General features: G+C 42.9%; 55 protein-coding genes and 1 pseudogene. 13 read left to right on the top strand and 43 right to left on the bottom strand.

What is annotated here, in order from left to right:
• Positions 1-214: 214 nt before the first annotated feature.
• Together DP117_RS13985 and DP117_RS13980 are read right to left on the bottom strand one after the other, a co-directional pair.
• Complete coding sequence (locus DP117_RS13985) at positions 215-805, bottom strand: ATP-dependent Clp protease proteolytic subunit (protein ID WP_169218902.1); 591 nt, start codon at positions 803-805, stop codon at positions 215-217.
• Positions 806-859: 54 nt separating this feature from the next.
• A complete protein-coding gene (locus tag DP117_RS13980; protein WP_169218901.1) occupies positions 860-1,558 on the bottom strand; it encodes an ATP-dependent Clp protease proteolytic subunit in 699 nt (232 codons plus the stop codon).
• A 275-nt stretch (positions 1,559-1,833) separates the two neighbouring features.
• Here DP117_RS13980 and DP117_RS13975 point away from each other — a divergent pair, with 275 nt between their 5' ends.
• The 4 genes from DP117_RS13975 (at position 1,834) to DP117_RS13960 (ending at position 5,315) form a co-directional block, all read left to right on the top strand.
• Positions 1,834-3,081: a VWA domain-containing protein gene (locus tag DP117_RS13975; RefSeq protein ID WP_169218900.1), complete on the top strand. Its 1,248-nt coding sequence runs from the start codon at positions 1,834-1,836 to the stop codon at positions 3,079-3,081.
• A gap of 80 nt (positions 3,082-3,161) precedes the next feature.
• A complete protein-coding gene (locus DP117_RS13970; protein WP_169218909.1) occupies positions 3,162-3,548 on the top strand; it encodes a VOC family protein in 387 nt (128 codons plus the stop codon).
• A 446-nt stretch (positions 3,549-3,994) separates the two neighbouring features.
• Positions 3,995-5,083, top strand: a complete 1,089-nt coding sequence (locus DP117_RS13965; protein ID WP_169218899.1) for a glycosyltransferase family 4 protein — start codon at positions 3,995-3,997, stop codon at positions 5,081-5,083.
• A 37-nt stretch (positions 5,084-5,120) separates the two neighbouring features.
• Entirely contained in the window at positions 5,121-5,315 is a 195-nt protein-coding gene (locus DP117_RS13960; RefSeq protein ID WP_169218857.1) for a hypothetical protein, read from the top strand.
• A 1,107-nt stretch (positions 5,316-6,422) separates the two neighbouring features.
• Here DP117_RS13960 and DP117_RS13955 read toward each other — a convergent pair.
• A complete protein-coding gene (locus DP117_RS13955; protein WP_169218898.1) occupies positions 6,423-7,430 on the bottom strand; it encodes a bestrophin family ion channel in 1,008 nt (335 codons plus the stop codon).
• A 428-nt stretch (positions 7,431-7,858) separates the two neighbouring features.
• Between DP117_RS13955 and DP117_RS13950 the strand changes: the two genes are divergently transcribed.
• The 3 genes from DP117_RS13950 to DP117_RS13940 all read left to right on the top strand — a co-directional run bounded on the left by DP117_RS13950 (position 7,859) and on the right by DP117_RS13940 (position 10,284).
• Complete coding sequence (locus DP117_RS13950) at positions 7,859-8,377, top strand: adenylate kinase (RefSeq protein ID WP_169218897.1); 519 nt, start codon at positions 7,859-7,861, stop codon at positions 8,375-8,377.
• A gap of 74 nt (positions 8,378-8,451) precedes the next feature.
• Entirely contained in the window at positions 8,452-8,802 is a 351-nt protein-coding gene (locus tag DP117_RS13945) for a hypothetical protein (protein WP_169218896.1), read from the top strand.
• A 111-nt stretch (positions 8,803-8,913) separates the two neighbouring features.
• Positions 8,914-10,284 (top strand): GTP-binding protein, encoded by a 1,371-nt coding sequence (locus DP117_RS13940; RefSeq protein ID WP_169218895.1) that lies wholly within the window; start codon positions 8,914-8,916, stop codon positions 10,282-10,284.
• On the opposite strand, the gene DP117_RS13935 is transcribed toward DP117_RS13940, so the two are convergent.
• Positions 10,278-10,469 (bottom strand): hypothetical protein, encoded by a 192-nt coding sequence (locus DP117_RS13935; protein WP_248277658.1) that lies wholly within the window; start codon positions 10,467-10,469, stop codon positions 10,278-10,280. The two genes, DP117_RS13940 and DP117_RS13935, sit on opposite strands and share 7 nt — an antisense overlap.
• 67 nt (positions 10,470-10,536) lie before the next feature.
• Here DP117_RS13935 and tnpB point away from each other — a divergent pair, with 67 nt between their 5' ends.
• Positions 10,537-11,715 carry an IS200/IS605 family element RNA-guided endonuclease TnpB gene (gene tnpB / locus DP117_RS13930; protein WP_169218894.1) on the top strand — a complete coding sequence of 393 codons (1,179 nt, stop codon included), beginning with the start codon at positions 10,537-10,539 and terminating at the stop codon, positions 11,713-11,715.
• A gap of 16 nt (positions 11,716-11,731) precedes the next feature.
• Here the strand turns inward: tnpB and DP117_RS13925 are convergent, their stop codons facing one another.
• From DP117_RS13925 to rplC, 34 genes are all read right to left on the bottom strand, one after another.
• Positions 11,732-12,568, bottom strand: coding sequence for a TlyA family RNA methyltransferase (locus DP117_RS13925; protein WP_169218893.1), 837 nt, complete (start codon positions 12,566-12,568; stop codon positions 11,732-11,734).
• Between the two features lie 6 nt (positions 12,569-12,574).
• Positions 12,575-13,003: a DUF29 family protein gene (locus tag DP117_RS13920; protein ID WP_169218907.1), complete on the bottom strand. Its 429-nt coding sequence runs from the start codon at positions 13,001-13,003 to the stop codon at positions 12,575-12,577.
• Between the two features lie 68 nt (positions 13,004-13,071).
• Positions 13,072-13,506 carry a hypothetical protein gene (locus DP117_RS13915; RefSeq protein WP_169218892.1) on the bottom strand — a complete coding sequence of 145 codons (435 nt, stop codon included), beginning with the start codon at positions 13,504-13,506 and terminating at the stop codon, positions 13,072-13,074.
• 114 nt (positions 13,507-13,620) lie between these two features.
• Positions 13,621-14,721 (bottom strand): peptide chain release factor 1, encoded by a 1,101-nt coding sequence (gene prfA / locus DP117_RS13910; protein WP_169218891.1) that lies wholly within the window; start codon positions 14,719-14,721, stop codon positions 13,621-13,623.
• Positions 14,722-14,825: 104 nt separating this feature from the next.
• Complete coding sequence (gene rpmE / locus DP117_RS13905) at positions 14,826-15,065, bottom strand: 50S ribosomal protein L31 (RefSeq protein WP_169218890.1); 240 nt, start codon at positions 15,063-15,065, stop codon at positions 14,826-14,828.
• A 146-nt stretch (positions 15,066-15,211) separates the two neighbouring features.
• Positions 15,212-15,628, bottom strand: coding sequence for a 30S ribosomal protein S9 (gene rpsI, locus DP117_RS13900; protein WP_169218889.1), 417 nt, complete (start codon positions 15,626-15,628; stop codon positions 15,212-15,214).
• Positions 15,628-16,089, bottom strand: a complete 462-nt coding sequence (gene rplM, locus DP117_RS13895; RefSeq protein WP_169218888.1) for a 50S ribosomal protein L13 — start codon at positions 16,087-16,089, stop codon at positions 15,628-15,630. The genes rpsI and rplM overlap by 1 nt, the downstream gene beginning before the upstream one ends.
• 41 nt (positions 16,090-16,130) lie before the next feature.
• Positions 16,131-16,961 (bottom strand): tRNA pseudouridine(38-40) synthase TruA, encoded by an 831-nt coding sequence (gene truA / locus DP117_RS13890; RefSeq protein ID WP_169218887.1) that lies wholly within the window; start codon positions 16,959-16,961, stop codon positions 16,131-16,133.
• Positions 16,962-17,033: 72 nt separating this feature from the next.
• Positions 17,034-17,384 carry a 50S ribosomal protein L17 gene (rplQ, locus tag DP117_RS13885; RefSeq protein WP_169218886.1) on the bottom strand — a complete coding sequence of 117 codons (351 nt, stop codon included), beginning with the start codon at positions 17,382-17,384 and terminating at the stop codon, positions 17,034-17,036.
• Between the two features lie 414 nt (positions 17,385-17,798).
• Positions 17,799-18,746, bottom strand: a complete 948-nt coding sequence (locus DP117_RS13875; protein WP_169218906.1) for a DNA-directed RNA polymerase subunit alpha — start codon at positions 18,744-18,746, stop codon at positions 17,799-17,801.
• 353 nt (positions 18,747-19,099) lie between these two features.
• The gene (gene rpsK / locus DP117_RS13870) at positions 19,100-19,498 is read right to left on the bottom strand and encodes a 30S ribosomal protein S11 (protein ID WP_169218885.1); all 399 of its coding nucleotides are present in this window, start codon (positions 19,496-19,498) and stop codon (positions 19,100-19,102) included.
• A 48-nt stretch (positions 19,499-19,546) separates the two neighbouring features.
• Positions 19,547-19,927 carry a 30S ribosomal protein S13 gene (rpsM, locus tag DP117_RS13865; protein WP_169218884.1) on the bottom strand — a complete coding sequence of 127 codons (381 nt, stop codon included), beginning with the start codon at positions 19,925-19,927 and terminating at the stop codon, positions 19,547-19,549.
• Positions 19,928-20,026: 99 nt separating this feature from the next.
• Positions 20,027-20,140, bottom strand: a complete 114-nt coding sequence (gene rpmJ, locus DP117_RS13860; RefSeq protein WP_010998333.1) for a 50S ribosomal protein L36 — start codon at positions 20,138-20,140, stop codon at positions 20,027-20,029.
• A gap of 145 nt (positions 20,141-20,285) precedes the next feature.
• The gene (gene infA / locus DP117_RS13855; RefSeq protein WP_006276978.1) at positions 20,286-20,510 is read right to left on the bottom strand and encodes a translation initiation factor IF-1; all 225 of its coding nucleotides are present in this window, start codon (positions 20,508-20,510) and stop codon (positions 20,286-20,288) included.
• A 202-nt stretch (positions 20,511-20,712) separates the two neighbouring features.
• Positions 20,713-21,267, bottom strand: a complete 555-nt coding sequence (locus tag DP117_RS13850) for an adenylate kinase (protein WP_169218883.1) — start codon at positions 21,265-21,267, stop codon at positions 20,713-20,715.
• Positions 21,267-22,580: a preprotein translocase subunit SecY gene (secY, locus tag DP117_RS13845; protein WP_169218882.1), complete on the bottom strand. Its 1,314-nt coding sequence runs from the start codon at positions 22,578-22,580 to the stop codon at positions 21,267-21,269. Before secY ends, DP117_RS13850 begins: the two co-directional genes overlap by 1 nt.
• Before the next feature lie 71 nt (positions 22,581-22,651).
• Positions 22,652-23,098, bottom strand: a complete 447-nt coding sequence (gene rplO, locus DP117_RS13840; RefSeq protein ID WP_169218881.1) for a 50S ribosomal protein L15 — start codon at positions 23,096-23,098, stop codon at positions 22,652-22,654.
• Between the two features lie 80 nt (positions 23,099-23,178).
• The gene (gene rpsE, locus DP117_RS13835; protein WP_169218880.1) at positions 23,179-23,703 is read right to left on the bottom strand and encodes a 30S ribosomal protein S5; all 525 of its coding nucleotides are present in this window, start codon (positions 23,701-23,703) and stop codon (positions 23,179-23,181) included.
• 109 nt (positions 23,704-23,812) lie between these two features.
• Positions 23,813-24,175, bottom strand: coding sequence for a 50S ribosomal protein L18 (gene rplR / locus DP117_RS13830; protein ID WP_169218879.1), 363 nt, complete (start codon positions 24,173-24,175; stop codon positions 23,813-23,815).
• Positions 24,176-24,177: 2 nt separating this feature from the next.
• Positions 24,178-24,726, bottom strand: a complete 549-nt coding sequence (gene rplF, locus DP117_RS13825) for a 50S ribosomal protein L6 (protein ID WP_169218878.1) — start codon at positions 24,724-24,726, stop codon at positions 24,178-24,180.
• A gap of 80 nt (positions 24,727-24,806) precedes the next feature.
• Positions 24,807-25,208: a 30S ribosomal protein S8 gene (gene rpsH, locus DP117_RS13820; RefSeq protein WP_169218877.1), complete on the bottom strand. Its 402-nt coding sequence runs from the start codon at positions 25,206-25,208 to the stop codon at positions 24,807-24,809.
• Positions 25,209-25,228: 20 nt separating this feature from the next.
• A complete protein-coding gene (gene rplE / locus DP117_RS13815) occupies positions 25,229-25,777 on the bottom strand; it encodes a 50S ribosomal protein L5 (protein ID WP_169218876.1) in 549 nt (182 codons plus the stop codon).
• A gap of 186 nt (positions 25,778-25,963) precedes the next feature.
• Positions 25,964-26,317, bottom strand: a complete 354-nt coding sequence (gene rplX, locus DP117_RS13810) for a 50S ribosomal protein L24 (RefSeq protein ID WP_169218875.1) — start codon at positions 26,315-26,317, stop codon at positions 25,964-25,966.
• Positions 26,317-26,685: a 50S ribosomal protein L14 gene (gene rplN / locus DP117_RS13805; protein WP_169218874.1), complete on the bottom strand. Its 369-nt coding sequence runs from the start codon at positions 26,683-26,685 to the stop codon at positions 26,317-26,319. The genes rplX and rplN overlap by 1 nt, the downstream gene beginning before the upstream one ends.
• Before the next feature lie 39 nt (positions 26,686-26,724).
• On the bottom strand, positions 26,725-26,982 hold the full coding sequence (gene rpsQ, locus DP117_RS13800) for a 30S ribosomal protein S17 (protein WP_169218873.1): 258 nt from the start codon (positions 26,980-26,982) through the stop codon (positions 26,725-26,727).
• A 6-nt stretch (positions 26,983-26,988) separates the two neighbouring features.
• Entirely contained in the window at positions 26,989-27,219 is a 231-nt protein-coding gene (rpmC, locus tag DP117_RS13795; RefSeq protein ID WP_169218872.1) for a 50S ribosomal protein L29, read from the bottom strand.
• A gap of 3 nt (positions 27,220-27,222) precedes the next feature.
• Entirely contained in the window at positions 27,223-27,648 is a 426-nt protein-coding gene (gene rplP / locus DP117_RS13790; RefSeq protein WP_169218871.1) for a 50S ribosomal protein L16, read from the bottom strand.
• Between the two features lie 136 nt (positions 27,649-27,784).
• Positions 27,785-28,570, bottom strand: a complete 786-nt coding sequence (rpsC, locus tag DP117_RS13785) for a 30S ribosomal protein S3 (RefSeq protein WP_169218870.1) — start codon at positions 28,568-28,570, stop codon at positions 27,785-27,787.
• Positions 28,571-28,624: 54 nt separating this feature from the next.
• On the bottom strand, positions 28,625-28,987 hold the full coding sequence (rplV, locus tag DP117_RS13780; RefSeq protein ID WP_169218869.1) for a 50S ribosomal protein L22: 363 nt from the start codon (positions 28,985-28,987) through the stop codon (positions 28,625-28,627).
• A gap of 45 nt (positions 28,988-29,032) precedes the next feature.
• Entirely contained in the window at positions 29,033-29,311 is a 279-nt protein-coding gene (gene rpsS, locus DP117_RS13775; RefSeq protein ID WP_169218868.1) for a 30S ribosomal protein S19, read from the bottom strand.
• A gap of 94 nt (positions 29,312-29,405) precedes the next feature.
• On the bottom strand, positions 29,406-30,269 hold the full coding sequence (rplB, locus tag DP117_RS13770; protein ID WP_169218867.1) for a 50S ribosomal protein L2: 864 nt from the start codon (positions 30,267-30,269) through the stop codon (positions 29,406-29,408).
• A gap of 4 nt (positions 30,270-30,273) precedes the next feature.
• Entirely contained in the window at positions 30,274-30,588 is a 315-nt protein-coding gene (locus tag DP117_RS13765; protein ID WP_169218866.1) for a 50S ribosomal protein L23, read from the bottom strand.
• Positions 30,581-31,213 carry a 50S ribosomal protein L4 gene (gene rplD, locus DP117_RS13760; RefSeq protein WP_169218865.1) on the bottom strand — a complete coding sequence of 211 codons (633 nt, stop codon included), beginning with the start codon at positions 31,211-31,213 and terminating at the stop codon, positions 30,581-30,583. The genes DP117_RS13765 and rplD overlap by 8 nt, the downstream gene beginning before the upstream one ends.
• 216 nt (positions 31,214-31,429) lie before the next feature.
• Positions 31,430-32,071, bottom strand: coding sequence for a 50S ribosomal protein L3 (rplC, locus tag DP117_RS13755; protein ID WP_169218864.1), 642 nt, complete (start codon positions 32,069-32,071; stop codon positions 31,430-31,432).
• A 904-nt stretch (positions 32,072-32,975) separates the two neighbouring features.
• Here rplC and DP117_RS13750 point away from each other — a divergent pair.
• Together DP117_RS13750 and DP117_RS13745 are read left to right on the top strand one after the other, a co-directional pair.
• A complete protein-coding gene (locus DP117_RS13750; RefSeq protein WP_169218863.1) occupies positions 32,976-33,452 on the top strand; it encodes an NAD(P)H-quinone oxidoreductase subunit N in 477 nt (158 codons plus the stop codon).
• 368 nt (positions 33,453-33,820) lie between these two features.
• The gene (locus DP117_RS13745; RefSeq protein ID WP_169218862.1) at positions 33,821-34,141 is read left to right on the top strand and encodes a hypothetical protein; all 321 of its coding nucleotides are present in this window, start codon (positions 33,821-33,823) and stop codon (positions 34,139-34,141) included.
• 9 nt (positions 34,142-34,150) lie between these two features.
• Here the strand turns inward: DP117_RS13745 and DP117_RS13740 are convergent, their stop codons facing one another.
• Entirely contained in the window at positions 34,151-34,300 is a 150-nt protein-coding gene (locus tag DP117_RS13740; RefSeq protein WP_169218861.1) for a hypothetical protein, read from the bottom strand.
• Here DP117_RS13740 and DP117_RS13735 point away from each other — a divergent pair.
• On the top strand, positions 34,299-35,066 hold the full coding sequence (locus DP117_RS13735; RefSeq protein ID WP_169218860.1) for a Uma2 family endonuclease: 768 nt from the start codon (positions 34,299-34,301) through the stop codon (positions 35,064-35,066). The two genes, DP117_RS13740 and DP117_RS13735, sit on opposite strands and share 2 nt — an antisense overlap.
• 146 nt (positions 35,067-35,212) lie before the next feature.
• Here DP117_RS13735 and DP117_RS13730 read toward each other — a convergent pair whose 3' ends face one another.
• Complete coding sequence (locus DP117_RS13730; protein WP_211176100.1) at positions 35,213-36,004, bottom strand: DUF1868 domain-containing protein; 792 nt, start codon at positions 36,002-36,004, stop codon at positions 35,213-35,215.
• A 169-nt stretch (positions 36,005-36,173) separates the two neighbouring features.
• Here DP117_RS13730 and holA point away from each other — a divergent pair, with 169 nt between their 5' ends.
• Positions 36,174-37,160 (top strand): DNA polymerase III subunit delta, encoded by a 987-nt coding sequence (gene holA / locus DP117_RS13725; protein ID WP_169218859.1) that lies wholly within the window; start codon positions 36,174-36,176, stop codon positions 37,158-37,160.
• Between the two features lie 141 nt (positions 37,161-37,301).
• Positions 37,302-37,784: a DUF4168 domain-containing protein gene (locus tag DP117_RS13720; RefSeq protein WP_169218858.1), complete on the top strand. Its 483-nt coding sequence runs from the start codon at positions 37,302-37,304 to the stop codon at positions 37,782-37,784.
• A 128-nt stretch (positions 37,785-37,912) separates the two neighbouring features.
• On the opposite strand, the gene DP117_RS13715 is transcribed toward DP117_RS13720, so the two are convergent.
• From DP117_RS13715 to DP117_RS13705, 3 genes and pseudogenes are all read right to left on the bottom strand, one after another.
• The gene (locus DP117_RS13715) at positions 37,913-38,530 is read right to left on the bottom strand and encodes a LuxR C-terminal-related transcriptional regulator (RefSeq protein ID WP_169218904.1); all 618 of its coding nucleotides are present in this window, start codon (positions 38,528-38,530) and stop codon (positions 37,913-37,915) included.
• Between the two features lie 329 nt (positions 38,531-38,859).
• A complete protein-coding gene (locus tag DP117_RS13710; RefSeq protein WP_211176099.1) occupies positions 38,860-42,954 on the bottom strand; it encodes a PAS domain S-box protein in 4,095 nt (1,364 codons plus the stop codon).
• Positions 42,955-43,712: 758 nt separating this feature from the next.
• Positions 43,713-44,066, bottom strand: a pseudogene (locus tag DP117_RS13705) (hypothetical protein); the annotation flags it as partial.
• Positions 44,067-44,122 lie beyond the last annotated feature (56 nt).

Raw genomic sequence — 44,122 nt, 5'->3', positions numbered from 1 at the left:
ATGGGGAGACCCCCTCCGGGGGAATTCAAAGTATGCCTACGGCACGCTGCGCTAACAAAATTCAAAGTATGGCACTTCGTGCCACGCTGCGCTATCAAAAAAAGATTCTTTAATTTTGAATTTTGAATTGATAATTTTGAATTTGAGCGCAGCGAGTGGGGAGGTGGGGGGATATTACTCTCTCACTCCCATACTCCCTCATTTAGCTTTACTCCTAGCGTTCTTCAATCACACGATCAATTAAACCGTATTCCTTTGCTTCTTGAGCAGACATCCAGAAATCACGATCTGTATCTTTTTGAATTTTTTCCAAAGGTTGACCTGTGCGAGCAGCTAGCATTTCATTAAGTTGCTGCCGCATTCTCAAAATCTCCCTGGCTTCTATTTCAATATCGGTTGCTTGTCCTTGAGCACCACCTAGAGGTTGGTGAATGAGGATTCGGGTATTAGGTAAGGCAAGACGTTTGCCTTTGGTGCCAGCTGCGAGTAGGAATGAACCCATAGAAGCTGCCATCCCTACACAGATGGTGACCACATTTGCTTTGATGTGCTGCATTGTATCATAGATGGCAAGACCTGCTGTCACCGAACCCCCAGGAGAGTTGATGTAGATACTGATGTCTTTGCTTGGGTCCTCGGAATCCATGTAGAGTAGTCTGGCAATGATGGCATTAGCCATACCATCGCTGACTTCTCCACTCAGGAAAATAATGCGTTCTAAAGCAAGGCGTTCGTAAATGTTAATCCACTGGGTGTAAGAATCTCCAGGAAAACGGAAAGGGACTCTGGGAATACCAATCGGCATAGTAGGATTCTCTTGTTTTTAGCGAAAAATGTGAAAAATCGTGAAAAATCAAATTTAACGAGGAATTGCAGCAGCTAGTGCTTGAGGAAGGTCTTTAGTGCTTTCTAAAACCCGGTCAATCAAGCCATATTCTTTGGCTTCTTGAGGTGTCATGTAGAGCTTGCGATCTATATCTTTGGCAATTCTCTCCACGGGCTGCCCTGTATTGCTTGAGAGAATGCTTAAGATCATTTGCTTGTTTTTTAGCACTTCTTGTGCTTGTATCTGAATATCTGTTGCCTGAGCGTAGCCAGTACCACGTTTTGCTTGGTGCAGAACAATAGTCGCGTTTGGTAGACTAGCACGAGATCCTTTCGTTCCAGAAGAGAGAATCATTGCTGCTGTACCCATAGCGTAACCAAGACAGATGGTATTAACTGGTGGCTTGATGTATTTAATGGTGTCACAGATGGCAAAAGCTTCTGTTTCAGAACCTATGGCATCACCAGTGTACCAAGAAGTGCCCGTGGAGTTAATGTAGACAGATATGGGCTTGTCTGGATCTTCATATTGCAGGTACAGAAGCTGAGCAATAATAAGTTCTGTGACATCTACTCCCAGTTGCTGTTTATACTCATCCGGAGAAACTAAGGGCAAACCCAAGTATATGATACGTTCTTTTAACAATAGAGAAGGTAAATCCGGCGGCGGTGTACGGTAGAAGCTGTCGCCGTAGTAAGACGCTTGCACAGCCTTGATGATGGAATTTTCCATAGCAACTGTTGCCTAAATTTATGCCGTTAACTGTAGTACATCCTAGCGCGATGCTTGCTCTGTTGGAGGTGTGGATTTCTCGCTAGAGTGTAGGGGTTCAAAGGAGTTAGGGTATAAAGGAAAATACAAAAAAGTATTTTCTTGGCTATTTTCTAGCCTACTTTATTGAGAACATTATTTTAAAGTTTTTGTTAGATGACTTTTCCGAAGTCTGAATACTGTACCTTGAAGTTATTTATAAATATGTATGGCTCGTGTAGGAATCTTGGGGGGTTATGAAGGTTAATTTGAAGCCTGCTCTCAATGATGGCAGTTTGGATGTCAATCAACTCAACAGTCAGCGTCAGTTGGGAATTTCCATTTCTGCGATCGCCGAAAATCTGGATCGTAATGTCCCACTGAATTTATGCCTAGTCCTCGATCATAGTGGTTCGATGAATGGGCGACCTTTAGAAATTGTTAAAAAAGCGGCAATCCGTCTTGTTGACAAACTAAATCCTGGCGATCGCCTAAGCATTGTTGTTTTTGATCACCGTGCAAAGGTTTTAGTCCCCAATCAAACGATTGAAAACCCTGAACGAATCAAACAGCAAATTAATCGTCTTTCTGCTGATGGCGGAACTTCTATTGATGAAGGCTTGCGCTTGGGTATTGAGGAATTAGCAAAGGGAAAAAAAGAAACAGTTTCTCAAATTTTTCTCTTAACTGATGGTGAAAATGAACACGGTGACAATAACCGCTGTCTTAAATTTGCTCAATTGGCTGCTGGCTATAATTTGACTTTGAACACGTTAGGATTTGGAGACAATTGGAACCAGGATGTTCTGGAAAAAATCGCTGATGCTGGTAGTGGTACTTTGTCTTACATTCAGCAACCAGAACAAGCGATAGATGAATTTAGTCGCCTTTTCAACCGTATTCAAACAGTAGGATTAACGAATGCTTATCTACTATTTTCTCTGGTACCTAATGTACGGTTTGCAGAACTAAAACCTATCGCCCAAGTTGCCCCAGACACAATAGAATTACCATTTCAGTTAGAAGCTGATGGACGTTTTGCTGTACGTTTGGGAGATTTGATGAAAGATGTGGAACGGGTTGTTCTGGCAAATATTTACTTAGGAAACTTGCCAGAAGGTAGACAGACGATCGCAAGATTGCAAGTCCGCTACGATGATCCAGCACAAAATAAAACAGGATTACTTTCAGAAAATATTCCTGTGGAGGCAAATGTAGTGCGAGTCTATCAACCATCCCCTGATGCTCAAGTACAACAGCACATTTTGGCATTAGCCAAATATCGGCAAACGCAACTAGCAGAAGCGAAATTGCAACAGGGCGATCGCGCTGGTGCTGCGACAATGTTACAAACTGCTGCCAAAACCGCGCTGCAAATGGGAGATAAAAGTGCAGCAACGGTGCTGCAAACTTCTGCAACCCGTCTACAAGCTGGTGAGGAGTTATCCGAGAGCGATCGCAAGAAAACTAGAATCGTGTCCAAAACTGTTTTGCAGGATTCTTAAGTTGTGGGGCAGGCAAAAAGCCTGCCCTCATGATAAATAAACAAACCACACCAAACAAGAGAGGACGCAACAGAAAAAGAATGAGAATTACTAGAATTCATCATGTCGCTATTATTTGTTCTGATTATGAACGCTCGAAAAATTTTTATACTGAAATTTTAGGTTTTTCTATTATTAATGAGACTTTCCGACCTCAGAGAAATTCTTATAAGTTAGATTTACGAGTTGGAGAAAATCACCAAATTGAGTTATTTTCTTTTCCTAATCCTCCAGAGAGAGTCAGTCATCCTGAAGCTTGTGGTTTAAGGCATTTAGCTTTTGAAATTGATGATATTGAGCAAACAGTTGCTTATTTAAAGTCGAAAAACATAGAGGTAGAAGATATTAGAGTGGATGAAATAACTGGCAATAAATTTACATTTTTTCAAGACCCAGATCATCTACCTCTTGAGATTTATGAACGTTAAGACAATTTTAGCAGTTTAGTGCGAATCAATCAGTTTTCAAGAGCTATTGCAAATTTAGAAGACACCAAATTCTACTTTTATTCTAACATCAACAGCGATTATTCGTCATATGGCTATTAAATGCTGATTGACACAATATAACTATCCATTGGAAGTTGATCTTGTGAATTATGATTTGAAATATTTGAATTATTTATATCGTCCTCAAGATAGATGTGAGGTGAAAGAAATTGGTACTAAAGTTTCAATAGTAGCTGAACTATGGCTGGTCAGCACAAATGTTGGAGGTGGCGCTCAAAGGGTGCAAAAATGACAAGAAAATACCTTGTTCACAGGAAGTTTGGTAAATTCCAACTTCAGCTAAAGGAGGTATCAATACCAGAAGAAAAAGTATCTTAACCCTTGTTTAACGACCACTTTTTTAACCAGCTGAACCAAGAAAACGTATGAAAATCGCTCAAATTGCCCCCTTGTGGGAACGAGTTCCACCTTCAACTTACGGAGGTATTGAGCTCGTAGTGAGTTGCCTAACAGACGAACTAGTGCGTCGCGGTCATGATGTCACTTTGTTCGCTTCTGGTGATTCGCAAACACTAGCTAGGCTGGAAGCAGTTCATCCTCGTGCATTGCGCTTAGACCCAAATGTAAAAGAGGGTATTATGTACGAAATGCTAGGAGCTAGCCAAGTTTACCAACAAGCGGAGGAATTCGACATTATTCATTCTCATGTAGGGGTATGGACGTTGCAATTAGCAAGTATTGCGTCAACACCTACAGTGCATACTCTGCATGGTTCTTTTACGGATGAAAGCAGTAGAGTATACACTCTTCATAGAACGCAACCATACATCAGCATTAGCGATGCCCAGCGTCAACCAGAGTTGAATTACGTCAGCACGGTTTACAATGGCATTAAAATCGAAGACTACCCATTTGTAGCACAACCAAAAGAACCGCCATATATGGTGTTTTTGGGTAGATTTTCGCCAGAAAAAGGACCACAACATGCGATCGCCATCGCGAAACAAGCCGGTTGGCACTTGAAAATGGCAGGGAAAGTAGATGTTGTAGACACAGAATTTTTTGAAAAAGAAATAGCCCCATTTATTGATGGTGAGCAAATAGAATTCCTGGGTGAGGTCGATCATGCAGCCAAAGTAGAATTGTTGGGGAACGCATCAATCACTCTGTTTCCCATCACCTGGAGAGAACCTTTTGGCTTAGTCATGATTGAATCAATGGCAACTGGGACACCAGTTATTGGGATTAACATGGGTTCAGTACCAGAAGTTGTTGCCCACGGAAAAACAGGTTTTGTTTGCGACAGCTACGAGCAAATGGCACAAATGATTCCGGCTGCATTGGAACTAGATCGTCAAACCTGTAGAGAATATGTGGAAAGCAGGTTTACGGTTAGCCAAATGGTAGATGGGTATGAAGCAGTCTACGAACAAATCCTTAGAGGACGTACTCCAAGGAATGGGTTGCTTCATGCTTTGAGAAACTCACTCGAATCAATCGCTTTTGTGAAGTAAAGCTGCCATGATCAGCTTTCAGTGCAAAGGAGAAAAAATGAAAACGACAACGTATGGTTGTCCGTGTTGCAGTGGTTCTTTACTGCGTCACGTGCGTCACACCGGAGTTTACTGGTTTTGTCAATCGTGTAGGCAAGAAGTCCCGCTTTTACAGGCTTATCAGCAAGACTTTTTAACTCACAGGCGTATTCAAAACCGTCCACTTTCATCTCAACTTGTCCTGGCACGATGACAGCTTCAGTACAGCCATAACTAACTGTCATCTGCATCCTACCTCCAACACATCTCCAACTCAATTAAATTAGGTTAAAGGTCTTCGTTGTACTTTGTGCAGCATCCTCCTTGTCTTCGGAGACGTTAACCTTTGCAAGCTGGTTCCAACATTGGGTGTTACTTGTCTTTTGTTTCTTGCAGTCACCCAATCTCGGCGGTACCAGCTTTCATTAGTTTTAACAGGTTCGTCGTAAGTCCCCCGCTATAAGGGTACTCCGTTTAGCGGCGGGATATAAGACGGTACGGGGGTCTAACACGTAAAAAAATCGGGCAGGCTAGCCCCGAAGGGGGCGCTACGCAAACGTTTGTTGATCTGTCGTCGTAGTCGGGTACTCGTTTTTATTAAGCCTGCCCGATTTTTTCGCTGACTTTGCGTCGCAACGACAATTGCATCTAGGACTAATTTTTACCGCAGGTAAAAGAAGAAAAAAGATGCATGCGGAGTTGCTAATCTCTGCGGAATTCACGAAGTTAATGTTGTATACTATTATTGGTTGCTGACCCACCCACACGACTCACAACAACCGGCGACAGTAGCAGTAATATGCGCAGCCTCGACTAAGAGCGTGAGAAAGGGGGAAAGATTTTGGTCACTGGTTCGCTCCATTACGAAAGCGGTAAAAAATAAGCCACACTAGAATGTACGAAAAACAATTAAACGACCTGCGGAAGGCGGGTCGCTGCCAGGATACACACGAGTGTATGGGAGTAAGGAGCGAGTCTCAAACCTCCGGACGCCGAGTAAGACCATCACCGACTTTAGTGTCGGATACTCTAGCAATAGGGATCCCCAACGTGGCATCGACGAATGAAACTGGAAGCCCCCACCATAAACGGTACTCCGTTTTGGTGGCGGGTACTTCACCTAGATAGAACTTACGCACCATCTGCTAAAAACCTGGTTTGGTGAGTTCGTAGTTGGTTGCGAAACAGACGATTGATTTTTCCTCTTAACCGAGTAACTTTTGCGTAAGTCCTGTCTTTGTTGTCATTTTTCTGAAGCAGTGATGTTTTGGAATCCCACCCCTTTAACGCAAGTGGAGGGATGGTAGGATGTCAATTAGTGTTAAACTTGCCAGTCATGCTCACTACTAGGAGCGAGCATAATTAATTCTTCTATATTATGTAGCATTGTGTTGCAAATGGCATCTAAAGGTAGGTCATTTGGATCATGTCCAAAAGGTTCTTCCATTTGCGAGCCAATTTCTTCGATACTTAATAAAGTGAAACTCACAAAAGCCGTAATTAAACCAGTCCACCAAATTAAATGACTAACTATTTCAAGAGGCAACAGCAAACAGAAAATCAACAACAATTGTCTGAGCTTAATACTATATATTATGGGCAGTGGTGTTTTCAAAATGCGTTCACAACCACCCAAAATATCTACCAAATTATCCACTAAGTTATGTAGGGCAGTCAATTGATAGATATTTAGACAATTACGATCATGCTGATGCTGTAAATAATCCCTGATCCAGAAGGCAATTTGTAGAGGCGGATGATAAGTCTCTTTGAGCTTAAAATATTGGATTTCAGACATCAATGACTCTACTTGCTTATCCAAACACTCTGCTCTTAGATGTAACTTCATCGCAACTGCAAAAGCAACTAATAGCCGGATTGTCGCCTCTTTTTTTACTTTATCTTGAGGTGACTGCTCTTTAACGACAATGTAAATTCCCTGAGCCAAATTACGGACTGTATTGACTAAAGAACCCCAGAGTTTACGACCTTCCCAAAACCGCTCATTCGCCGTATTTGTCCGGAATACTAATAACAAAGTAAAGCCAACATTAAAAGTCAAGATAGCATTGGTCAGGACACCGCTCTTATTTGGAAATCCTATGGGAAATCCAAAATAATATAGTGATGATACTAACAAACCATAAGCACCACAAAGTATGACCCAAGGAAGAATGACTGGAAGAACTGATTTTTCTAGTCGGAAAATTACCTGAAACCAATTCAGTTTTTCGCCTGTGTAAACCTGATACTTTCCTGTAAACGAATTTTTTGCCTTGCTGAAAAACTTTTTGCACCTTTCCAATGTATTGGAATTTGAGTGTTTCATTTACAAGAACTCCAAATAGTTGAGCACATTAAGTGAAATTTCATGAAAAAAATGATTCATCAGTCTATGTTTGGAGTTAAATATTTTATAACTCAGACAATCTTGTCATACCTTGTAATTTGATAAACAGAACTTTCATTCTTCCAAATCAAAACTTCATAACCAGCTTCATGTACTATTTATACAATGAAATTAAGGATACTTTCAAACTATTTAATTCAACAACTGAAACATCCCGCCATCTCCATGTCTTCAGTATAGCTCTTGCTGTTGATCGCCTGTGACAATTGCGTAAGTCCTGATAAAGTTAAACTTTGGGAATAACGATTATTTGCCATGAGCATGACATTCAAAAGACTGGGATTGCTGGATTTCATAACGAAATCTAGTTTACCAAGTGACTTGATTGCACTCAAAGGAGAGTGGCGATGAAAAAAGTAGCGGTGTTTGGCAATACTGGAGGCGGTAAATCAACTCTAAGCAAGAGATTATCCCAAATCACTGGTTTACCACTTTACATCTTGGACAAGATTCAATATCAATCAGGGGGCATTGAGGTTCCACATGAAGACTATAAGCGCGCCCATCAGCAAATTTTAGCTACTGACCGATGGATTATTGACGGGTTTGGTTGCATGGAAACCCTTTGGCTACGACTGAACGAGGCGGATACTCTGGTTTTTGTCGATCTACCGCTATACGTGCATGGATGGTGGGTAACTAAACGACTAATCACAGGTTACTTTAAACCGCCAGAAGGCTGGCCGTCTAAGAGTCCAATATTGAAGAGTTCGCTTACTAGCTACCGCGTGCTTTGGTTGTGTCACAAAAATTTGACCCCAAAATATCGTGAGTATATCAAGCAGGCTCAAAGCATCAAAAGTGTTTATCACATTCGTCAGACTAAACAGATAGAGCAATTTTTTGAATTAATATCACCCAAGTAGGTGACCTTACAGGATGAAGACGACTCTGTTGTCACTTCCCTATATTGGAGCTGATTCACTTCGGAGGTTACCTTGTGTTTGAGCAAAAGTTTCTACGCCTGGATGGGTTTACCAAAGCAGAACGGATTGGGATGACTGCTTGTGTGAGTGAGGCGATAACCCGTGCAGGAGGTTGGATTACTGACTTCCACCTGTACTCGAACATCTTAACCTGTATCAACTTTGAGGTGCCGATCGCCAACTTGGACAAACTCGCTGCATTTTTGCAAGAGACTGGTCTGCATTTGAGCCAAGAAAGCCTAGAACAACTCATGCCTGCTAATGATTCAAGACTGAAAGAGAAAGAACTCGTAGGGACATTGCAAATTACATTTGTACACAACGAACCTGACTTACTTCGAGAGGTGCCTGCTGTTCCGGGATAACCGCCTCCCGACCACAAAATCGTTTGCTCTTCCAGGATGACCTTTAGCTTGATTTTTCCAATTTGAAATCTAAAATCTAAAATTGATATAGCTTTAACTCAACCTAACTCAGTGTCAAAGAACCTGCAAGAAACTCACTTAAACCGTGCGCGTGCTAGTCTTAGGCAAGCACTGTCTTGGTATGGAAATCTTCGCAAACCAGGACAGTCGTCATCCAACTCACAATTAGCAGGTTTGGTCAAACCAGAATTAGAGGTTTTGACCTCAACACTCAACAAACTAGACTATAACGTGATTCGTATCGCTGCGTTTGGTTTGGTGAGTCGTGGAAAGTCAGCGGTGTTGAATGCTTTACTGGGACAAAAGATATTACAAACTGGTCCCCTTAACGGTGTGACTCAGTATCCTCGTTCTGTACGCTGGAATCCTAGTGGTAAGGTGCAGGTAGAGTTAATTGATACACCAGGATTAGATGAAATTGAGGGTGAATCTCGGGCACAAATGGCACGAGAAGTTATGCGTCAGGCAGATTTAATTTTATTTGTCGTGTCTGGTGATATCACTCGCACTGAGTATCAGATGCTGTGTGAATTACGTGAGGCGCAGAAACCTCTGATTTTGGTTTTTAACAAAATAGACCTTTACCCAGATACAGATAAAACAGCAATTTACAATAATTTACAACAGTTGGGCGCAGGAAATCCCCAAGGAAAACCCTTACAACCGGATGAAATTGTCATGGTGGCGGCGGAACCTGCACCGATGGAAGTGCGTGTAGAATGGTCTGATGGTGGTGTTGCACATGAATGGGAGACTCTACCGCCACAAATAGACGAACTCAAAGAAACAATTCTTAAAATTCTTAATCGTGAAGGGCGATCGCTCTTGGCTTTAAACGCACTCATCCAAGCACGGGATGCACAAGAGGCGATCGCCCAAAAAACTCTCGACTTACGCCAACAACAAGCAGAAGACTTAATTTGGCAATATACCAAATACAAAGCTTTAGCAGTAGGACTAAATCCCATCGCCTTCTTAGATATCCTAGGCGGAACTATTGCCGATTTAGCTTTAATTCGCTCGCTAGCACGCCTGTATGGCTTACCGATAACTAGCTACCAAGCAGGAAAGATTTTAAAAACGATTTTATTGAGTTCTGGTGGCTTACTGCTGGGAGAACTAGGTAGCAGTTTACTGTTAGGTTTTGGTAAAAGTACTGCTGCAATTGCTTCTGGAGAAAACCCAATAAATATCACTGCTTATGCTGGAACTGCAATCACCCAAGGTGGTATTGCAGGTTATGGGGCATACGCTGTGGGAAAAGCAGCGCAGGTTTATCTGGAAAGAGGTTGCTCTTGGGGACAATTAGGAGCAAGTACAGTCATTCAAGAAATACTCTCCGAGGTGGAACCAAATACAATTTTGTATCGTTTGCGGCAAGAGTTGGAGTTTTCTTTTAACCGTACATCTGTTCGTCAATGAAGACTACACTCTTGAGAAAAGTTAGTGTTATCACCAAGCAATCCGACCTCAGCTTCCGCACGGTTCAGCATTGACTCATGCAAGTGTTTTTCATGATGACGTTGCTGTACCATCAACTCCCGTGCTTCTTCTTGAGTCATAGCATCTGTCTGTGTAGGATGTTCTGCTTCAGCACGATTTAGCATTGACTCGTGTAAGTGTTCGTTTTGCAGACGCTGACACGAAAAAGATAAGTGTTGTAGAATCCAAACTATGGGAAATAAAGCGTACAAATTTAGAATCTATCCGAACAATGAGCAATCAGTATTTTTGGCAAAGTGCTTTGGTTGCTCCAGATTTGTATACAACCATTTTTTGAGAGTGACCACTGATGTTTACGCAGAGTCTAAAAAATCTCTGCGATATAAAGAATGGGCAAAACTTTTGGTTGCTCTCAAGTCTGAATTTGAATGGCTTAAAGAAGTCAATTCCCAATCACTACAACAAACCCTCAAAGATTTAGAGTCAGCATTTGTCAGATTTTTTAAAAAGCTAGGAGGATTCCCAAATTTTAAGAAGAAAAGTAATCGGCAATCGTTTAGAGTACCACAGCATTTCTCAATAGATGAGAACGGTTTTATCAGACTACCAAAGATGACACCTATCAAGATGGTGATTCATCAGGAGCTATTGGGTACACCAAAGAATGTAACTATATCTAAAACACCATCTGGTAAATACTACGCTTCAATAGTTACCGAACAAGATATACATCATTCACCGTTGAATGGGAGCAAGATAGGTCTTGATTTAGGACTGAAAGATTTTGCTATTACATCAAAGGGTGAAAAGTTTGAGAACCCTAGATATTTTCAAAAGTCATTACGCAGACTAAAAATAAGACAAAGGAGGTTAAGCAGAAAGCAGAAAGATTCTAACAATCGTGCTAAAACTAGATTAACTGTTGCTAAAATTCATGAGAAAGTTGCTAACCAAAGGCAAGATTATCAACACAAAATAAGTCTAAAGCTGACTTGTGAGAATCAAACAATCTCAGCCGAAAGTCTTAATATCAAGGGAATGGTAAAGAACCGTAAGTTAGCAAAACAGATTAGTGATGTAGCTTGGGGAAATTTCCTGACCATGTTGGAGTACAAAGGTGATATCTACGGATGTGAAATTCACTATGTAGACAGGTTCTTCCCCAGTTCTAAACGATGCTCTAATTGTGGCTACATTAAGGAGGATCTAACTCTTGCTATTCGTGAATGGGAATGTCCAGAATGCTCAATAGTTTGGGATAGAGATGTGAACGCCGCCCTCAATCTCATGCTGTTCTCTGAATCAAAAATACTCCTGGAAGAGGAGAAATTTACGCCTGACCAGCTAGTTGAAAGACTAGGTATGAACCGGAGTACTGGTTCAGGGCAGGAAGCCCCGAGTGTTCCGTAGCGGAACTAGGGGTACTTCACCGCAACTTAGATGCAGCTAATATCGTTATCTGATGAACAGTTTCTAAATCAGGCGCTGAAGTTTCACTCTCCATTCCCAGCCATAACAGATACTCTATATTCCCAGCAGGACCAGTCACAGGTGACCAAGTTAAACCTTTGTACTTCCATCCTAATTCACCAGCCGCTTGCAACACCTGAAAAATTGCCTCGGCTTGGTCTTTAGAATCACGCACAACGCCTTTTTTACCAACGCGATTTTTTCCCACTTCAAACTGGGGTTTCACCAACAACACAGCTTCACGGGGAGATTGCAGCAGCTGCCACAAAGCAGGCAAAATCTTGGTTAAGGAAATAAACGACACATCCACCACCGCCAAATCAGCAGATTCCCCCCCTTTATAAGGGGGGGTTAGGGGGGGTACACCATACAACTCTTCTGGCTTTAGATACCGTAAATTCGTGCGTTCCTTCAAAATCACACGAGAATCATTTCGTAAACCCCAGTCAACTTGTCCATAACCGACATCAACGCCGTAAACTAGCTTTGCGCCAGCTTGCAGAAGACAATCAGTGAAACCACCTGTAGAAATACCACCATCAAAACAAATGCGCCCTTCCACAGGAATAGCAAACACTTCCAATGCTTTTGCTAACTTCTCTCCGCCTCTGGAAACAAAGCGCGATCGCTCTTTAATTTGAATTTGCGCCGCAAGATCAACTTCTGTACCTGGCTTGTCAATTATCTGACTATCAACAGTCACTTCCCCCGCTTGAATAAGTCGCTGTGCTAGGGCGCGGGAAGAACATAAATTAAGTTCTACTAAGAGTGTATCGAGTCGTTTTTTAACCAATTATCTTTACTCTTGTGGTGAAATCAAAGCTGTTGCGCGATTTATAATTTCTTCTCGGTTAATTAGTTGTTCTAATTCTTCTGGTTGATAACGTCCTTCTTCTACTTCTAGGGAAGCTTCATCAATTGCATTTAAGTAAGCTTCTTGTAAGGTTTCCAGCAATTCTTCAGTAGTTAAATAATAACCGCCTGCTTTGCGACGCTTGTTTTCCCTTTGAATTTCCCGAACTGAATTACGAATAGAGACATCCCAAGAGCGAGTTGTGCGATTTTCAGCTTGCTGTTTAACCAAATGCAACAGCAGAATTACGGCATAGCTACGAATTGTCTTGATTATATCGTTACGGCTCATCTCTTCTAATTCTTCAACAATGACCAACGCCCCTTGAACATCTCCTTTGAGCAACAAATCTTTTAACTCTAGTAATTCTTCCATAACCAGTGCCTCAATTGTTGGGCAACTTCTATTGTGGCGGATTTTCGGCGCTGCAAAAAACATTCTCTCTAACTCTTAGAGCGATCGCCTTCTTCTTGGGATGGTTTGATTTGTTTGTGTAGAAACTTAACAAAAAACCGTGCTTGGCGTACTGTATTGATATAGGCATCATGCGTCAAATCACCTACTGCACTTAGTAGCTCAGCAGTTTCTATTAAAGCGTTATCTTTTTTGTTATTGTTGTTTTCAATACTAGGTTCTTGTAACTTATCTTGTTCGACTTGTTCGGGATACTTTAATTCTTCGGAGTTCACAATCTCACTCATAATTTTCTCTAATGGGATACCTTTAATCCATTCTTGAAATGTTTGCGACATGTTCCAACCTTGACTGTTAGCATAAGCTTGAAGCTTGTCTAACTCTTGCTGAGTCAACAGTACTTTAAACCATCGATATTCTTTGTGACATAAATCTTTTTCACTATCTGATCTAATTGTGACCATCAAAAGACCATTTGTAAGTCTTAAAAACCGAAAGAATACCACAAAGCTACCCAAACATCAGTAGCAATAGGTAGCTTTGTCGAGAAATTAAGTTACAGTTTCATCTTTTAAAGATTAACTATTAGCACCAGAAGCAGCGAGTTCCGCTAAACGTTCTTGCTGATCTTGAGAAATACAAGCTTGAATAATGTCTTCAAGTTCGCCTTCTAGAACTGCGTTAAGTGAATAGTTTTGATTTAGGCGGTGGTCAGTAGCGCGGTTATCTTTGTAGTTATAAGTGCGAATCTTTTCAGAACGCGAACCTGTACCTACTTGCGATCGCCGCATAGAAGTCACAGCTTCCTGTTGTTCGCGTAACTTCATTTCATACAGCTTTGCCCGCAAGATCTGCATTGCCCGTTCTTTGTTTTGCAACTGGCTGCGTTCCTCTGTACAGAAAATACGGATACCAGTCGGTTTGTGGAACAAGTCAGCTGCTGTTTCCACTTTGTTGACGTTTTGTCCACCTGCACCACCAGAACGGGCAGTACTCATTTCAATATCCTTCGGATCAATGTGGATTTCTACATCATCCACCTCTGGCATGATCGCCACAGTTGCGGTTGAAGTATGAACTCGTCCCCCAGCTTCGGTGACTGGTACACGCTGCACGCGATGTACTCCAGCTTCAAACTTTAGCTTGCTGTATACGCTATCGCCTTGAATTTCCAAAATGGCTTCTTTAAAGCCGCCCATTTCCGCCAAAGACTCACTCACCAACTTCACGCGCCAACCTTGGGTATCAGCATAGCGTGAGTACAATCGTACTAAATCTCCCGCCCAGATACTTGCTTCATCACCACCAGTACCTGCACGAATTTCCAACATGATGTTTTTATCATCGTTGGGGTCACGGGGTAATAGCAATATCTTTAAGCGATTTTCTAAGTGTTCTATTTTTTCCTCAAGTTCTTGAACTTCCAAGCCTGCCATTTCTTGTAGTTCTGGGTCACCTTGAGATTCTTTGAGTACCTGACGCGCCCCTACCAATTCTTCCTGGGCGTTTTTCCAGGTTTCGTAGGTATCTACAACTTCTTCTAAAGAAGAGCGTGCCTTTGCTACTTTTTGATACTCATCAGGGTTTTTGGCAGTATCAGGATCAGCAAGGCGACGAGTCAATTCATGAAAAGTTTGTTCAACGGATTTTAATTTCTCCAGCAGGTATGTTTCAGCCATGATCAGTACAGTCGCTCCTTAAAAATAGCAAATTGGCTTGAGCATTAAATACAACAATCGACCCGGCTTTTGCTGGGTCGTTGTTAAAAGCTAAAGCCAATCCGCTACTTTTTCCTTCTGCTGCCTTTGGATTGGCCTTCAACCATACCATATTTACGGAGGAAGCGTTCTACGCGACCTTCAGTGTCAATAATCTTTTGAGTTCCGGTATAGAATGGGTGGTTTCCAGACCAAACATCTACGTGCAATTCTGGCTTAGTGGAGCCAACGGTCATCACATGTTGACCGTTGCAGTAAACTTTTGCTTCTGGATACCACTGGGGGTGAATCTCTGGTTTCGCCATTTTTCTTGTCGTGGTCTATCTATTGTATATTATAACTTTTGGCTTCAGGTTCTTAACGCTGTGAGAACCTCCAAGTCATGAGTACTGAGTAGACTGACTCGTCAACCCACTCATCACTCGTGACTTTATACTCAGCAACTGTCTGATTAACGCTTGGAGTACTGAGGTGCTTTGCGGGCTTTGTGCAAACCGTATTTTTTGCGTTCTTTCGCCCGTGGATCGCGGGTGAGGTAGCCTTCAATTTTTAAAGGTGGACGGTTTGCTGGATCGAGTTGGCATAGGGCGCGAGCAACTCCCAGACGAACTGCATCTGATTGTCCGGTTAAACCACCGCCTTCAGCTTTTACGAGAATGTCGTATTCGTTTTCCAAACCTAGGGTTTCTAGGGGTGCCTTGGCAACGGAAATGTAGTTAGGGTTGAATTGAAAGTAAAGGTCTCCTGGTTTGCCATTGACAATCATTTGTCCGGTTCCGGGAACTAAGCGAACCCGTGCGATCGCGGATTTACGACGACCCGTACCCCAGTACATGGCACGACCGCTAGTGTTATCTACTGCTTGCATTAGTCTTGTGCTCCTGGAATTGTCTGAATCTTTAACTCTTTTGGTTTTTGTGCTGCATGGGGATGAGTCGGTCCAGTGTAGACTTTTAGCTTCGTAAACAACTGCCGTCCCAAGCTATTTTTCGGTAGCATACCTTTGACAGCATGTTCTACAATTCGTTCTGGCAAACGTTGTTGTAGTTTGTCAAAGGTTTCTGTCTTCATTCCACCGGGACGACCGGAGTGACGACGGTAAAGTTTTTGTGTCCGCTTTTTACCTGTGACTTCCACTTTTTCAGCATTTACAACAATTACGAAATCACCTGTGTCCATGTGAGGGGTGTAGTGGGATTTCTTTTTCCCTCTGAGAATCATGGCGATTTCGCTTGCTAAGCGACCAAGGCGTTGGTTGGTAGCGTCTACAACGTACCAATCGCGCTCTAGAGTATCCACTGGAGGAAGGAATGTTTTGTTTGTTGTCATTTGTCAATAGTCCTTAATCATTTATTAATAGTCTTTGGTCATTAGTATTGACCAAAGACTAACTTAGGCTGGGCGTCAAACCAAATCTCTGGGGGGAAGGGGAAATCAGGATAGCCAACTCGCAACAAGCATAAGCCGTGAGGGGGCGCGGCATATTTCACTTCTTGGCGTTGTTCGTGTTTCCAAAGGTCGGTGAAGTTAGTCAGTGTCCGTTGTCTGGAACCAACCTGCACCAACATCCCCACTAATAACCGCACCATACCATACAAAAACCCATCTGCTTGAATTTCAATATGGATAAATGGTCCGTTGCGATCACACTCTGCTGCTTGTACGTCTACCCAAGAATGCTGGCGTCCTGAGTTCGCGCGGTGAAAAGCAGCTAGGTGATGACGTCCAATCAGAGGCTTCAGTGCATCTTGGATCAGAGATTCATCCAGATGTGCGTGATAATAATGCCAACTAAAAGGGCTGGCAAACAAATTTGGTAGCTCTTTATTATAAAGTGTGTAACGATACCGTCGGTATGTGGCACTAAAACGAGCGTGCCAATTTTGACTTACTTTTGCTGAAGCTCGAATTAGTATATCTTTGGGCAAATAGCCGTTAAGAATTGTTGCCCATTTGTGAGCTGGTATCACACTTGTGACGTTAAAGTGTGCCATTTGAGCAGCTGCATGAACTCCAGCATCAGTCCGCCCTGCGCCGTACAGTGTGACTGGATGACCTACTACCTTAGAAATAGCTGTTTCTATCTCTTCTTGGACAGTGCGATGTTGCAGTTGCCTCTGCCAGCCATGAAAATGAGTGCCCAGGTATTGAATGACCAAGGCAACTCGATAAGTTTGTGTCGGCTGGTGGCTATCTAACATAGAATCAATCAGAGGCTGAAGTTTGAAGGATAAGATAAAAATTTTATCCTTCTACCTTCTGGCTTCATCTGTTTAAACGAGTTCGATAATTGCCATCTTAGAATTATCTCCCCGACGCGGTATAGTATGCAGAATGCGGGTATAACCACCTTGGCGATTACCATACCGCGTGGGAGCTTGCTCAAACAGAGCATGAACGAGTTGTTTATCGTATATGTAGCCGAGAGCTTGACGGCGTGCTGGTAAAGAACCTTCTTTTGCAAGAGTAATCATTTTCTCCACTTCAGAGCGCAACACCTTAGCTCGAGCTAAAGTGGTAGTAATCCGTCCATGACGGATTAATTCAGTGGTTAGCGATCGCAATAGAGCGCGGCGTTGGTCCGCTGGTTTGCTGAGTTTGTTGATCCGACAACGGTGACGCATAGTCTTTCTTACTCGTGTTAGTTGTTAGTTGTTAGTTGTTAGTGAGTCAGTGCGTTGGAGGGTTCCTCCCGTTGTAGTAACTGGCGTTTGTCGTTCGTGTAGTGTGTCTGTATCTGCTATATAAAACCTAGACAAACCTAGACTTTATTTCTTGTTTCATCGGGAGCATGGGAGCGGCTATCCCGCGCTAACGCGCCGCTGCGCTAACGACAAGCATTCACGCCAAAGCCCTGCGCGATAAGTTAATTGCAGCGTTCAAATCCCTGTCTAACGTGTGTCCGCATTTATCGCAAACCTACACGCGCTCCCTCTAAAGACGCTGCGAATAATTGCGGCGATCGCTCCCGGTCGTACCTACTGGGCATACCCGAAGGGTTGTTTTACTAACCACTCACCACTAACTAATAACCAGTTTTAGGTGTGTTTGTTAGCTCTTTCAGTCGCTAAGGTGATTCCCAAACGTCGCTGTAGAGCTTCAACGACCTCTTCCGCTGACTTCTGACCAAAGTTTTTTATTTCTAACAGGTCTTCTTGGGTATAGTCCAACAAGTCAGCAACAGAGTTCACTTGTGCCCGTTTGAGACAGTTATAAGCTCTTACAGAAAGCTGCAGTTCTTCGATAGGAATCTGAGCTGTTGGGTCCTCTGGAATTACTGCGCCTACGTCTGGTGTGTCAAGTGATATATCTTTCAACGGATTAAATAAATCCACCAGTATGGTAGCGGCAGAGGAAAGCGCTTCTTGGGGGTTGAGACTACCATTTGTCCAAACTTCCAAAAGTAATCTGTCTTTTGGAATCCCACTATCTCCACGAGTTTCTTCAACGCTATAGTTGACTTTCCGCACTGGCATAAATACTGAGTCGATTTGGAGAAAGTCCAAAGATGTCGCTTCTTCACGACCTCGCTCTACAGTGCGATATCCTTTGCCTCTCTCAATCCGAAATTCCATTTCCAGCTTCCCACCTTCAGCGATAGTCGCTACATACTGGGTTGGATCGATGACTTCGACTTCACTAGGCAAATCAAAATGTGCCGAAGTTACTGTTGCTGGGCCTGTAACGAGTAATCGACCAATCTGGGGTTGAGAGGAGTAACTTTTGAGGATAACTTCCTTCATTTTCATCAGGATTTCTAGCACGTCTTCCCGTACACCCGGAACGGTGGCGAACTCGTGTGTGACGCCTGCGATCCGAACTGCTGTGACTGCTGTCCCCTCCAGGTTGGAAAGTAATACGCGTCTGAGAGCATTGCCAACTGTTGTTCCTTGACCGCGTTCTAGAGGTTCTATGACAAATTTACTGTGGTTACTTCTATTATCCTCAGTACTTGACTCTACACATTCAATTTGAAACTGCGCCACGGGGTAGCCTCCCTTCATCTCAAGTCCTGCTAGCAGACAAATTTATGATTTTGACCGACACTAAATTTTGGTGAAAACTATATTAGACATGATTTCTTCAATCATCCTTATTGCTAAGTAATGTTTGCCTCGACAAGTTATCTCGGCGCCTTTGGCTTGCAGCACTGACTTAAACACTATGAATTTCATCTTTTTAACTGCAAGCAACAACAGCTTAAACCGCCAAGCATTTACAGGTGTTATGACCGAGATAACGTTTACCTTTGCAGGTCGTCTGGGGTTTGTCGGATGACTACGATTCGCTTTGGATGATTCTGGTTTGTTAACTACCCTCACTACTTCACAAATTGTCTTTAGACTCGGCGGCGTTTGGGCGGACGACAGCCGTTATGAGGAATCGGGGTAATATCACGAATTAATGTAATTTCCAGTCCTGCTCCTTGCAGTGCCCGAATCGCAGTTTCTCGACCAGCTCCAGGACCACTCACCATGACCTCTATTTGACGCATTCCTTGGTCGATTGCTCGACGTGCTGCACTTTCGGCTGCGGTCTGAGCCGCAAAAGGAGTACCCTTTTTTGCTCCCTTAAAACCGCTAGACCCAGCACTTGCCCAGGAGATGACATCTCCGTTTTGATCGCTAATGGTAACAATGCTATTGTTGAAAGTAGACTGGATGTAGGCAACCCCATTTGGAACATTGCGTTTCTGCTTTTTGCTTCCGGGTTTCTTACCGCTTTGTTGTCGCGCCATATCGCACTTAATTAAATTAGGATAAGTATTGCTTTAACGTAGAAAGAATTACTTGGATGGGGCTTTCTTCTTACCAGCCACCGTCTGCCGTCTTCCTCGGCGAGTTCTGGCATTGGTACGAGTTCTTTGTCCTCTCACTGGTAAGCCCATGCGGTGGCGACGACCCCTGTAAGTGCCAATCTCGATTAAGCGCTTGATGTTCAATGCTTCCAAGCGCCTTAGATCACCTTCAACTTGGTAGTTTTCTTCTATTTCTGCCCGCAGGGCTGCTACGTCAGCGTCGCTCAGGTCTTTGACACGAGTATCAGGGTTGACACTCGTGGCTGCTAAAATCTCCTTTGACAGAGATAATCCAATTCCATAGATATAAGTTAGACCGATTTCAACGCGCTTGTCACGTGGAAGGTCTACTCCGGCAATACGTGCCACAACTCGTGTCTCCCTATTCCTTAAAGCTAATAGTGTATCTTTTGTCAGTCAGCAGTTATTTGGATGACTTTCCCGGATGACTGTTCGTTTTTCGTTGTGTTACCCTTGGCGCTGTTTATGCTTGGGATTCACACAAATCACCATGACGCGACCACGACGTCTGATCACGTTACACTTTTCACAGATTTTCTTGACAGAAGCTCTGACTTTCATGCTTTTTCTTTTGACTCCAAATGGTTAATTATAACATCTTCTGATTAATTAATCATTAAAATGGTTGTTAAATCTCAAAACAGATTTTATGGTAATATTTTTTACATAGTTTTGTTGAACCTCCCAAGAAGAGTTTGAAAGTGACCTATTTCTTACGCAGTCGATAAGTAATCCTGCCTTTTGTCAGATCGTAAGGCGTGAGCTCCACTTTGACGCGATCGCCAGGTAATATTTTGATATAGTTACGGCGAATCTTGCCAGAAATGTGAGCTAAGACATTGAAGCCGTTATCTAAATCAACACGAAACATTGCGTTTGGCAGGGACTCGGTGACCGTGCCTTCCATTTCTATCAAATCTTGTTTAGACAAGTTTTTTCCTCAACTCAACAGTCTCCGACTTTGTTACAGCCACTCGTCATTTGCAGATGAACATATTTCGGAGAATATATCAACAGTCTATTAATATATCTTATCCAAGATTGACATACATCTGCTGAGGAGGGAATAGGGTGCTGGGTACAAGGAATTGAAAAAAGCGTGTCACCTTTAACCTGTCACCTACTCCCCCGTTCTAAGATGCAATGACCTTTTTTAATTCAGCAGTGACTTCTTCTAGGGACTGATTACCGTTGATACTGACGAGAGTCTGGCGACTGCTGTAAAAGTCAATCAAGGGTGCCGTTTGTGAGCGGTAAACTTCCAAGCGATGACGGATAACCTCTTGTGAGTCATCTTTTCGACCTCGTTCTAGCAATCGCGCGATCACAGTTTCATCTGGTACTTCCAGATTGATGACTTTTTCACCATGCTGGTTGAGCTTTCGCAGTAATTCCTCTAAAAAAACTGCTTGACTAACAGTGCGGGGAAAGCCATCAAGAATCCAACCTGATTTCGTATCAACTTGGCTCAGACGTTCCTGCACCATTTCTTGCACAAGTTCGTCGGGAACCAACTCGCCTTTATCCATATAACTTTGAGCTTTAACACCCAAAGCAGTTTGGTCTTTGAGGGCCTGACGCAGTATGTCACCTGTAGAAATATGAGGAATATTGCAATCGTCAGCTAAGGTTTTCGCTTGAGTTCCTTTACCAGCTCCAGGTGGTCCCAAGAAGATGATTCGTGTCACTACTGTTTCACCATTCCTTCATAGCGCTGAGAGATAACGTAGGTTTGAATTTGCTTAGACGTATCAATTGCGACACCAACCAAAATTAACAAAGAGGTAGCGCCTAGTCCCCTAAAGGTTCGTACATTTAAAGCACTTTCAACCGCAGTAGGAATAATAGCAATCAAGCCCAAAAAGATCGCACCTAGAAAAGTTAATCGATTCAGAACGCGCTCAATGTACTCGCTTGTTGCTTTTCCTGGACGAATACCAGGAATACTAGAACCCATTTTCTTCAGGTTCTGAGCTACATCAACTGGGTTGACAATCAAAGAAGAATAGAAGTAGCTAAAGAACACGATAGAAACCAGGTAAACAAGGGCATAAACCCAAGCCCCAGAACCGCCAGGTATGAGATAAGTGTTAACAATTCTCGAATATTCTGGATTATTGATAAAGTTCTGTGCCAACAGTGGCAAACTCAAAATTGCAGCAGCAAAGATAATTGGCATCACGCCCCCTTGATTGAGTCGCAAGGGTAAGTAGTTACGCTGCTCTGCAAAAATTCGTCTACCAACTTGGCGACGGGCTGAAATAATTGGGATACGGCGGATTCCTTCCTGTACAAACACAATACCAATAATCGTCACTAAGAAAAGCAGCAGTAGCACAATAACTCGACCTACTGTTTCCCGGTTTCCGCTTTGTACAAAATCGATTGTGTCGCCTAAAGATTTTGGCAATGTTGCTACAATATTGACAAAAATCAACAAAGATGCTCCATTACCAACGCCTCGCTCTGTAATTACTTCTGATGCCCACATGACGAACATCGAACCAGCTACCAGAGCCAGCGCCGTCTCAATAATGAAAATCGGTCCATAGCTATAGGCAAAAGGTTTAAGCCAGAACGACGCCAAGAAGACGCTTTGAACAATCCCCCAACCCAAAGAAACATAGCGTGTAATTTGGGAAATCTTCCGCCGTCCTGCTTCGCCTTCATTTTTCTGTAAATTTTCTAAAGCTGGGATAGCAGCGGTGAGCAATTGGATAATGATTGAGGCATTAATGTAAGGCAAAATACCTAAGGCAAAGACTCCCAAAGCAGAAAGTCCGCCTCCGGAAAAGATATCCAAAAAGCTTAAGATTTGGTTATCACTCTGGATAGCTCTGGCAAATTCGTCTCGATTAATACCTGGTATTGGCAAATGTATACCCAGACGAATCAAAAATAAAATACCCAGAGTCACAAGCAGTCGGCCTCGCAGCCCTGCTGCTTGCGCCATCTGCATAAAAGTTTCTTGAGCCGTTGGGGCTTTGTCTCGACTGATCATAAAGGGCTACCTTGCTAGTTAAGTAAGGCGCTAGATTGGAGTAGGACTTGTCATAGGTGTGCTGTTCTAGCTCACTCTAATACTTCGCAACTTCCACCCGCCGCCTCAATTTTGCTACGAGCTGTACCTGTAAAAGCTGCTGCTTGCACCTTGAGCGGAACGCTCAATTCTCCATCCCCTAGAATCTTCAAAGGTCCTCGACTAGCAGTCAGGATACCTGCTTCTTTTAACGAGGTCAGTGTGACTTCTGTATTTGCAGGGAGGGAAGCTAGCTTTTCTACATTAATCGTAGTGTACTTCTTACGATTAACCAGAGGGAAGCCCTTCAACTTGGGTATCCGGCGGTACAATGGCTGTTGACCACCTTCAAATCCGGGTCGTGTGCTGCCGCCTGAACGTGCTTTTTGACCACGCATACCTTTACCAGCACTAGCACCCTGACCGGCAGAAACACCTCTACCTAAACGACGGGGACGTTTTTTTGAGCCTTTTTGAGGACGAACATCAGTGAGTCTCATAGTCGAAACCTTATGTAGAATTTGTGATTAATCATTAGTCATTTGTCATCTACTTAGGACTAATGACCAATGACCAATGACTAAATATAGAGATTTTCAACAGGAATGCCCCGATCTTCAGCAACTTCTGCAAAAGTCCGCAAAGTAGATAGGGCATTAACAGCAGCTCTTGCATTATTGAGAGGATTATTTGAGCCGAGTTGCTTAGCGAGGATATTACGAACTCCTGCCAATTCCAGTACTGTACGGACAGCACCACCGGCAATAACTCCAGTACCTGGTGCAGCCGGTCGCATAATCACCTTAGCACCACCACCAATGCCATTAATCGGATGGGGTATAGAATTGGATTTGGTCATAGGAATTTCAATGAGATGCTTTTTGCCGTCAGCGACGCCTTTTTTTACAGCACCAATCACATCTGAGGCTTTGCCGACTCCTACGCCAACTTGACCGCGTTCGTTACCCACAACAACAATCGCGCGGAAGCTTAGTTTTTTACCTCCCTTAACGACTTTGCTGACTCGTCGGATTTGGATAACCCGCTCTTGCCAGGTGATTTCTTCTTTTTTTGTACGGTTAGCTTTACGACGACCAGTTGCCATTTTAATTACCTCGTGTTATGAGTCAATTGCCCTTTGTTCAAAATCCAATAGTCATTTGTCCTTTTTTTACTAATGACCAATGACTAATGACTAATGACCAATGACTCACTTAGAACTCCAAACCAGCTTCGCGAGCTGCTTCTGCTAGTGCTTTGACGCGACCGTGGTAAAGGTTCCCACCTCGGTCAAAGACGACTTTGGTGATACCTTTTTCTAAAGAGCGAACTGCGATCAATTTGCCGACTTCTACTGAAGCTTGGCAGTTTGAACCCGCAGTTAATTTAGATTTCAACTCTGGTTCTAAAGTTGAAGCTGCTACCAAGGTGTGATGCTTGGTATCATCTATGATTTGAGCATAAATATGTTGGTGGGAGCGAAATACCGCTAACCGTGGACGCTCACTAGAACCATCAACTTTGCCACGAATCCGTCTCTGACGACGCTCCCTAGATTCTTTACGAGTACTTTTCATTTTTACTTCTTGCCCTTACCACCAGTCTTACCAGCTTTACGTCTGACCATTTCACCAGCGTAACGAATACCTTTGCCTTTGTAAGGCTCTGGTGAGCGTACAGCGCGAATTCTAGCTGCTGTGTTGCCTACCACTTCTTTGTCATGGCCGCTGACAATAACGTTAGTATTATTTTCCACAGCAAACTGAATTCCTTCAGGTGGTGGGATTTGCACTTGATGGCTATAGCCCATGTTCAAAACCAGGTTACGACCTTGAACTTGTGCCCGGTAGCCAACCCCTTGAATTTCCAAACGACGTTGAAACCCTTTGGAAACTCCCTCAACCATATTGGCGACCAAAGTGCGGCATAAACCGTGCATTTGGCGAGAGGTGCGAGATTCATCGCGACGGTTGACCTGCAAGATTTCTCCTTCTTGGGAGACGATGACATGGGGAGGCAAATCGCGAGAAAGTTCTCCTTTAGGACCTTTGACAAGCACTTTTGTGCCATCAATGGTCACTTGCACTTTAGCAGGAATTGTAATTGGGCGTTTACCAATTCGAGACATAACTTTGTGTCCTTTCTTGTGAGTCTTGAATCCTGAGTTCTAAGTCTTAAGTCGAAAAGTCAATCATTCATGACTAATGACTACCAAACGTAGCACAGTACTTCACCACCCAAGTTCTGACGCCGTGCTTCCCGGTCAGTCATAATGCCACTTGATGTAGAAATAATGGCAATACCGATACCGCCTAGTACTCTTGGTAGTTCTTTTTTATTGGAGTAAACGCGCAAACCAGGTTTACTTACTCGCTTGAGGGTAGTGATCAGAGGCTGGCGATTTTTGCCCTTGTATTTCAAAGCAATCACCAGATTGCGCTTCACTCCTTCTCCTGCTTCTTCAAACTCACCAATAAAACCTTCTTCCCGCAGGACTTTTGCGATGCTACGAGTCATTTTTGTGGATGGCACTTGTGTCGTTTGATGCCGCGCCATGTTCGCATTGCGGATGCGCGTGAGCATATCTGCAATTGTGTCGTTAACCGCCATCGTTTCCTCTTTAGATGAACTTATTGATCCCGAAAAGGCATTCCCATTTCTTTAAGTAAAGCGCGGCCCTCTTCGTCATTCTTTGCCGTGGTGATGATGGAAATATCCATACCACGAATTTGGTCAATTTTGTCATACTCAATTTCTGGGAAAATGAGTTGCTCTCTGACGCCTAAAGTATAATTGCCGCGACCATCAAAGCTTTTGGGACTGATACCGCGAAAGTCTCGGATTCTTGGTAGTGACAGATTTATGAGACGATCAAGAAAGGCATACATTCTTTCGCTTCTTAAGGTCACCATGATACCAACTGGCATGCCTTGACGAATTTTGAAGCCCGCGATCGCCTTTTTCGCTCGCGTCACAACTGGTTTTTGACCGGTAATCAGCGCGATCTCACTTAAAGATGCTTCCAGCGCTTTCGCATTTTGAGATGCTTCCCCTAAACCCCGGTTAACAGTGACTTTCACCAACTTCGGCACTTGATGAATGTTGGCGTATTGAAACTGTTGCATCAGTTTCGGGACAATTGTCTCTTTATATAGAGTTTTCAGTCTTGTTGTTGCCATAGTTTTTTGTCCTTTTTATCCCTGGGCTTGGTCAGGGATGATTGTCCAAAGTCTAAATCTATTGTCTTTTGTTTTTCTATTAATGACCAATGATCCTATGGGTTTGCCACTTGACGTGCTTGTGCTATCCTACGGGAAGCCGCCCAGAGGGCGTCTACAAGTCGGGAAACCCGCCCACCGGACTCACTATTTATCTAGAATTTCGCCAGTTTTTTTCAGCATCCTCACTTTCTTACCTTCTGCGGTAAAAGTGTAGCAGATGCGGCTGGCAACGTTTTGCTTGGTGGAATAGAGCATGACGTTGGAACTGTGGATTGGGTATTCCTGAGTTACAATACGCCCAGATTCTCCTTCTTGCTGAGGTTTGACGTGCTTAGTTTTCATATTTACACCTTTGACAAGAACTTTACTTTCTTGGGGAAGTGTTTTGATAATTTCAGCAACTTTGCCTTTGTCTTTCCCAGCAATGACTTGCACAGTATCTCCGGTTTTGACGTGCATTTTGAAAAATCTTGGTTGCTCTTTTTTCTTGCTTGCCATTACAGCACCTCCGGAGCCAAAGACACAATTTTGGTAAAGTTTTTATCACGCAGTTCCCGTGCTACTGGTCCAAAAACCCGTGTTCCTTTGGGGTTACCATCTTTGTTGATGATGACTGCGGCATTGTCGTCAAAACGAATACTCATACCGCTATCTCGATTGATATGATGACGAGTGCGGACGATGACTGCTTCTACAACATCAGACTTCTTCACACCCATGTTTGGCTGAGCGTCTTTGACAACGGCAATAATCCGATCACCGATGAAGCCGTAACGGCGGTTACCTGCTCCTAATACGCGAATGCACATGAGTTTGCGGGCACCGCTATTATCTGCGACATTAAGGTAAGTTTGGGGCTGAATCACAACTGTTCTCCCTTTTTTGTGTTGTTAGTGACCTAACAACTATGAACTTGAGCTAAATTTAGAATTCAGGATTTCTGTAACTTTCCAGCGCTTAGTTTTACTGAGGGGTCGTGTTTCCTGAATACGAACGCGATCGCCTACTTTGCACTTATTTTCTTCATCATGCACTTTATAGCGCTGGGTTCGCACGACGATTTTGCCATATTTTGGATGGGGAGCGCGGTTTTCGATGGCGACTACCACCGTTTTTTGCATTTTGTCGCTCACGACCAAGCCAACTCGTTCTTTAACTGCCATAATCTCCTACTCTGATTCTTTCACGCTTTGACTTGAGGTAGCGCGTTTGCGCTCTGCTTCTACAGTCATTAATTGAGCCAGACGGTGGCGAGCATGTCTGAACTTGTGGGGTTTGTCTAGCTGTCTGGTTGCTTGTTGCAAGCGCAATGCAAAGAGTTGCTTTTTGACAGCTGTAATTTCGTGATCGAGTTGTTCGTCAGTTAAAACTCTTGCTTCGGAAATTTTGGGAAGAGGCATAACCTACACCTGTTGTTGCTCTTGTGAGCGTGTGATGAACTTAGTTTTGATGGGTAATTTGAAAGCAGCCAAGCGCATTGCTTCGCGAGCAATTTCTTCGGAAACGCCTGCAATTTCAAACAAAATTCGTCCTGGTTTGACAACTGCAACCCAATATTCGGGTGAACCTTTACCGGAACCCATCCGGGTTTCTGCAGGACGCATAGTGACTGGTTTATCAGGGAAAATCCGAATCCAGATTTTACCACCCCGGCGGATGTAACGAGTCATTGCTCGACGAGAAGCCTCAATTTGACGAGAGGTGATCCAGCAGGGTTCTAAAGCTTGCAAAGCAAAATCCCCAAAATTCAGGTCGCTACCCCGATGGGCTAGACCATTCATTCGCCCGCGCTGTTGTTTGCGGAATTTCGTTCTTCTTGGACTTAGCATGACAAAAAAATAGAAGTTGGGAGTCAGGAGTCAGGATTCAGGAGCGGAGCCGGAGACGCTCCGCCTCCGGTCAGTAGTCAGGAGGAAATGCTGAATTCCATCTCCTGGCTTCTGGCTTGGTGGATTCACCGATTCTTTATCCTTCATTTGAGCGGTCTTCAAATTGTTGACGACGGCGTTGTTGACGGCGAGAGGGGGGGCGATCGCGATCGCGATCACGATCACGATCGCGATCACGATCACGCATTGCTGGGGGAGGTGTTTGTTCCTGTCCTGGAATAATTTCTCCCTTGAAGACCCACACTTTAATACCGAGAATGCCGTAAACTGTTTTTGCTGTGCAGTATGCGTAATCAATATCAGCCCGTAAGGTGTGTAAAGGTACTCTACCTTCACGAGTCCACTCTGTCCGGGCAATTTCTGCGCCGTTCAGCCGTCCACTGACTTGAATTTTGATGCCTTGTATACCAGCACGTTGGGCACGTTGAATGGCTTGACGTACCACCCGCCGGAAGGAAACGCGACGTTCTAGTTGTTGAGCAATGTATTCAGAAATCAGGTAAGCATCAGCATCAACTCGTTGAACTTCAACAACGTTAATGCGAATCTGACGATTGCTACCTAACAGTTGCTGAAGACCTGTACGTAAAGCTTCTATACCTTGTCCGCCTCGACCGACGACAACACCAGGTCGAGCTGTACGTACTTCTAAATCAATTTGGTCTGCTTTACGATCAATCCGCACTTCTGAAATTCCGGCGTTGTTTTGTGCGTATCTACCCAGTTTTCGTTCTATATATTGACGAAGTTTGTGGTCTTCTTGTAGAAGTTCTGGATAGCGGCTTGGTGAAGCAAACCATCGGGATTGATGCTCTTGGGTTACTCCCAAGCGAAAGCCGACTGGATGTATCTTCTGTCCCACAAATGCTTCCTCTAAATAAAAATTCTTTTCGTGTATCTGTACGCAATTTCTTCTTTATTGAGCGGCGGGGTCAGCACCAACGGCCACAGTGATATGACATGTCGGCTTGCGAATTTGGTAAGCACGACCTTGCGCCCTAGGTTGGAACCGTTTCAGTACGGGACCTTGATCCGCGTAAGCTTGAGTAACGACAAGCTCACCTCGGTCTAGCCCTGCGTTATGTTCCGCATTGGCTGCAGCGCTTCTGAGAACTTTCAATACCGGATCACACGAGCGATAAGGCATAAATTCTAGAATGATGAGCGCTTCTCGATAGGAACGCCCTCTAATTTGGTCAAGTACGCGACGCACTTTATACGGTGACATACGTACGTAACGGGCGATCGCTTTTACTTCAGTCCTTGTCTCGCTTACCATATTTCTCTCCATTTGTCAAGACTCAATTTGAGTCTTGACTTTTGACTACCTACTGGATTTTTTGTCACTCTTGGCGTGACCTCTGTAAGTGCGCGTGGGGGCAAACTCGCCCAGTTTATGTCCTACCATCTGGTCAGTGATAAAAATCGGAACGTGTTGGCGTCCGTTATGAACTGCGATGGTATGACCTACCATGAGGGGCAAAATTGTCGAAGCCCGTGACCAAGTTTTAATAACTTCCTTTTTGTTGGCGTCATTGAGCCTTTCAACTTTTGTTAGGAGATGATCCGCAACAAAAGGACCTTTTTTTAGAGAACGACCCATAAGCAATTCAAAATTCAAAGTTCAAAAATGAAGAAAACAGAAGAGTTCAGTGGTTGCGTGCGTGATAGCTAAGAATATTGTTTCATTTTCAGCTTTATGATTCACGACCACCACGACCGCGCTTAGAAGATTTACGGCGACGGCGTACAATAAATTTGCTGCTGGCTTTCTTGGGTTTGCGTGTCTTCAAACCTAAAGCAGGTTTACCCCAAGGTGTGACAGGTCCCGGTCTTCCGATGGGTGCCCGACCTTCACCACCTCCATGTGGGTGGTCAACTGGGTTCATGACACTACCTCTAACTTGAGGACGGCGACCTTTCCAGCGAGTTCTACCTGCTTTACCTGCACTCAGGTTTCTGGCATCAAGATTACCAACTTGCCCAATGGTGGCGTAGCACTCACGGCGGATCATCCGGACTTCTCCAGAAGGCAACTTGAGTGTTACGTAACTACCTTCTTTTGCCACAACTTGGGCAGTAGCACCAGCAGAGCGAACAATTTGACCGCCCTTACCAGGTTTGAGTTCCACGTTGTGAACGCTGGTACCCAAGGGAATGTTGGACAGAGGTAAAGCATTACCATTTTCGATGGGAGCTTCTGGACCTGCAACTAGTGTTGTCCCTACTTTTACACCGTTGGGTTGAAGGATATAACGCTTTTCGCCGTCTTCGTATTGTAAAAGGGCAATCCGGGCATTCCGGTTGGGGTCGTACTCAATCGCTGTGACTTTAGCAGGAATACCACGCTTATCTCTTTTAAAGTCGATGATCCGGTACAGACGTTTGTGTCCACCACCTCTGTGGCGAACTGTGATCCGCCCTTGATTATTTCTACCTTTGGGACGATGACGCGATACTGTCAGCGATTTTTCTGGCTCAGTTTTGGTAATTTCCGAGAAGTCAGAAACTGTAACTTGGCGAGTACTAGGGGTATAAGGACGATAAGAACGAGTACCCATTTTTTTAAACCTCTGGGAATAGAACTTGTCTAATCTTCTCTACATCCCCAGACGCCACTGTCACAATGGCTTTTTTATATTGGGGTTTGTAACCAAGAAACTTACCAACGCGCTTCTGTTTGCGTGGTGGTCTTGTGGTGTTGACTTTTTCGACTTTAACTTCAAATAAATTTTCAATTGCCGCTCTGATTTGTGGCTTTGTTGCTTTTGGAATCACTTCAAAAGTGTATTTATTTTGCTCCATTAAGATGGTCGCTTTTTCTGTCAGTATTGGGCGACGCACAAGATCGGGAAGGTTGCGGGGGTCAAATCTAGTCATTGTAGACCTCCTGAATTTTTTCGAGAGCTGATGCTGTCACAACAATCTTGTCGGCGTGCAGCAGGTCGTAAACATTTAACTGATCAGCTTTAATCAGCTTTAAATTGGCTACGTTACGAGCTGATAAATAGACGTTTTCTGTGCGTTCAGACAGGACCAACAAGGTTTTCTTTTCTGGTTCTGACCCCCAACGGGCGATCGCTCCCACCAACTCTTTCGTCTTCGGACGCTGAATCTGTTCTCCAAATTCTTCAACGATAATTAAATCGTCAATCCGACTAGCAAAAGCTGTTCGCAAAGCTAAACGCCGTTCTTTGCGGTTCATCTTTAGCTCATAGCTTCGCGGTTTTGGTCCAAAGATGACACCACCACCACGCCACAACGGTGAACGAATAGAACCAGCACGCGCACGACCAGTTCCTTTTTGCCGCCAAGGTTTGCGACCGCCACCTCTGACTTCGGAACGGGTTTTAGTACTAGCTGTTCCTTGGCGAGCATTAGCCATTTGTCTTACCAAGGCTCGATGTACGACATGAGATGCCGTTTCTTCTTTGGCAACTTTGAAGTCGAACGTTTTTTGTCCGACTTGTTCTCCTTGCCAATTTTTGACTATACACTCAAACATTTTTAATCCTTAGTCATTAGTCCAAAGTTGAGTCAGTTATCAGTTATCAGTTTGAAGAAGAATTCAGAATCGGTGAATTCAGTATTCACAAGGAAGAAATAAAGAATTCCGACTTCTGACGACTGACGTCACGACTCCTGACCGGAGGCGGAGCTTTCCTTGCTCCGCTCCTTCCCTGTTCACTGTTTACTGTGTACTGTTTTAATGACTCATGAGTTACGACTTTTTACCAACTATATTTGCAGGGACAATATCTAGTAAACCACCTGGCTTACCAGGAACACTTCCCTTGATAAGTATTAAGTTGCGTTCTGGGTCTACTCGTACCACAGTCAGCTTGCGGATTGTGACGCGGCTACCACCCAAACGTCCTGCCATCCTTTTACCTGGATAAACACGACCGGGAGTTGTACCCGCACCAATCGAACCTGGCTCTCTATGGTTTTTTGAACCGTGCGACATCGGTCCTCGACCAAAGTTGTTGCGTTTTTGGTTACCAGCAAAACCGCGACCAATACTTGTACCGATGACGTCTACAGTTTGACCTATACTGAAAATATCCGCTTTAATTTGTTGACCTAACGCATATTCACTCTCGTTATCTATGCGATACTCTTTCAAGTGACGCAATGCTGGGGCAGACGATTTGGTAAGATGTCCCAACAGTGGTTTGTTCAGCGCCTTTGGCTTGACTTCGCCATAACCTACTTGGATGGCGGAGTAACCGTCGGTCTGTTTTGTTTTTACTTGGGTCACGGTGCATGGTCCCGCTTGAATGACGGTTACAGAAATGGCTACTCCTGCTTCGTCAAACACTTGGGTCATGCCCAGCTTGGTGCCGAGAATACCTACAGACACAGTTACTGGCTCTCCTTATTTATTTGCTTTTTGTTGACATCAGATTCTCTAGGACACACTTTGTGAACGCTCCTCAGGGCGAATTCCAAGTTTTTTGGACTGACCTCTGAAGTCGAACTGCTCAGGTGATAACAGCTACAACTTCTTTGGGTCTTCACTCAGGGTCTGTACAGATGAATCCGTTTACGTTGTACTCGTTACCAGAAAATCCAAAAGCGCCTCCCTTCTTGAAAGGGACAACTTTTGAACTTTGTGCAAGGCGATGATGCTTTGCGTTTTGTGCAGCAATGCCTTCGTTTCAGCAATTGCTCTGGCACGTTGTAGTAGGACTTGGGTAGCAAGCTGCCCAGTATCCGTTGGCTGAGATTTGTGCAATGCTACAAATCAACACAACTGCGAAACTCCTACTTTAACCACCTCAAACAGCCGTTTAAACTTCTTGAAAGTTTTACCTTGTTGCCTTGAGGTTTAGGAGTGAATGCAGTTTACCTTCAAGGTTGGCATTGATTGTTTAACCAACCACTCCTTAACTTGTCATCGCAGTCTTTCTAGTTTACCACTTATTCATCAACTTTTGCTAGTTTATCCACATGGAACTTAGTCATCAGTTTTTGATGCTAATACTAGCTAAAAATGGCAATTCAAATGGTTAGTTATTAAACTTTGGTCACGATCCAGTAGTATAGCTCATTGATTTATCTTTGTCTATAAATTTGTTTCAAGGGTTTTTGGTGCTCGTTATGTAGAACTTTTTTGGCTATTTAGCGTACAGACGTACCTTTTCCCATCTGCTTCATTTAACTCTCCTTGCGGAAATCTCCATCCATTTTTCGTGATGGGAGTGTCAAAGTCAATAATAGTCAATAATAGAGATATCGAAGTGGGATAGAACAAAAATCAATTTATGGCACTCATTACCACTGGCAACGCTTTAATTCGAGATTTGGAGAAATTTGGCGCTCTTGGTGTTTACGTACCTCCAGAAGGAGGTTTTGAAGGTCGCTACAGACGCCGACTGCGTGCAACAGGTTATGTCACTCTCGATCTGAGTGCAAAGGGATTAGGCGATGTAGCTGCCTATCTTACAGGAGTTCATGGTGTTAGACCTCCTCATCTTGGCAAAAAAAGCACTAGTACTGGTGCGGCAGTCGGTTATGTGTATTATGTACCGCCGATTGTTAGCTCTCAACTTGAACAGCTTCCACCCAAATCAAAGGGCTTGGTGTTGTGGATCATCGAAGGACATGTTCTTAGTGATCAAGAAGTTGAGTTTTTAGCCACCTTACCCAGCTTAGAACCACGAGTCAAAGTGGTGATTGAGAGGGGTGGCGATCGCGCCTTTCGTTGGACACCTTTACAAAAGACCCTTCTAGCTAGTTAACTCAAAAGCACAGGGAACAGGGGACAGGGAAAAACTGTAACCTGTTCTTTGAACAACAAAGAACAGGTTACAGTTATCTGTAGATATGCAGTTGGCAATGGAGTCGGCATTTTTTGATTTTTGTCAACTCCCAAAATTCTTAAAATTTATTTAAAAAATCACATTGACGATGCTCGTTGCAAGATATTAGGTTAGACAGTCAGAAAACTTTTTTCCTACTTTTCCATAGTCTCAATTTGTGAGATTGTAGACTTGATTGTTCCAGCCAAAAAGAGTTTAATTTTAGATTAACTTATTCAAAAAATGTGATTTGTGAAAAAAGAACTAGTTGTTTAGGTATCTATATATAAGATAGGAGCAAGAAAAACATGGCACAAAAAATTGTTTACGGAACCGTTAGCGAAGACGGAACAAAGCAGGGTGGAGAAGGATTTGAAGTTCAATTATCAGAACCAGGATTATATGTCATAACTTTTTCAGAAGCTTTTGTGACTCCTCCATCTGTAGTGGCGACTTTAAAAGATTGGGGAGCTGATAATCAAATTGTTGTTAAGGATGTAGATGCAAACAAATGCCACATTTCTATATGGGATTTAGAACTCAAACAGCAATCCGGAGCAGTTTCCTCACAATTGGAAGTTAGGAAAGAAAAGTCGGCTTTCAATTTCATCGCGATCGGCGAAGGCTAATTTGTGAAATTAGACATCATTAACGATTAAAACTTGTCCTACCTTTAAACCAATTTGAGGTTCCTCACTCAGACTAGATTTGGGCAGATTGCTGTATACTAAGGTTGTCAGATTCATCGCTGAAAACCGATTGATTGGCGAATTTGAGATTTTAGCCATGACCTTCGCTCAAGTCCAGTCGGGAGTCCCTCATCTAACTTATCAGGTGAGTTGGGAGAAACTTCCAGAGGATTATCCCTTATCAGACGAACCTGTGGAGAATACCAGTCAACCTCTCTTAGCTGCCGCCTTACGGGAGAGTTTGGAGTTAATTGGATTTTTAACTCCTGAACGATTGGTTGCTTCCAACCTGGGTATATGTGCCACAGTGAATGGGAAAACGATTGTCAAAGCGCCAGATTGGTTTTATGTGCCAAGAGTTCTCCTCCTAGATTCTCCAAGAACGCGTCGAAGCTACACTCCCCGTGTGGAAGGAGATATTCTCGCGGTTGTTATGGAGTTCTTGTCAGAAACTGATGGTGGGGAATATTCGGCTCGTCCATTCTACCCATACGGTAAGCTTTGGTTCTACGAACGGATTTTGCAAGTTCCTATTTATGTCATCTTTGAGCCAGAGGGAGGAACGCTGGAGATACGGCAATTACTGGAAGGTGCGTATCGAGTGCAACAGCCAGATGAAAATGGGCGCTATTGGATTGCTTCAATGAATCTATATCTTGGGATGTGGTACGGCACTAAGGCAGAACGAACAGGCTACTGGTTGCGCTGGTGGGATGAAAATGGAAACTTGCTGTTGTGGGGAACAGAGCAGTTAGAGCAAGAACGTCAACGTGCAGAGCAAGAACGTCAACGTGCAAATAGATTGGAATCTTATCTCCGCTCTCAGGGAATTAACCCAGATGAACTTCCGTCCAACAATTCATAAACAATTCATCACTGCCTCCTATCAAACCAGGAGACAGTGCAAGACTTTTAGCTTCACAACAAGCGTGCTATTCAGATGATGCTCAATTTGAGAGCGTGCGTAAGTCCTGTGAGTTTTCCAAAATTTTCAAAAATTTTCAAAAATTTTCAAAAATTTAAAATTGGCCAGTCTGGTTCGCGATAATAGCGCGTCATGTCGTCAAATTTCCGTAGTTCGGCACGTTGTATGAGCAATTCTGGAGAGTTGTGCATCCATTGCTGATTTAACTGAGAAAACATAGTTGTAAGGTAATCGTAGTCTAAATTGGGTGCAATCTCCCCGAAGTAGCCCAATGTCACATGAGCTGTGAAGTGATAATGTTGCTCAATCCCTAATCCTATCAGGTTAGCATTTTGATAAATCGCTCGACGCAAGTTAATAATTTGCTCATAGGACGCTTCATTTTGAGGTACTAAACAAACGCCTATAGCTCTTGACATCACAACCAATCCCTGCATTTGCCAGCAAATGGGGTGAGTTTGCCCCTGCGTGGATTGTTGATACTGCTCAAAGATATCCGCAAAGCAAGAGCATAACTGTTCTTCAAATTTTGGATTTTTTCTTTGAGCATCATAGTAAGCACTATCCCAAATCAAGTCCGCCAAAGTCAAATGGAAGCTAGCAGGAGGTACAAGCACAATCCAATCAGAGTTGACTCTTAGTTGTAAAAGTTCCTGTTGGTAATCTTGTAAGTGTGCGTAGAAAGTAGAGTTGTCTGTTTCTTCTTCCCAAGGTGGGGTGATGACTGTATAACCAGGAAAAGGTACTGCTTGCCTTCCTTGCTCTAAATGCGGCTGAAATTTAGAAGATGTCTGGATATGCTGGACTTGAGTTCTGTACGCTTCTGGTAGCGTCATCCGGGCTAAACGATTTAAGTAAATTTGATATTTGTCGTCCAATGTTCATATCCTCGAACTCCACGCTTATTGATTGTAGGCAAAACGACCTGCATTGAATAAGCAATTTCAAAAGTATTTTGCTTTTGTGAGGTGGTAGGGTATGAGAGAATTCAAAATTCTTATCTTTCTCGGCTCTCCCTACTCTCAAAGAATAACAGTGAGTTTTCTTATGCCAGTCTACTTTTACTGGGGTGAGGATGATTTTGCGATTGAAAAGGCGATCGCTGTTGTGCGCGATCGCATCCTAGATCCCCTATGGACAAGTTTTAACTACACAGTACTACCTCCAGATTTACCTGATGCCCCAATCCAAGCATTAAATCAAGTGATGACACCACCTTTTGGCGCTGGTGGACGCTTAGTATGGCTTGTAAATACTAGCCTTTGCCAGCAATGCTCAGATAATGTGTTATCTGAACTGGAGCGAACTGTACCAGTTATCCCCGAAAATTCATATTTGTTGCTCACGAGCAGTCGTAAACCAGACGAACGCTTGAAATCAACTAAAATTTTGAAAAAATTTGCCGAATTTCGAGAATTCTCTTTAATTCCACCTTGGAAAACGGAACTCTTAGTTCAGTCTGTTAGTCAAGCTGCTCAAACCGTAGGCGTGAAATTGACTCACTCAAGTGTAGAGATGTTGACTGATGCTGTAGGCAATAATACACGTTTGCTCTACAATGAATTAGAAAAATTACGGCTTTACGCGCAAGGCAGCAATCAACCTTTGAACACGGACGCTGTTGCTCAGTTAGTCCGAAATACAACTCAAAATAACCTACAACTAGCAGTAGCAATCAGAACAGGCGATACAGCTAAAGCTTTAGCGATATTAACCGATATTATCAATGCTTGTGAGCCACCTTTACGAGTCGTTGCGACGCTTATTGGTCAATTTCGTACTTGGTTATGGGTTAAGCTCATGGTAGAAAGTGGAGAGCGCAATCCACAAGTTATTGCCAAAGCTCTTGAGATAGGCAACCCCAATCGTATTTACTATCTACAAAAAGAAATTCAATCTGTTTCTGTAGAGCAACTGATTGCCACTTTACCTATATTGTTAGATTTAGAAGTTAGTCTCAAACAAGGAGCCTCAGAGATGTCAGCACTACAAACTAAAGTCATAGAGCTTTGTCAAGTATGTCAAAGAACTTAACAAAAACAACAAATATTTGCAGGATTTTAACAAGAAAAACAAACATTTGATGGTTTGAGTGTTTTCTGGAACTTCTCACTCTTAAAATAATTCACAGTGATTAAGGTATCCCGACTGTAGTTATTTCATAAAACCAAACAAATGAAAAGATATTATCATCGCTTTGTGCGACTTAGTTTAATTCGGATGCTTTCTCAGTCTTTGTTTGTCGGTACTATTGCAACTGTAAGTTTGGTTTCTAATGCTTTCATTTTGAGTTCTAAAATCGATGCACAAGCTCAACAAACAGTTAACTCTGGTGAACTTAGAAATTATGCTAGAGCTATGTTGAAAATGGAACCTGAGCGTCAACAAGCTTTTGATGAAATCAAAAAAATTATGGGGAGTAGCGAGGTTCCCAAGATTGTTTGTAACGATAACAATAGCTTAAATGGTCTTCCTGGCAAAGCAAAAGAAATTGCTGTCAATTACTGCAAACGCTATCAAACAGTAGCTCAAGAGAATGGTCTTGATACTGATAAATTTAACATGATTACTCAACAGTTACAAAGCAATAAAGATTTAGAACGAAAGATGTTCAATATGCTAATTTGCCTACAAAAAAATCCAGAATGTGGTAAGTAAAGCTTCAAGAAAATATCAAGTTTTATTTTTGAGCAAAAATCAAATTATATTAGTTTAAAGTGGAAGGCAAAATATCAACCAATATTCATTTTTTATTTTCCACTCATGAATTTTGATTGCGAAAAAGCTTAAATCTCACAATTTAAAAATGCTTGGCGCTTTGCATGAATATTTCTCATGTGCTTTTTTACTGTATTTACAGTAATATAAAGCTGGGTAGCAATCTCTTTGTAGCTAAATTTTTCTCGATAAAGACACCAAATCTCTGTTTCTCGTGGTGTTAAGTCGTATTTTTTAACTTCAGCAAGTGCAATATTTTTTAAAAACTCATACTTATTTTCAATGATGACTAATAAGTAAGAGCGATGCAATTTCTCAAAATTAAGCCATTTTGCACAAACACAAAAAACTTTTGACCTATTTACTCTAATTTCATGAGAGAGAATAATAGTTTTATTGGACGAAATGCTAGGATTCTCTAGTATGCTTTTGCAAAAGCACCAGATAACAGGTGGTAGAAAATCTGAATTGGAACTATCTTGATTAATTTGAGAAAAAATACGAAATGCAGATGTGTTTGCGTGAATGAGTTCGCCCGTCTCGTTTAAGAGGAAAAGACCATTTTGCAACTCTTCAATAACTTCTTGGAACAAATCACCTCGCTGAGAATCATGTAACTCAATGTCATTTATCTTTTGTTGAACTCGTGTTTCTCCCGATGTTGTCGATATTTTTGTAGTGATCATGGGATGTACCTTATTTTTTTTACAATAGTTTTTGCAATTCATTTGAGTTGAAAATATGTACATTTTTTGTCTGCATAATATTGCAGACAATGACAAATAGCAAAACAAATGAGTGTGTCATAGATTAAATGACACACAAGAGAGTGAATTTTCTGAAGTTTTTATAACCTTCTGAACGACCTAATTTTAAATACAACTGTTAGAGAGTCTATTTCGGATATAGCTTTTGTAAGTGTAAATGAGTTTGTGTATTTGCCAATCGTCAAGCGTCTCGTCAGTAAACAGAAGACTGACTGAGCAGTTGTTAGTTTTTTGAATACGTGAATTGTTTACGTACGTCCAACAAGACTAGCAACGACTGTAGCTAACTCAGCCGGTTCAACAGGTTTAGGCAAATGCAACTGATAACCTTCTTGAATAGCTCGCATTCTATCTTCTGGTCTAGCATATGCTGTTAATGCTGCTGCTGGAATCTTTCCACCTTTGTGTGATGAAAGTGATATTTCTCCATTACGTTCGCGCGATCGCACTTTGCGGATTAAAGAATAACCATCCTCTTGAGGCATTCCAATATCACTGACCAAAACATCTGGTTTCCATTGTGTCATAGTGTCGAGTGCTTCTTGTACTGACCCCACTGCTTTCACTTCGGCTTGACATTGTTGCAGTACAGTGGTAATAAAATCACGAGTATCAGCTTCGTCATCTACAACCAGCACGCGCACACCATCAAGGGAAATATGGGGTTCTGAGATTTCAAAGTCAGAATCTGTGAATGCTTGTTGAATAATTTCGCTTGTTTGGTTGTCTCTTTGTTCTGTTGTATGATCTGCGTGATTCACCAACGGTAGCTTACAGGTAAACGTTGCACCTTGTCCTGTACCTGGACTGTCTACGTGGACGGTACCACCATGCAGTTCTACCAAATGACGCACAATTGCTAACCCTAACCCCAGTCCACCGTGTGTTCTTGTACTGGAACTATCAGCTTGACGAAAACGATCAAAAACATAAGGAAGAAAATCAGAACTAATCCCAATACCCGTATCTGTGACGAAGATTTGAGCATAGAGTGGGGTGTAGGATGAGGGGGATACCACTGTCTTTTCTTCCTTATCTCCTTTATTATCTTCTGTCACGAGTCCAAGTTGCACTTGTACTCTCCCACCTTGGGGTGTGAATTTGATGGCGTTAGATAGGAGATTCCAAATCACCTGCTGTAAGCGTTCTGCATCACCAGCAATCAGAAATTTCGGTTTTTGAATTTTCCCTTTGAAATTATCAGGTTGTGTTGGCGCAAATTTAGAATTTTGATTGAAATTTTGAGTATGAGAAAATTCTAAATTTTCCGCAGTATGGTTCAACTCATGATCTAAAATACAAAAACTCAAATCAATTTTCTTTGCCTCAGCGGCTAAACGTACGGTTTCAAGTGCAGCATCGATGATGGAAACTAAGTCATAAATTTGGACACGAAGCCGTAACTTACCTCTAATCATCCGCGAGATATCTAATAAGTCTTCAATAAGCTGCGTTTGCGCTTTCGCATTTCGCTCTATAGTTTCTAATGCTTTGGCTACTTTAGTTTGATCGAGTTGGCGGCCCGAACGCAACAGCTGTGCCCAACCAAGGATAGCATTGAGAGGCGATCGCAATTCGTGAGACAAGATTGCCAAAAATTCATCTTTCATACGGTTTGCTTCTCTAAGCTGTTCAGTTTGCTGTTGTAAAGAAGCAATCAAGCTAGCGCGTTGCATTGCAATAGCAATTTGGTCGCACACTGCTTGCATCATCCCCAGTTCATTTTGAGTAAATCTAGCTAAGCTGCGGCTACCAAAAGCAAGAGTCCCCAGAAGTTGTCCCTGCGCTATTAACGGGTAGCTGTAATATGCTGTAATCCCCATAGCGCGGATAAATTTTGTCTTTGGATTTGTTGAGTTTTGCACATTTTCTAAAGCTATTGAACGGCGTTCTTGTGCTGTTGTACCGCATACTGCTTGACCAAACTTTAGCCATTCAAGTTCTTTTACCTGTTCTTCTGTTACACCACTGTAGGATTCGAGTTGCAAGACTTGTTTATCTTCGTAGACTAAATAGTTAAAGTAAACATCTAAACGAATTTGTTCTGAGAGTTTTCTAAACAAACTATCAATCAATGCTACAGGTTGCTGACTTGAGAGTAAATCACTTGCGGTATTGAATAACAAATGAAGTCTTTTATATCCCAATGAAAGAGCTTTTTCCACACGCTTAAGATTGCTAATATCTTGAAATACCAAAACACAGGTTTCTGGATAACCATGCATGGCGCTTAAGGTATCGGCAAACATCAACAGAGAGCGGACACCTACTGGAGTATGCCAATCAAGTTCAAATCCCTCAATTTTTTCACCACGAGCAACTCGTATCCCAGGAGACTGTTCTACTGGAATTGTATTTCCTGCTGCATCTGTTGAGTAATAATAAGTGCTATAGTCTTGGGTTGATTCTGCTTTGGGAAATTTGCCGCCAGCAACTTCGTCAGCGGTTTTGTTCGCGAAAGTGACTTTTGCTGTTTCTGGTTCTATCAACAGCATCGGAGTTGGCATTAAATTCAGTAAATCTTCTAGCCATTTTTGCTGATTGCGGAGTGTTTCTTCTACCTGTTTACGCTCTGTAATGTCGTGAGTAAATGCCAGAATTTGTTCTATTTCACCTTTTTTATCTAACAGCGGTAGATATTTGATTTCTGTAGTAAACGTGCCGTAATTTGGTAAGGTGATTGTGGCTTCTGTTGTTTGTAAACTGCGTGTTTCTTGCGCCTTAATTAAAGTGGAAAGATAAGCTTGTGTTGCTTCAGGAGGAAAAATCTCCTCGTCAGTTCGTCCGAGTATTTCCTCTACTGGTTTTTGAATGCGCTGTAATGCGGCTGTATTAATAAACTGCAACCGCCTGTGGGCATCGTAAATTGCAAAAACATCGGGGATGTTATCAAGCGCCAGGCGAAATCGTTCTTCACTCTGGCTAAGCGCCTGTTCTGCTTGTTTGCGATCGCTCAAATCCAAGATAAACGCGACTGACTCCTCGCGCTTTTCGCCTACCAACGTGTAACCTATTAGTATCGGAACGCGAGTACCATCCTTACGGATGTACTCTTTTTCGTAGGGCGTACAAGCACCTTTGTCTTTAGCTTCAGCAATGCGTTCTTCATCTAGAGGTAAATATTCCGCTGGTGTAATGTCAATCCACCTAATTTTGTCTGATTGTAACTCCTCTCGCGAGTAGCCAACCATCCGCAGAAATTCGTCATTTGCTTTGCGGACGTTACCATGAATATCGCCAAAAATAATGCCGATAACGTTAGCATCTACAAAACTATTGAGTTTTTCTTCATTTGCTTTTAGAGCTTCTTTAACGAGATCGCGTTGAATTCCCAACCGTTCCAGCGCCGCGACACTTTCCCATATTAAAACGCAGAAGCTCACAATCAGCACAACCACAAGCAGGGCTACCGCGAATGCTGGCTTGTAAAATCCTGCTCTTTGTCCTTCCAAAATCAGCCACCCTAGTACCAAAGGTACGGCGATCGCCGCCAATAACAACCGACGTGCTAGCATCCCGCCGTAAGTATCGCTTGTAATTATCTGCATCACCCCTTGTTCGGGATGAGTCCACATGATACCTGCACACAACACTATAAATGTCAATGCTGTGTGTAACGCCATTGATGTAGTGTAGGGGGGAAAATCGTTAAGGATTTCAACTCTGTAAGCGTAGGCGATAATAACCTGCAAGCATATTACACCGGCAATCAGGGCGAAAACTTGCGCGTACCAAAAGCTGCGGTGAGTTTTTGGTTTTCCTACAAGTTCTAACGCTCTACCAATCACTAAAAAATTCACTGCTGTGTTCAATCCCATTCGTCCCGGATAGGGTGTCATCAAAGCGTTTGGCGAGTCATGAAATAGCAGTTCATCTATACCGAGGTTCCAGCCAAATATATATTGACTCAGTGTAAGCAAAGCAATCACGACGATTGTTGATGCACACACTCTAGACAAGAATGAGGCAGACGAGGCAGAGATTTCTAATTTTGAATTTTGAGATTGCTGAGTTTCCTTGGGACACGCTGCGCGATACGCTTCGCTCTTTGCGGCACACTCCGCTAACGCAACGCTACGCGATTTTGAATTGATTTGTTCCCCTGCTCTTGTTTGGGACAACCATAAGGACATACCAGACAAAATCAAGCATATAGCTGTATTTGCCTTCATGGCCACGATACTTAACCAGAAGCAGTTTTTGAGAGACTCTAGATTCAGCCACCAGCCAAGCAGTACTAAGCAGCCGACCAAGATGGTCATTGCACTTGCAGCTTGTGCAACCAGTGAATGTGAAGAGACTCGATGTGAACTTTGTTGGCGCAAGCGGTTGACTTGTAACATTGAAGGCTTTTTAACCGCATCTATCTAGCGCGGTAATGTTTGGTGTTTGCTGGAAACTATATGTTTTACCCTAGTATTTTATGCTTCTCATTTTGACTTTCTCTTACATCTACCTTTGTACAGATTTTTTAGTGAAAAGCTGGAATTAAGGAATAGAAAAAAAGCAAGAAAGATGACTTATGTTAATGATAATCTCTTTCAAAGAGCAACTCATAAAACAATTGGTTGAATTTAGCCAAAATTGAGTTATTCATCTTTGACTTCCTATGAGAGCACCGGTATATTCATCTCAAAAACCCGGTTTTTGCTGGAAAGATTCAGTTTTCGTGAGTTCAACTCAAACAAACCTGGTTTTTTACCCAAATGCGTGACCAATTCCCTTGTCAATTATCAGTTATCAGTTATCAGTTTGAAGAAGTATTCAGTATTGCTGAATCCAGAATTCAGAATAGAAGAATCAATTAACTCTTTTATTCTGACCGGAGGCTCTGCGGTGAAGCAGCGCTCTTGGTAGGGTTTCCCGACAACAGGCGACTGTGTTAGCGCAGCGTGACCGTTCGGCCTCAAGCCGTGCCCGAAGGGCTCAGGTCATACCCGAAGGGCTGGTGGCTCCGCTCCTGACTCCTGACTCCTGACTCCTTCACTGTGTACTGTGTACTGTTCATTGTTCATTCTTTATTGATGTTGACTAATACACCGCCGCACTAGAGACTGGGTGAGCTTTTATTTTTTAAAAATTATGTAGAAAGTAAGCTTATTTAAGTAAATAATTTAAATCGTGCAAGCTGAGTTTCAATAGCTTGAAGCAAAATTTTACTGAGTTCTGTACTGTCTTGAAATTGCAAAATTTGAGATGATGGTAAGTCAAAAGGAAACTGCCCTGCTAGATCTAAGCGCTGCATTTGTGCTAGTAAAATTTGCTCAGACCGCTTACTTTGAATAGCATAACCAATTTCAATACAGACATATGGGCTAGGAATAAGTTGAGCAGTTTCTTTAGTCTCAATTTTACTAATAGCTGTTGTATCGGCAATAAACAACAAACTTCTATGAATTTTTCGCATCATTGTTCGGCTGAGTCGCATAGAACCTTCTTTGGGACGATAGGATTCTAGTGAACTACCACACACTGCCCTAACGGGTCAGTGTGGGCTTCTCAAATCCCCGT

This window comes from Brasilonema sp. UFV-L1 (assembly GCF_012912105.1).
GTDB lineage: Bacteria > Cyanobacteriota > Cyanobacteriia > Cyanobacteriales > Nostocaceae > Brasilonema.
The sequence above is the reverse complement of the archived record's forward strand: the minus strand, read 5'-3'. Positions and strand labels throughout refer to the sequence as shown.

Bases quoted from the DNA above. Each gene is read 5' to 3' on its own strand.
- DP117_RS13985 (WP_169218902.1), bottom strand. From the start codon at position 805: ATGCCGATTGGTATTCCCAGAGTCCCTTTCCGTTTTCCTGGAGATTCT.
- DP117_RS13980 (WP_169218901.1), bottom strand. From the start codon at position 1,558: ATGGAAAATTCCATCATCAAGGCTGTGCAAGCGTCTTACTACGGCGAC.
- DP117_RS13975 (WP_169218900.1), top strand. From the start codon at position 1,834: ATGAAGGTTAATTTGAAGCCTGCTCTCAATGATGGCAGTTTGGATGTC.
- DP117_RS13970 (WP_169218909.1), top strand. From the start codon at position 3,162: ATGAGAATTACTAGAATTCATCATGTCGCTATTATTTGTTCTGATTAT.
- DP117_RS13965 (WP_169218899.1), top strand. From the start codon at position 3,995: ATGAAAATCGCTCAAATTGCCCCCTTGTGGGAACGAGTTCCACCTTCA.
- DP117_RS13960 (WP_169218857.1), top strand. From the start codon at position 5,121: ATGAAAACGACAACGTATGGTTGTCCGTGTTGCAGTGGTTCTTTACTG.
- DP117_RS13955 (WP_169218898.1), bottom strand. From the start codon at position 7,430: ATGAAACACTCAAATTCCAATACATTGGAAAGGTGCAAAAAGTTTTTC.
- DP117_RS13950 (WP_169218897.1), top strand. From the start codon at position 7,859: ATGAAAAAAGTAGCGGTGTTTGGCAATACTGGAGGCGGTAAATCAACT.
- DP117_RS13935 (WP_248277658.1), bottom strand. From the start codon at position 10,469: ATGCTAAATCGTGCTGAAGCAGAACATCCTACACAGACAGATGCTATG.
- tnpB (WP_169218894.1), top strand. From the start codon at position 10,537: ATGGGAAATAAAGCGTACAAATTTAGAATCTATCCGAACAATGAGCAA.
- DP117_RS13920 (WP_169218907.1), bottom strand. From the start codon at position 13,003: ATGGAAGAATTACTAGAGTTAAAAGATTTGTTGCTCAAAGGAGATGTT.
- DP117_RS13915 (WP_169218892.1), bottom strand. From the start codon at position 13,506: ATGGTCACAATTAGATCAGATAGTGAAAAAGATTTATGTCACAAAGAA.
- prfA (WP_169218891.1), bottom strand. From the start codon at position 14,721: ATGGCTGAAACATACCTGCTGGAGAAATTAAAATCCGTTGAACAAACT.
- rpmE (WP_169218890.1), bottom strand. From the start codon at position 15,065: ATGGCGAAACCAGAGATTCACCCCCAGTGGTATCCAGAAGCAAAAGTT.
- rpsI (WP_169218889.1), bottom strand. From the start codon at position 15,628: ATGCAAGCAGTAGATAACACTAGCGGTCGTGCCATGTACTGGGGTACG.
- rplM (WP_169218888.1), bottom strand. From the start codon at position 16,089: ATGACAACAAACAAAACATTCCTTCCTCCAGTGGATACTCTAGAGCGC.
- truA (WP_169218887.1), bottom strand. From the start codon at position 16,961: ATGTTAGATAGCCACCAGCCGACACAAACTTATCGAGTTGCCTTGGTC.
- rplQ (WP_169218886.1), bottom strand. From the start codon at position 17,384: ATGCGTCACCGTTGTCGGATCAACAAACTCAGCAAACCAGCGGACCAA.
- rpsK (WP_169218885.1), bottom strand. From the start codon at position 19,498: ATGGCGCGACAACAAAGCGGTAAGAAACCCGGAAGCAAAAAGCAGAAA.
- rpmJ (WP_010998333.1), bottom strand. From the start codon at position 20,140: ATGAAAGTCAGAGCTTCTGTCAAGAAAATCTGTGAAAAGTGTAACGTG.
- secY (WP_169218882.1), bottom strand. From the start codon at position 22,580: ATGATCAGTCGAGACAAAGCCCCAACGGCTCAAGAAACTTTTATGCAG.
- rplO (WP_169218881.1), bottom strand. From the start codon at position 23,098: ATGAGACTCACTGATGTTCGTCCTCAAAAAGGCTCAAAAAAACGTCCC.
- rpsE (WP_169218880.1), bottom strand. From the start codon at position 23,703: ATGGCAACTGGTCGTCGTAAAGCTAACCGTACAAAAAAAGAAGAAATC.
- rplR (WP_169218879.1), bottom strand. From the start codon at position 24,175: ATGAAAAGTACTCGTAAAGAATCTAGGGAGCGTCGTCAGAGACGGATT.
- rplF (WP_169218878.1), bottom strand. From the start codon at position 24,726: ATGTCTCGAATTGGTAAACGCCCAATTACAATTCCTGCTAAAGTGCAA.
- rpsH (WP_169218877.1), bottom strand. From the start codon at position 25,208: ATGGCGGTTAACGACACAATTGCAGATATGCTCACGCGCATCCGCAAT.
- rplE (WP_169218876.1), bottom strand. From the start codon at position 25,777: ATGGCAACAACAAGACTGAAAACTCTATATAAAGAGACAATTGTCCCG.
- rplX (WP_169218875.1), bottom strand. From the start codon at position 26,317: ATGGCAAGCAAGAAAAAAGAGCAACCAAGATTTTTCAAAATGCACGTC.
- rpsQ (WP_169218873.1), bottom strand. From the start codon at position 26,982: ATGGCAGTTAAAGAACGAGTTGGCTTGGTCGTGAGCGACAAAATGCAA.
- rpmC (WP_169218872.1), bottom strand. From the start codon at position 27,219: ATGCCTCTTCCCAAAATTTCCGAAGCAAGAGTTTTAACTGACGAACAA.
- rplP (WP_169218871.1), bottom strand. From the start codon at position 27,648: ATGCTAAGTCCAAGAAGAACGAAATTCCGCAAACAACAGCGCGGGCGA.
- rplV (WP_169218869.1), bottom strand. From the start codon at position 28,987: ATGGTAAGCGAGACAAGGACTGAAGTAAAAGCGATCGCCCGTTACGTA.
- rpsS (WP_169218868.1), bottom strand. From the start codon at position 29,311: ATGGGTCGTTCTCTAAAAAAAGGTCCTTTTGTTGCGGATCATCTCCTA.
- rplB (WP_169218867.1), bottom strand. From the start codon at position 30,269: ATGGGTACTCGTTCTTATCGTCCTTATACCCCTAGTACTCGCCAAGTT.
- DP117_RS13765 (WP_169218866.1), bottom strand. From the start codon at position 30,588: ATGACTAGATTTGACCCCCGCAACCTTCCCGATCTTGTGCGTCGCCCA.
- rplD (WP_169218865.1), bottom strand. From the start codon at position 31,213: ATGTTTGAGTGTATAGTCAAAAATTGGCAAGGAGAACAAGTCGGACAA.
- DP117_RS13750 (WP_169218863.1), top strand. From the start codon at position 32,976: ATGGCACTCATTACCACTGGCAACGCTTTAATTCGAGATTTGGAGAAA.
- DP117_RS13745 (WP_169218862.1), top strand. From the start codon at position 33,821: ATGGCACAAAAAATTGTTTACGGAACCGTTAGCGAAGACGGAACAAAG.
- DP117_RS13735 (WP_169218860.1), top strand. From the start codon at position 34,299: ATGACCTTCGCTCAAGTCCAGTCGGGAGTCCCTCATCTAACTTATCAG.
- DP117_RS13740 (WP_169218861.1), bottom strand. From the start codon at position 34,300: ATGGCTAAAATCTCAAATTCGCCAATCAATCGGTTTTCAGCGATGAAT.
- holA (WP_169218859.1), top strand. From the start codon at position 36,174: ATGCCAGTCTACTTTTACTGGGGTGAGGATGATTTTGCGATTGAAAAG.
- DP117_RS13720 (WP_169218858.1), top strand. From the start codon at position 37,302: ATGAAAAGATATTATCATCGCTTTGTGCGACTTAGTTTAATTCGGATG.
- DP117_RS13715 (WP_169218904.1), bottom strand. From the start codon at position 38,530: ATGATCACTACAAAAATATCGACAACATCGGGAGAAACACGAGTTCAA.
- DP117_RS13710 (WP_211176099.1), bottom strand. From the start codon at position 42,954: ATGTTACAAGTCAACCGCTTGCGCCAACAAAGTTCACATCGAGTCTCT.